The following is a 57,671-nucleotide window of genomic DNA, read 5'->3' as shown; positions in this document are numbered from 1 at the left end:
AGTTAGTGGCATCATCACCAACAGCTGCCATGCGATAGCGCGCTGTTCCCGTTGGGTGCTCGACTTTGCGCCAGTCAATTTTATCAGGGGATTTTTCACTAATTTTACCTAAGTAACAGGCAGGCTCTGCGGCATAAGAGCGCCGTTTGTTTAGGTGCACATCCACGCGAACGCCATCACACACGATCATTTGGTTATTGGCGATTGCTCCCGCTTGCCCAAACACTGGACGACCGGGGAAGGGGCTGGCTTGCTGCCATGTATTGGTGTTGACATCATAAACTTGTACTAGATTAACGTTGCCATCGTTGTGCCAGCCACTCACTAAATAGATGTAACGATCCTGATAAGTTAGGGCGATACTGTCATCCACAGGGACGGGCATTGGCGCTAATTGACGATACGACTTACTTAGCGGGTTAAATGAATAGACATCAGGCACGGACACTTCACTGTGATCTTTTGCAACCGTATAACCACCAAACACATAGGCTTTGCCATTTAAACTGGTTGCCACAGACGCAAGACGACCTACGAGGCCGTTGACAGGCGTTTCAATCGGCACCGGTTTGATGGTTTGCCAGCGGTTATCACCAACTTTAAGCATAAATGCCTTGTTGGTCACCGCTTGATAATCTTTGCCTGAGGTTAGCCCATTAAAAGATATCAAATAGTCATGGCCCTTAGCGGTTATTTTAGTGACGGCATTATTGGCGATAGGCTCTGGCAGGCTAGGTAAGCTAACTGTATCAGCACTTGCGGCCAAACTCGTTAGCGCGAGTGACAATGCACTAAGCGTTTTAGTGTTTAGGTTTTTCATACCAAGCTTTGGGCGAAAAGACGCTAGAGTTGAAAGGGAGAAATAAGGTGCAACGATTGTTTTTTTACTCATCACGGTATTGGTATATCTGTGTTGTTTTTACCAGTTTAAGTGACGTGTAAACTTACTTAAACTGGCAAGCGATAAACGCTCTGTTAGGAATGAGTGGCACTTTATCAGTTTTCCAAAACAAATGCTTTGCTTAACAAGTTGAAAGACTTGCTTGCAAGTGGCTAATCATCCCGCCAGATCTATTGTCAGTTACAGTTAATATTGCTAACGTACTCAAACTATTAGAAAAAGCGATAGGCGTAGCCGCAAGCTAGTATAAAAATAGGTTAATTAAGACGATGGATAATGGAAAAAACACAGTTCAATCTCAATGCGGATGTCAATGTGGTGAGGTCAGTTATCTGATCACTGCTAAGCCTTTGCTACGTGCCATTTGCCATTGCTCAATTTGCCAAGCGGCGAATAAAGCGGCTTACTCCGACATTGTGCTTTTTCGCTGGCATGATGTGATTCAACCAGCAGAGGGGATAGTGGATTATCGCTCAGCGAAATTCCCTCCTATTTTACAGCGTGGCTACTGTCGTGCTTGTCAGCAGTTATCGATTGAATACTTGCAGCTTTTTCCCATTCCTAAAACGATTTTTGTGCCAACGAGACTTATTGCAGATCAAAGCATAGTGCCTGCACCATCTTTGCATATCTTTTACGATAAACGCGCCGCAGATGTTGATGACAATTTACCCAAATACCAAGGTTATTTGGCCAGCCAACTAGCGTTTGCCAAGCACTTAGTTCCGGCGTTATGGCGCGGGTAGCAGGGAAAGCTAGTTATTACAGTGTAAAGTTTCACTGTAAACGGCTAAATCACACATCATTATTCCAAGACAAACTGAGCAACTTTCAATGAGCTACGACAATAATAATATTTTCGCCAAAATTCTTCGTGATGAAGCCCCATGTATCAAAGTGTATGAAGACGATAAGACATTGGCATTTATGGATATTATGCCGCAAATGCCAGGCCATACCTTGGTCATTCCCAAAGAGGCTGCAATTACAGTACATGAATTATCGGATGAAGCATCGCTAGCCTGTATGAAAACCGTGCAAAAGGTGGGGAAGGCGGTAGAGCAAGCAATGGGCGTAACGGGATTTACCTTGTTCCAACTAAACGGCGCAGAAGTAGGGCAAACGGTGCCACATTTCCACTTTCATATTCTGCCGGGGTCGATATTAAATGCGACAGGCATTAAAGGGCATGCCGTTGAAATGGGTGATCCGCAAGAGTTAACCAAAATTGCCGATAAAATTAAACGCTTTTTAGCGTAAGCGAGCATCGAAATCGGCTTTAATTACTCACAGTAATCCCCCAACAGCAATATTAGCTTCATTAGGCACAGAGCATGATTGTTATTTATGGCATTAAAGAGCGGTTGAATCCGATCAAGGCAGAGCTTTCAGACATTATTCATCAATGTATGCAAAGTGTGCTGGGCATGCCGGAGGATAAACGCGCTCACCGTTTTTTTCCGCTCGCTAAAGAAAACTTCTATTACCCTGCTGGCCGCAGTGATGCTTACACTGTTATTGAAATTAATATGATGTCGGGACGACAACCAGAGACACAAAAGCGATTAATCAAGACATTATTTCTCTTGTTGGAAACCAAGCTAAATATTGCCCCAATCGATATTGAAATAACCATCAAAGAGCAAGCACCGTATCAATGGGGATTTCGCGGAATGACGGGCGATGAAGTACGTGATCTCAATTATAAAGTAGAAGTTTAACATTCTTAAAAACCAAGAGCACAATTAAGGAAGCTGCGAATGGAATTAACCGTAAATATTGTCGATGCATTTACTGAAAAGCAGTTTGGCGGTAACTCGGCGGCCGTTGTGATTACCGATACTTGGTTACCTGCTGCGTTAATGCAGTCAATTGCCACTGAAAATAATTTATCTGAAACCGCTTTTCTCGTGCCGAAAAATTCGAGCTCTCACTCTACAAGTGAACATGCTCACTACGATATTCGCTGGTTTTCACCGTTAATGGAAATTGATTTTTGTGGTCATGCAACGTTAGCGTCAGCTTGGGTGATATTTGCGAAACATCCTAATTTATCTGAGTGTTCAGTAGCTGCGCCAGCCGTTGGCAAGATGCTCATTAAACAAAACCCTACGGGTGAGATTGAGATGGACTTTCCCAACCGTAAACCTTCACCTGTTGTTGATGTACCAGCGTGTTTGCTCAATGGCTTGTCTATTCAACCCAAACGAGTGCTGAAAAACGAACAAGCGTATATTGCTGTCTATCAGAGCGAAGAGGAAGTTAACGCGGTCAAGCAAGATTCGGCATTAATCAAGCAACTCGCACCTTATGATGTAGTCGTTACCGCAAAGGCCGCGAATCCCAAGTCGGGTTATGATTTTATTTCTCGCTATTTTTGGCCTGCCAATGGTGGGAATGAAGATCCGGTGACTGGCTCCATTCACACCGCACTTGCGCCTTTTTGGGCTGAGCAGCTTGGTAAAACAAAACTTACTGCCTATCAAGCGTCAAAGCGTGGCGGTTTGCTAAGTTGCAAGGTGATTGGCGAGCGGGTGATCATTGCGGGTAAAGCGGTGCCCTATTTGGAAGGAATGATTACTGTTCAAGCGTGATAATTGCGTTCTACCATGACCCGCGCGTCTTACCATAAACACGGCGTACAGTGGCGATCAAAAGCTACCCTTTATTCGTTACTGAGCCAAAGCTTCTGCCAGAAAATCTACGAGCAACCTGACTTTGGGGGACAAGTTGCGATTTTTTGGGAAAAGTGCCCAAATACCTTCTTGATCGTCGCGATATAGGCTTAACACTTCAATTAATTCCCCGGATTTTAGCGCGTCTTGTACATAGTAATCAGGCAGTTGCACTAGCCCAAGTCCTTGTTTGGCCGCATCAAGTAGGGCATTACCACTGTTGCATTTTAGCCGGCCAGTAACGCGAATCGATTTTTCCCTGCCGTTTTCCTGAAAGCGCCAATGCCCAACTGAGCCTACCAAACATTGATGGTGTGCTAGCTCAGATAAACTATGGGGTTCACCATGGCGCTCAAGGTAGTTTTTACTGGCACACACATAAAGCTGACGAGCGGCGAGGCGTTTAGCAATCATACTGGAATCGCTAAGCCGGCCTAAACGCACCGCTAAATCCATCCCTGCTTCCAGTAAATCTAGTTGTTGATTAGTGAGGTTAAGATCAATATTTACTTGCGGGTAACGGGCGAGAAATTGATTAATTAATGGTGCCAAGTGCTGCTCGCCATAAGTAACTGGGGCGGTCACCTTGACTAAGCCTTTGGGCGTGGCTTGCATTTGTGTGACTGCCAACTCGGCAACTTCTAGCCCCTCAACTAAATGCTTACACTGCTGAAAATAAATTTGACCAGCTTCGCTAAGGGTTACCTTACGTGTGGTTCTATGCAGCAGTTTTACCGCTAATCGCTCTTCAAGTGCAGCAACGCGGCGACTCACTTGTGCAACAGAGGTTGAGAGTTTCGCAGCTGCAACGGTAAAACTTGTGCTTTCTGCGACTGCGACAAACTCGCTGACTCCTTCCCAATTTGCCATAAAACTTTCATTGCCTCAGCTAAATAAATCAAATAAACGAAATTCTAATTTATTATTACAAATACGTAAAAATAAATTGCTATTTATAGTGATTATCACTAGTTAAGAAATAGCTATAATGTAAAACATATGCCTAACCAGCTTCTCTATCGCTGCTTTGTTTATTTATGTTCATTTATGTCGCGTCGAAGTAGCAAACGCTGGTACCTATTCATTATCGTTAAAAGGAAACCTCTATGGCACTTGAACTCAAGCCTGGACAAGAATTTATCAAATCAAAAGCTGCGGTTGCATGGGCTGCGGGCGAGCCATTGAAAATGGAAGAGGTGGACGTACAGCTGCCCAAAGCTGGCGAAGTATTAGTGCGCATTGTCGCGACAGGCGTTTGTCATACTGATGCCTTTACGCTGTCGGGTGAAGATCCTGAAGGTATTTTTCCGTCAATCTTAGGCCATGAAGGTGGTGGTATCGTTGAAATGGTTGGCGAAGGTGTCACTAGCGTTGAAGTCGGCGATCATGTTATTCCACTTTACACTGCGGAATGTCGTGAATGTAAGTTCTGTAAATCAGGGAAAACCAACTTGTGCCAAGCGGTGCGCGAAACTCAAGGTAAAGGCTTAATGCCAGACGGTACGACTCGTTTTTATAAAGATGGCGAGCCCATTTTCCATTACATGGGCTGCTCAACCTTTTCTGAATACACGGTACTGCCAGAAATTTCATTAGCCAAAGTGAATAAAGCAGCGCCACTAGAAGAAGTTTGTTTGCTCGGCTGTGGGGTCACTACTGGCATGGGCGCGGTGCTTAACACAGCGAAAGTGGAACAAGGTGATACCGTTGCTATTTTTGGTTTAGGTGGTATTGGTCTATCAGCCATTATCGGCGCTCGTATGGCTGGCGCGAGCCGTATTATTGGTGTTGATATTAACGACAGTAAATTCGAGCTGGCGAAACAGCTAGGCGCAACTGATGTGATTAACCCGCAAGAGTTTGACAAGCCAATTCAAGAAGTGATCATTGAAATGACTGATGGCGGTGTTGATTACTCATTTGAATGTATTGGGAATGTTAACGTGATGCGCCAAGCATTAGAGTGCTGCCACAAGGGCTGGGGTGAGTCAGTAATTATTGGTGTGGCTGGTGCAGGTCAAGAAATCTCAACCCGTCCGTTCCAATTAGTGACAGGTCGCGTATGGCGCGGTACAGCTTTTGGTGGCGTAAAAGGTCGTTCTGAACTGCCTGAAATTGTTGAACGTTATATGGCTGGCGAATTTGGTTTGCAAGAATTTATTACCCATACCATGGGCCTTGACGAAGTAAACCATGCCTTTGATTTAATGCATGAAGGTAAGAGTATTCGCTCAGTGATTCATATGTAGTGATGAATTTTTTTATAAAATTTACTCACAACGTTGATTAAAAAAATGATTTAAAAAGCTCAGGTGTTATTGATTAGCACCTGAGCTTTTCCTTATTAGATGAAATGTAGAACGCCCAAATGATAGAAAATATTAGCCAAAACAAAGTCTTTAATGGTTGGCAAAAACAATATACCCACAACTCTAAAAGCCTGAACTGCAACATGCGTTTTACTATCTACCTGCCACCACAAGCTAATGCCAGTCATCCTGTGCCTGTGCTTTATTGGCTGTCAGGCCTTACCTGCACCGATGAAAACTTTATGCACAAAGCAGGTGCATTTCGCAAAGCCGCCGAACTAGGTATCGCGATTGTTGCGCCTGATACCAGCCCACGCGGTGAACTTGTGGCGAATGATGAAGGTTATGATTTGGGGCAGGGCGCTGGTTTTTATCTCAATGCAACGCAGGCTCCTTGGTCTGAGCATTACCAAATGTATGATTACATTACCCAAGAGCTACCAGCGTTAATCGAAGCCAATTTCCCAGTGTCATCAGTAAAATCTATTGCTGGCCACAGTATGGGCGGCCACGGTGCGCTTACCATAGGGTTAAAGAACCAAGCGGCGTATCGCGCAATTTCGGCGTTTAGCCCAATTGCCAACCCAATGCGCTGCCCTTGGGGTCAAAAAGCGTTTGCTGCTTACTTAGGTAGCGATAAATTAACTTGGCAAGACTATGATGCCAGCTACTTGCTCGCGCAAGGTAAAGCAGATTTACCTATGTTGGTGGATCAAGGTGATGCCGATCAATTTCTCACCGAACAGTTAATGCCGGAAGCGCTAATGGCAGCGGCGGAACAACATGGTTCAGATCTAACCCTGAGAATGCAGCCTGGCTATAATCACAGCTATTACTTTATCGCCAGCTTTATTGATAAACACTTAGACTTCCATGCCAAGTATTTAATGTCTGTTTAATGCTTTAATTACCAAGCCATTAGCAATAGGTAAGGGCTTGATGCCCTTATATGCTTATATGAAAGGTTAATAAATATCAAAAGCTTGGCAGAAGTTTAGAGACTTGAATTTCGTATATTCAACCTTATGAATAAGGTGACAAAAGTTGAATATTAGGGCAGGGTTTTAACCTTATGGCGAAATTTTTCTGGTGATGAAATTCGACTCCCTACGATTAAAATTTCTATAAGAGGGTCATTATGACAATCGACATTAAGAAAGTTGACTACCACAACGCACAACAAATGGCAGATTTGATCACTATATTAGATAGCTACGCCCAAGATCCCATGGGCGGTGGTGAGTCGCTTTCGCCAGAAACGAAAAAGCACTTGGCAAGTGAATTACAAAAACGCTCATTTATGACCAGCTTGATCGCTTATGTGGATGGCAAGCCAGTGGGTTTAGCCAATTGCATCGAGAGCTTTTCGACTTTCGCCTGTAAACCTATCCTGAATATTCACGATATGGCGGTGATCGGTGACTTTCGTGGTTTAGGGTTAAGCCAACAATTGCTTAATGCTGTCGAGGAGCTGGCCAGAGAAAAGGGCTGTAGCAAGGTGACGCTGGAAGTACTCTCTGGCAATAAAGTAGCGATGAATGCCTATGAAAAATTTGGTTTTACCGGTTATGAGTTAGATCCAGCGATGGGTAAGGCAGAGTTTTGGGAGAAAAAGCTCAAATAACCACATCAAGCGCTTTGTCGCCTATTGCCTGATAGCTTTGGTGATTCCTATCCTTGGTGAGCAAAGCGACGCGTTAAAACGAGATAGCGCGTCGTTTTCCTGAATTGTGAGCTGGTGACTGCGAGTTACCTTGGGGTTTATCTCTGTGCTTACCCTTAGGCTTTCCTGACGCATTTTTTCGCTTTGTGCTATTACTGCTCGCAGTCGCCTTGTGTTGAGTTTTATTGCTGCCTTCTGCAGTTTTGTGACTAGATTTGTTGGCACTTTGCTTGTTGGCGAGACGTGGTGACGGAGCCGCTGGATTATCACTTGCTGATTCCGTGCGTAGTTTATTCGCTTTGCTATTTTCGTGAGTGCTTTCGAATGATGTTGCTAAGGCTGGTTCAAGTTCATGATTAGAAGCCGGAACAAATTGTACTTCGATAATATTGTCACCTAATTGGATAAAATCTCCATCGTAGACTTTTTTACGCTTTTGCAGCTCAATCTCGTTATTTAGTAGCACATAACCTTCGGCTATAAGTAACTTGGCTTCGCCACCACCTGACACTAAGTCTGCAATTTTGAGTAATTTATAGAGTTCAATTGGCTGCTGATCTATCTCTACAAGGTATACATTGGTCATGATAGTAAAAATCTAAAAAATAATTTAAAAATTTTATCACACCTGAACGAGCACTGCATTGCCAATAAAATCAACAGATTGGTTAAAAAACAACCTTGAGCTGGTGCTGAAAGTGTGCGCTGGTTGAACAAGATGTTTAAAAAATGCACTTGTTTACAACTTCTTAGTCTGTATAATTCGCGGCGCAAGAAACGGCAAGGTATCTGAAAAGGTATTACGCAAAGCTTTCGGTCTAAGGTAATGCAAATTGCACTTACTATGATAGCGAGGCTACCTACTGCAGCAGGGACCTTATGCGCGTTTCAAGTATGTACTTTACTTTTTATTTTTTGACTTGTTGTGTAAGGGTTTTAACTCATGAAAAAATTATTGCTAGTTCCAGCAATCGCGTTAATCTCATCTGTATCTGTTGCTCCTGCGGCAAACGCTAATAACTTAGCGCAAAGCCTATGTGAATACGTTTCAGCTGACGACAAAAAGCGCCTGCGTTCGTTCTTAAAAAGCAATAACTTAAAAATCCGCTCTGTATTTGACGGTGTTCAATGTAACGGCCAAAACTTATTGGCATTTGCTTCATCAAAAAGCGCTGTAAAAACTGGCTCATTGATGATCAGCAAACTTCCAAAAGCGAAAGTAAGAAGCTCGCTAGCATCGATTACTGATGCAACCTTAGCTCAAGCCGCTAACAAGCGTGTAAACGGCTAATTCGTCGAGAAGAATTTTGAAAAAAGCGAGCTTAGGCTCGCTTTTTTTACGTCTCAAATTTAGGTTATACCAATTGAATTAATGAGTTGATCAATTATGGTGCCGGAAAAAAGTTCATAAACACAGGTTTTATGCTCCCAGCAAAACCTAAGTAACTACATCCATGTAGGCAAGGCGCTATTTGCAGGTAACTAGTTGTTCTAATTTCAAAAATAACAACGAAGTTAATGAGCGTTTTAACCAGACAGAATGATCAAGTATTTATTGAAATTAGAGTTTGAGTTTCATACCAACTAGCATCGCGGTGATAAATAGTAAGCTTTCCTTTGGGTTTATACTTATGCTCGCAATTGCAGGCCCCGGGCAATAACCACTGAGTCCCCAGCCAACACCAAATAAAGCAGCGCCGATCACTAGCTGCCAATCAACATTGGTTTTACTTGGCAGTTTAAAAGCTCCAGAGAATAGGGGCGCGCTTTGCTTTGCAAAGATGAATTGATAGCCTACCAGCGTCGTCAACAGAGCAGAGCACATGACAAGTGCGAGTCGAAAATCCCAATTCCCAGTGATATCTAAAAAACCGATCACGGCTAAAGGGTTAGTCATTTGTGCGAGTGACAAGCCAAACCCAAACAAGGTACCGATGAGCAGTGCTAACACGAGTTTCACTATATTTGTTACCTCTCTTTTCTTAGCGTCATCACTAAAGTTTGGTTAGGAAGACGGTAGCAATTGCGCTACTCATAAAAAGGCAGGTGGCGACAAGAGAACGCTTTGATAAGCGAGCAATACCACACACGCCATGGCCGCTAGTACAACCATTGCCTATTCGCGTCCCAAAACCAACAAGTAAACCCGACATGATTAAGGTCGTGGTTGAAAAATTTTCGCGAATGGCAAATCGAACGCCATGTATTTCGCTGTAAAGCCATCCACCTAAGGCCAAGCCACAAATAAAATAGAGCTGCCAGCTAGTCATTAGCTTGTTCTTTGTGCTTTTATCAGTGTTTAGCAGCTGACCAATAACACCACTTATTCCTGCTATTCTCCCTAAAAGCGCCATCATTAATACGGCGCTTATGCCAATAAGTGTACCGCCTGCAAGTGCAGCCGCTATCAACTGGTTGTTAGCTTCAACCATTCGTTATAGCCTCCCTTGAGTGAATGCACATTATTAAAGCCCATATTTGACAATGACTTAGTAGAAAGGGCTGAACGCCCGCCAGATTGACAATAAAGCAAGATATTGGCAGAAGCTTGCTCTAAAGCGGAAAGCGTGATTAGTGCCGGGTGATTCATCAGTTGAAATTCGAGTAAGCCCCGCGCGATATGTGTGGCGTTTGGCAGCATACCTTTGGTAATTTCACTGGGCTCCCTGATATCGATCAAAACATACATTTTGGGGTTGCTTTGCCATTGCTTGATATCCAGTTCGTTAATTTTTGTTTGAACTTCATTAACATACTCATGTGGAGATTTAATCATGAAACGCGCTCTCGTTTGTAGGACAAAAGATTTGATGCAGAACATCAATAATTTTGATGCTGTTTTCATCGGCTAAGGAGTAAAAAATAGTTTGTGACTCACGTCGAGTTTTCACCAGCTGGTGTTCACGTAACACCGCAAGGTGCTGTGACAACGCCGATTGGCTAATGTCGGCAATTTGAGTTAACTCGCCAACGGTTTTTTCACTTTCAATGAGTGTGCATAGCACGAGTAACCGAGTGGGATGACTAAGACGTTTTAAGTAGTCGCTAGCTAACGACACTTGCTGCTGTAACTGTTGTGGGCTCATATGATTTCGCTATTTGTACTGTTTTTAATGTAATATCATTAGGCAATTTAGGGTGTGCTAATTTAGCTTTATCTAATGTATTATTGGTTAGATAATAAATTACTAATTTAGAAAAGTCTAATGTAATGAAGAATCTTATTTCTATATGCATTTATTCTTTGTAGGTTTGCTTTAATTCAGTTTGTTTTAATTCAGTTTGGTGAAATTTGGGAGTTGCCCAAGAATACAATTGTGATTAAGCAGCAGGGGGGTTATTGCTCTAATGCGCTACGGGAAAAGCAACTTAATAAATAGATTCTCTATTGTGATGTCAAATGGTGCGCGGAGCGTTGAAATGATCGAATATCTGGGGAGACATTTATCGTCTTTTAAATTTTTAAGTTAAGTGCAGGGTTATGCTTAAAGTAACGCGACTGGCAAACGGAGTAGTGATCTCGCCAACTTTTACAGTGTAAGGTGTTTTTATATGGTAGTTGCCTTGAGTAACTCATAAAAAACGAATTTTTATCCGGTAATTGTCTTTATTGAGCTATATAAAGCGAAGGCTAACAGGTCTTTATTTGCTTCGTTCATACTTTTAAACCTATGAAAAGTATGTAAAACCAACATTTCGCCTGATTAATATCCACTTGAACGTATTTCACAGTGAAATTGATAAAAATCGAATTTTTTGTGTTGACAGTAAATCAAAGCTCCCTATAATACGCCCCCACAGAGACGGACGGTTAGCTCAGTTGGGAGAGCACCGCCCTTACAAGGCGGGGGTCACTGGTTCAAGCCCAGTACCGTCCACCACTTACTTTTTGAGAATGCGAGTGGTTAAATAAGCAAAACTCAATGACCCGGACGGTTAGCTCAGTTGGGAGAGCACCGCCCTTACAAGGCGGGGGTCACTGGTTCAAGCCCAGTACCGTCCACCACTTATATTTTTGAGTATACGAGTGGTTAAATAAGTAAAACTCAATGACCCGGACGGTTAGCTCAGTTGGGAGAGCACCGCCCTTACAAGGCGGGGGTCACTGGTTCAAGCCCAGTACCGTCCACCACTTATATTTTTGAGTATACGAGTGGTTAAATAAGCAAAACTCAATGACCCGGACGGTTAGCTCAGTTGGGAGAGCACCGCCCTTACAAGGCGGGGGTCACTGGTTCAAGCCCAGTACCGTCCACCACTTATTTTTGAGAATGCGAGTGGTTAAATAAGCAAAACTCAACGACCCGGACGGTTAGCTCAGTTGGGAGAGCACCGCCCTTACAAGGCGGGGGTCACTGGTTCAAGCCCAGTACCGTCCACCACTATTTTACTAGTGGCTAAACAAGTAATATTTTATGACCCGGACGGTTAGCTCAGTTGGGAGAGCACCGCCCTTACAAGGCGGGGGTCACTGGTTCAAGCCCAGTACCGTCCACCACTTCTTAAAGTTAAATTCTCTTATTTTATTTCTTTAAATCATTGGTAAGAGAAGAGCACCTTCAACTCTTTACACCCGCGCCAAGTCACTGGTTCAAGCCCAGTACCGTCCACCATTTCATAAAATTAAATCTCCTTATTTCTTTGAAGCATTGGTAAACAAAGAGCACCTTCATCTCTTTGCAACCCGCGCCAAGTCACTAGTTCAAGCCCAGTACCGTCCACCACTTCTTAAAGTTAAATCCTTTTATTTTATTTCTTTAAATCATTGGTAAGTGAAGAGCATCTTCTACTCTTTACATCCGGGCCAAATCACTGGTTCAAGCCCAGTACCGTTCGCCAATTCTTAAAGTTAAATCTCCTTATTTTATTTCTTTAAAGCACTGGTAAGCGAGAGAACCTTCTACTCTTTTCAGTCTGTACTTTGGCTCCAAGAGAATTTTTTACAACGCAAAGCAACATCAGTACAAATGCCCTACAATTAAAACCAATTGAATTAATTAATTGATCAATTCAGAGCGCTATCAGCGGTGGGAGAACAAGCCAAATTTTTGTTGATATAGTTATTCTACATCTCATTAATTTGGCGCCGTTATCGAGACGCTGATACGCTCCCAAAGGGCGAGTTTAAAAGGCTCATATGCTGCGTTATTGATTTTGACAAGGGAGCGACCATTCTCTGCAATCAATGCCTTGCCTCTAAGCCTTTTAATTCTCGCTGAATGATTAAGTAGTTATTTCAATTGGTATAAATAGGATGTAGGACACATATGTAAGCGTTAGTTATTTCGCTTGCAAAGCAGCACTTTTAATTAGCGTTGTAAAAAATAAGGACTATCCAATGAAAAATTTTGTCTCTAGTCATACCTATCACCATTTGAATTTAGATGCGCGTGTTAAACCCAACCGAGCCCGCGTAAAATTGAATATTGTGGATAAAAAAGATCCCGATACTTGGTACATGACATTTTCAAAAAACAAAGTAGACAACTTTGTTACCTACATACAACGTGGACAAGAAAAGCTTACCGCGTCAATTTATGTGCACGTTCGGGGTGACGCAAAGCTGAGCTTTGCAAAGTCTGGCAGTGCGTCTTGTCAGCAAGTTTTTGATGGTGTGTTATTTGCGGCTGGCAATGAACAAATGCAAAAGCTCAATGCAATAGAGACTGAACTAGAAGGTGATGATCTCTTGCGGATTACCATCATTCCCTCTGATTTTTGGTACACCAATAGTCGATCTCAAAATGCACACTATGCGGGCAATAAAGTGGGGTTTCGTTTTGTGATGCGAGATAGAGAAGACAATTTATTTTTTTCTCACGACCCTATGATTATTCTTCCTGATTGGGAGCCAAATTAAACCAAGCGAGATCAAACCATGTTATCGCAATGCCTGAGTCAAGTGCTTTAGTTTTGTACGCTGAGGCGGTTGAAGTATCGCCTAATAGTGAATAGATCAAGCAAAGGTAGTAATAGGTGTAGGGATCTTCAATTGTATCACGTTCAACTTTTAGCAACTCAAGCTGAGCTTCATCATATTTATTTGTATGGGCTAGTGCTTGCGCCAAGGTTAAGGTGTCGTTTTGCGTTTTTTTCGGCAACTGACTGATTTGCTTAATGACTGTCTCGTAATAACTAAAAGCGAGCTGTTTATCACCAAAGATGCTCTCAGCATCGGCAAGGTTGATCAATATTTGTGGGTTTGACGGCGAGAGCTTGTGGGCTTTTCTTAAATGTTTTAGCGCATTTTCACTGTCATTTTGCATAGTGTAGGCAAAGCCTATATTTGATTGGGTGATCGGGTTGTTTCCTTGGTTCATTGCAATCAGTTGTTGATAGGTCGAAATGACACCGCGCCAGTCACCTTCGTAATGACGCAGAACGCCATATAACTCTAAGCCCTTTGTATGGTCTGGAACTCTAACAAAAAGCTTGTCTAAAGTAGCCGATGCATCTGCCAATTCGCCAGATTTGAACAGCATGAGTGCATAGTTGAATAAATGTTTCGCTGCTGGGCGCTCTTTAATTAAATCTGAGAGCAGATTACGACCTTTTACTATGATACCTTGGCTAAAATACCACCTTGCGCGTAAGGACTTTACTGAGTCATCAACACGGTATTTATTCTCAAGCCTCGTAAGCCACTGATCTGCCTCATCGAAGTTTTGTGCACGGATCTCTAACGCGGCAATTGAAATCATCATTCTGTTGGTAAGGTTTTCCGTTGAGTTTTCTGCCGAAGAGACAAGTTCGCGTGCTTTTTCAAGCCAAGCAGTATCTCGCTGTCGGTAGAATTGCTTGCTATAGGCTTCGAGCAAAATATGGCATATTTCCTCATATCGACACTCGCCCTCGGCCAGCGCTTCCAATGAGTCGATGTAATGCATTAGTGATAACTCGTTATTTTGAAACGCTTGTTTTAAGCCTAAAAAGGTACGAAAAGACTGTTCGTCTGACGCAGGCATTCGCGAGTCTTTATCGCCATCTAACCAAGGTGTGAGGAAAGAGTGAATCAAATCGCTAATGTAGAGTAGACGATCTGTGGGCACTTGCACTTGCTGCTGATCGACCAACACCGCAGGAGTTCCTTGCCAAAGGCTAAACGTAACCGCACATTGACTCGTTAAACAATCGAGCTGAGTGAATAGCACTTCATCCGCGGCAGTGACTTGCTGAATTTGCTTGATATTTGCCGGCTTTCCCGAGAGTGGGCTAACTTCGTCAGCAGCAACCATGCTGTTTTGCTCTAAAGACTGAATAACTTGAATGGTTGCCTGATTTATCGAGGCCTTAATCAGCGGTATATCAGGGTGGTCATCGCCGGATAATACAATGGGATCGAGTACGGCGATATAACGCGGTGTTGGCGGCCAAACAAACCAAGCTATCAAGGCTAACAACATGAAGGTAGTGACAAATGCTAATCCTTTACGTGTGTTGCTTTTTGCCTTGTTTTTATACTCTAGCTTTACTCGTGCCGCTTCTAGTGCCGGGTTATCTTGCGAAATGGTTATATTACCAAAGGGCGAAAGCTCGGTGTTGAGCACACTCTTAATCGTTGTGATTACCTGCTGAGCCGACTGAGGGCGGTGCTCTGGTGTTTTGTTCAGCAGTTTCAGTACCAAAGAGTCAATGCGCTCATAACCTGTTTTTGGCTCAGCGGGTGTCGAGTTAAGAATATTGTCCAACGTTTGTTTGGAATTGTTTTGTTCGGCAAAAGGGTGCCTGTGCATTAGCATTTGATAAAGTAATACGCCTAGTGAAAATAAGTCGCTGCTAATGCCAATATGCGTTTGTTGAATTTGCTCAGGACTTAATGAATACACGCTGCCTGCCATTGGGCTTGGCGATTGCTGATGAATCGGTTTTGCAATGCCCAGATCGCCCACTTTCAAGCATTGATTTTCATCAAAAAAACAGTTTTCAGCTTTGACATCCTGATGAACCAAGCCGACCTGATGAATAGCGTGCAAACCTTTAGCAATTTCTAATGCGTAAGAAAGGGCCGACTTTAAATCAGGGTGAGAAGACGCTAGGCGATCGGCAAGCGTTTCGCCTGGAAGGTATTCCATAACTAATGCAGTTTGAGATTGGTACATGACTACATCGTAGATGGTGACCACATGAGGATCGTGAATGGAAGCCACTCTTTTCGCTTCCTGTAGCACATCATCTTGCTCGTAAGCATGCAGCAACTTTATCGCTACCTTACGAGACAAGCGCGGGTCGAAGGCTTTGAAAACGGTACTACTGCTTCCTTTTCCTAAAATAGATTCAATCTGGTAGTGCCCAATCTCGCCAGATGGAACCATGTGTTCCACCACTAGTGAGTCAGACCAATTTCATGCAATCGACGTATTAGTGCTTGTTTAGAGACTTGTAGCATATCCACCATCTGATCTAAGTCTCCACTGCAATCAGCAAAACTCGATTGAAGCTCAGCGGACGAAATATTGCTTGCACGGCGAAGCACAGGACTTGAGTCTATTCTTTGATATAACGCAGCGCGGGAGATAAGCAATTCACTGGCTGCAAGTTTGATCTGCCATTGATGCTTTTCCAATGCATTCAGTACCTCTTCATCATCAATTTCTCTGGGCTTTCTTCTTACTAAAGGCGGTGCTTCGATAGAGTTGTCAATCGCCATAGTAGGACTACTGGCGATCTGATGCTGTTTCTTAATCGTTTGTACAAAACTGTGCCAATCGAAACTACTTGCGTCAGTGCTGTCAAGCAAAGCAATACTTAACTGGGTTACCATGTTTTTTAATTGGCGGACATTGCCGGGCCACTCCAGCTGACAACACTGAGCAAAAAACCAAGCCCAATAACCAATCTCGCTTTGCTGCATATGTTGAAGCTTATCAAGTTGGTGCGTTTCGCTGAATTTAATCTGCAATAGCTTATGCAAGATTGGCGCTATATCTTCGCGACGATTGCGCAAGGGGGTGAGCTCAATCACCAAACCTGAAAGACGCTGTAACAAAGGCATTCTAAACGACTCTTGCCCTATTAGGGCTTCTAGGTTAGCGTCCGTTGCGGCAATAAAGCGCACATCTACCGCCGTATCCCGATTGCTACCAACAGGCTGCACGACCCCCGTTTCCAGCGCTCTGAGTAAAGCCGCTTGCACTTCAATCGATGCTTCACCAATTTCGTCTAAAAACAAACTGCTGTGATCTGCCTCTTTAAAGCAGCCATGTCTGCTTACCGCGCCAGTGAAACCGCCCTTAACGCTACCAAATAGCTCGGTATTAACAAGCTCCTTAGATATTGCTGCCATGTTAATGCAAACAAGCTTTTTATTGCTGCGTTCACTGTATTCATGAATAGCCTGCGCGACCACTTCTTTACCCGTACCCGACTCGCCTCGGATCAAAACAGGCGCTTTTAAACGGCCGACTTTGGCAACCAAATTTCTAACATTGGTGATATTTTCACTGACACCAACAAGTCCCATGTTGTCAGTGACGTTAAGGCTGAGGTTAGGGCAATAATGGCACAGCAAGACAATTCGACCTGAGAGGACAAAAAGTACGCCCTTGTCCAACATTTGCTCGGTCATATGCAGCTGTTCGATGCTGTCGTCTTCTGCGTTACTGATTGGTATGGGGCTATCCAAATTCGACAAATGCCAGCACTTTCCTTTCTTACAAAGCGATATCGGCGTTCGACTTAAAAAGGGATCGGCCAAGGGTTCGGGGGAGGGGTCATTAGAGCCTTGACCAAAAAGCGGCGATAAACGTGAAATAGCAACAGCAGAAGTATCAGGTTGGCATTGCTGGCCAATGCGTTGCAAATCTGGATGGAATACGATGGTAAGCGTTAAGCGTTGGCTATCGCGTTTAGGTTGTACTTTACACGGAACATGTTTCAGCGTCGGATTAATCATAATGACTCCCTGAACACTGCTAAAACTGCATCGGAACTGTGTCCCAATTAAAACAGCTTGCTACTTATCCTAGTGTCTAATATTTACACGGCCTGTATAAATATTAACTGCTATCACCGCGCTTTACCACACTAATTTGTGACATGTCACAAACACAAAAGTGACACGTACTCAACCTCCTTTAAATTTTAAATCATTGATAAATATATCTTAAATGTTGGCACATTTCTGTAAATAGCAAGTTGTCGGCTTATCAAAATTTCGTTTTGAACTGGCCGAAACCTCCTAACTTTCGACAAGTCGTGCTCGGCTCAACATGTTCGACAACTTAGGGATAACCAAAACCATTTCAGAGGATTAGAAAATGACATCTTCAAATGATGAAAATCAAGCATTCGAAGAGCAATTGCACAAGGTGATTAGTGTGCAGGAAGAAAACGAAGCCACGCTCTTTGAACTGGCCAACGTTAATGCCATTGGCGCAGGGTTTAAAGAAACCAAAAGCAAGACCACAGAAGATCTTTGTATCAAAGTGTTTGTTCAAAAAAAGCTGAGAAAGGCTGAATTGGATGACGCCGATATGGTACCCAAAACCTTAGGCGGCATTAAAACTGACGTAGTGCCAATAGGCGAAATTAAAGCGCAAGCCTATACGGCACGTCTTCGTCCTGCTCAACCTGGCTATAGCATCGGGCACTTCCGCATTACCGCAGGCACCTTTGGTTGCATGGTAAGGGACACTTGCTACCCCTGTCGCTATTACATCTTGAGCAATAATCACGTGTTAGCGAATAGCAATGCGGCGAAAGCTGGCGACGCAATTCTACAGCCTGGCCGTATTGATGGGGGTAACAACCCTGCAGACCGCATTGCCAGACTTTCCAGATTTGTGCCTATTCGCTTTGGCAGCTTACAAAAATATAACCTAGTAGATGCTGCAATCGCTCAGCCGCTGGATCAGCGCAACGTGTTTGCCTCCATCAAAAACCTTGGCATTCCAAAAGGTACTGAAGAAGCCACGATCGGTATGCCGGTTATTAAAACCGGACGCACTACCCAAACCACAACTGGCAGTGTCAGTGCCGTAAACGTGACTGTTGCCGTCAACTTTGGCTCTGCTGGCGTTGCTTATTTTAAAAACCAGTTTATGACGCCGGATATGTCCAATCCCGGAGACTCTGGTTCCGTGCTGCTGTCTAGAAAGGGTAAAAAAGTTGTCGGGCTGCTTTTCGCGGGCTCTAGCCAGGTCACTATTTTCAACAATATTCACAACGTGATGATGGCTTTGAATGTCACGCCAGTGACTGCCTAACGATCAATTTAAGGAGCAATTATTATGACTATGTCACATGAACTTGAAGCCATGAATGCGGCACTTATCGAACAAATTAAATCAGATGAACAGATGGCCATTGCACATAGCCAACAAGCTATGCATGAGCAAGGATTAAAAGCACAGTTTGAATGTGGCTGTGGTGAAGATAGCTTGGAATTGGCAGGTTTGAATACCAAAGCGTTGGCTGATCTGGAGGACAAAATCAACGAAAAGGACGATAGAGAATTTGTTGAGGCAGACGCTCTGCTGGCAGAAGAATCTGCCGATCCTGAACTAGTATCTAGGTTAGATGTGGAAAGTGGTTTTGCCCCAGAAGGTGCTCAAATTATTACACCTAGCTGGACAGATACCTTCAGCGACACACTGGAGCACAATGTGTTAGCCGAGAGCACTGATGTTTCAGCGCAACCTGTGCTTGGCGGCGGCACCAGTAAAAATGTCTGGAACTGGGCAAAAGGCAGTGGTTGGGGCTGTACTGGCGGCGTTGGGCAAAACACGCAAACTGTTTATTGGACATTCTGGTTCCGTCCAGAAGCCAGCCGTTTTTACTCGATCAAACCGCGCTTTCAGTTTAACGGCTATTACATCGCGAAAGCCAACGACAAATGGTACAATTGCAAAAATTCGCAAGTGAAAATCTCTGCGCACACGCAAGCGTATCAGTACAACTGGAAGCACAAAGATGGCGTCAACTTAGTCAACATTAACAAAGGAAATGTTAATGTGAATAAGCGTTTGGACGACAGTCGTTTTACCAGTTACTCAGCATTACTGGGTAAAAATGACTGGGCAGCCATTGTTTGTTCTGTCAGATTATATGTACGAGCACAAGGAGGCGGTTCATACGCGAAAAATGACTTTTCGACAGGTGCCAACAGAGTGGCAGTGCCTTATGTAATCGTGAACTAGGAAGCATGTAACGCCTACAAGGATGTGGGCGCTCTCAGTGAATACTGAACATGAGTTGTTATTGAAAATGAGCTAATCGTGAATATGGTTTAATCGTTAAAATAAAGAGACGATCATGAATAACAAACTGGACGCCTTAATCGTTAAGTTAGAAGCAGACGCACTAGCAACTCCCGGCGTTGTGGGCTTAGGGGAAGGGTTGTCTAAGTCTGGTAAACCTTGCCTAAAACTGCTGGTGGATATTCCTCCTGAAAAATTTGTCTTACCTGAACTACTCAATATTGCTGAAATAGAAATCGAATACATTGGACAAATAAACGCAGAATAAACAACTTCTGCGCTTTACAGCCTAACAAATCGCTAGTTCAAGCCTTTGAAGCCCAGCATCTGTGGTACTCGTATATTTTGAGCAATGATTGAGCAAAACTTAAACCTAGCGATATACACCATCCTTTACTTCCCTAATAAAAGCAGTGAACTACTACTGTTATCTATGGCTTTGCGCTGATAAAATAGCGCGCAATTTTTTCAGAATAACGAACGGGCACCTTATGCGTTGCCTGTTCACTCAATTAGTTGGTGAATAACTTATGACTTTAACTACGCGTTTTGCGCCAAGCCCAACCGGTTACCTTCACGTTGGTGGTGCTCGTACTGCTTTGTATAGCTGGTTATATGCAAAGAAAAATGGCGGCGACTTTATTTTACGCATCGAAGATACCGATCTAGAGCGTTCAACTCAGGAATCGGTTGATGCCATTATGGACGGTATGAACTGGTTAAAGTTAGATTGGACAAAAGGCCCTTACTTCCAAACGGAACGTTTCGACCGTTACAAAGAAGTAATTGCCCAGTTAATTGAATCGGGCAATGCTTACCGCTGTTACTGCACGCCAGAAGAAGTTGAAGCCATGCGTGAAGCAGCGCGTGAAAAAGGCGAAAAAGAAAAGTACAACGGTATGTGGCGTGACCGTACAGACTGGCCAGCAGACAAGCCTTATGTCATTCGCTTTAAAAACCCGTTAGACGGTGAAGTCGTGATCAAAGACTTGGTTAAAGGTGACATTGTAATTGCTAACCAAGAGCTTGATGACTTAATTATCGCGCGCTCAGACGGTAGCCCAACCTACAACTTAACCGTTGTGGTGGATGATTGGGATATGGGCGTAACACACGTCGTTCGCGGTGACGATCACGTTAACAATACGCCACGTCAAATCAACATTTTAAATGCCTTAGGTGCCACATTACCTGAGTACGCGCACATCCCAATGATCTTAGGTGATGATGGCAAGCGTCTATCTAAGCGTCACGGTGCGGTAAGCGTCATGCAATATCGCGACGAAGGTTATCTACCAGAAGCGTTATTAAACTACTTGGTGCGTTTAGGTTGGTCACACGGCGACCAAGAAATTTTCTCAATTGACGAAATGATTGAGCTATTTGACTTAACGGGCTGTAACCGCGCGCCATCTGCGTTTAACACAGATAAGCTTATCTGGGTAAACCAGCACTACATGAAAACCATGGATCCAGAATATGTGGCTGAACACTTAGCATGGCACATGACTGATCAAGGTATCAGTACTGACAATGGTCCAGTACTGGCTGAAATTGTGAAGGTACAAGCAGATCGCGTTAAAACATTAAAAGAAATGGCGCAAATCTCTAGCTACTTCTACCAAGACTTTACCGAGTTTGATGCCACAGCGGCGAAAAAACACTTACGCCCAGTGGCCGCAGAGCCATTAACCTTAGTAAAAGAAAAACTAGCTGCGCTTGAAAACTGGGTAGCAGCAGACATTCACGCTGCGATTAACGGCACGGCTGAAGAACTTGGCTTAGGCATGGGTAAAGTGGGGATGCCACTTCGCGTGGCGGCGACGGGCGCGGGTAATTCACCATCGCTTGATATCACCCTTGAGCTTTTACCAAAAGAAAAAGTGCTAGCGCGCATTGATATGGCGTTAGCGGTCATTGCTGAGCGCGTAGCGAACAGTTAATTATTTACTTGATGGCTACGAGCACGTAACCATTATCTTTTGAATGCTGAGCTGCGAATTCAAGCATTGTTGTAGCTCAGCATTTTTAGTTTTTATTAATTACATCGACTTTGTTAGTTAAGTTGGCTTGGTGATAGCAACTATACTAATTGAGGTCATTTAAGATTTTATTTTTAGGAGACAGTATTGAATTTTAGCAATTTTGGTTTAGATAAACGTTTAATGGAAAGTATTGAACATCAAGGGTTTACTGAGCCTACCGAAATTCAAACTAAAGCCATTCCGGTTGCAGTGGCAGGTCACGACTTAATTGCGTCTTCTAAAACCGGCTCAGGTAAAACCTTAGCCTTTATTCTGCCAGCTATTCAACGCGTTAGCACTCAGCGTGCGTTATCCAAGAAAGATCCACGCGTATTAATTTTGGCACCGACGCGCGAATTAGCGAAACAAGTATATGGTCAGCTGCGCCTATTCACCGCCAATACCCAATTTAAAACGGTATTAATTTTAGGTGGTGAAAACTTTAACGATCAGGTGAAAACGTTAAGTAAAGATCCACATTTTATTGTCGCAACACCGGGTCGATTAGCCGATCACTTAGACCAAGGGCATTTCTACCTGCAAGGCTTAGAGCTTTTAGTACTCGATGAAGCCGATCGCATGCTCGACTTAGGCTTTGCTGAGCAACTAGCGAAAATAAATAAGGCAGCCGATCATCGTAAACGCCAAACCTTATTATTCTCAGCCACCTTAGACCATGCACAAGTCAATGACTTTGCTGCTGACTTACTCAAATCACCAAAGCGTATCGCGATTGAACACGGTCACACTGAACACCAAGATATTAATAAACGGTTTTATTTAGTCGATAACTTAGACCACAAACAAGCCATGCTCAGCCATGTGCTGAAAAACGAAGACATTCAGCAGCTGATCATCTTTACGGCAACACGCAGTGATACTGAGCGTTTGGCGGGTGAGTTAAGCGAGCAGGGCATAGACGCCATTGCCCTAAGTGGCGATTTAAACCAAAGCAAGCGCAACCAAATTATGGAAAGTTTTGCCAAAGGTCGTCATAAAGTGTTGATCACTACAGATCTTGCTTCGCGTGGTTTGGACTTAATGAATGTTTCGCACGTGATCAACTTTGATATGCCCAAGCATACCGAAGAATTTGTCCACCGTATTGGTCGTACAGGGCGTGCAGGTAACAAGGGTGACGCCATTTCATTTGTTGGCCCTAAAGACTGGATCAGCTTTAAAAATGTCGAAGGCTTTTTACAGCAAACCATCAGCTTTGATGAAATTGATGGCTTAAAAGCCAAGTTTAAAGGCTTAAAACCTAAGCCTAAGAAAAAGCCCGTGAAAAAAGCGCAGCCGAAAAAAGCGGCAGCTAAAAGTACTGTGCCAAAAGCCAAACGCGTGAATAAGAAAACCATGTTTACACTACAAGACGCGGGCGATATGCCAATTATGCGTAAAGGCCCGAAATTAGCGCCTGACGAGATAGATCGCGAAATAGATAAACAAGACGACGAGTAAGGCAGGGTATTTAAGCGTGTTTAAAGGAGTAAACGCATGACAATTCTCTTGGTTAGCGATATTTTTGGTCGCACACCTGCGTTTGAAGCGCTCGCCAAGTCACTTGATGACATCGCAGGCTCACCAACAATCTTGTTCGACCCATACCAAGGTGAAAATCTTAATTTCGCGGACGAGCAAGTTGCCTACCAATACTTTTCTCAGCATATTGGCGTTGAAACTTACGCCAATATGCTAGCTGAATTCTTAGCTTTTTTACCTAACAAATCACCACAAACGCCATTAATCATTCTAGGCTTTAGTGTTGGGGCTTCTGCTGCTTGGCTACTTGCATGTAATGATACAAAAAGTGAATGTTCATCGAATGTTAGCTTGCCCCAAGTCGCTCAGGTTATCGGGCTTTACGGCGGTCAAATTCGCAAGTACGCAGATTTACGACCAAGCGTTGCGACAACGTTAATATTTCCCGAGTCTGAAGCACATTTTGATGTGACAGCACTCACTCAAAAGTTGGCTACAATAACGAATGTTAAATCGTCCCAAGTACCTTACCTACACGGTTACTTAAATCAGCACTCAGAGAATTTTAATCAGGCAGGTTACGATAGCTTTTTAACAAACGTTAAATATTTAATTGGCTAGTTCGCAGTAACAACGGCTAAACCAAGAATAAAAACGCGAATAAACCAACGTGTGACCTTTAGACAGAGAAGTACGATAGGTACTGCTCTGTCAACGATGCGATATATTTTTTAGCTGTACTAGCGCAAAGTCGCTAGTGGCGATTGATTTTCTCTAAATATACTTCAAATTCATCGGCTGGCATGGGCTTAGCGTAATAGTAACCCTGAGCTTCGTCGCAATTCATTTGTGTTAAAAAGGCTTCTTCTGCAACGTCTTCAACACCTTCGGCGAGTACTTTGAGTTTCATTGATTTGCCGAGATTTAAAATCATTTCGATAATGGCTTGGTCATCTTCGTTTTCAATCACGTTGCGCACAAACGATTGATCAATTTTAAGACGATTGATCGGTAGCCGCTTGAGATAACTTAAAGACGAGTAGCCTGTACCGAAGTCATCTATCGCTAATTCAATGCCTAAATCGCGCAATTGCGAGAGCTTGGTAATAATTTCGCTAATATCAGCCATTAGCGCTGTCTCGGTTACTTCGAGCTCTAACCATTTCGGATCTAATCCAGATGCTTGTAATGCCTCGTCTACTTCTCTAACAATCGTCTCTTGTTCAAATTGTACGCCAGATACGTTGACGGCAATTCTGAAAGGCTTAAAGCCTTGATCTTGCCATTGTTTGTTAAGACGACACGCTTGCTCTAGTACTTTGTTGCCGATAGGTACAATCAACCCTGATGTTTCAGCTGCGGGTATAAAGAAAAAAGGCGAAATTAACGTACCGTCTGCCTTAATCCAGCGCAGCAGTACTTCAGCGCCGACCAGTTCGCCAGAGCTTAATTCAAATTGCGGTTGGAAATAGGGCACTAGTTCATTTTTGCCAATGGCTTGTTTTAGCTCCTTAATCATGGTGACACGTTGGTCGAGCGCATCTGAAAGCTCAGGCGTATATGTGACGATTTTATGCGTATGACTGGTTTCAGCTTGATGCAATGCGATATTGCCGTGGGCTATGATCTCATTAACTTGCTGATTATCTTTGACATGTTTAACAGCAATTGAAATGCTCACATGAACTTGATGATCGTCAATAGCGAACGGCGTTTGCAGGCATGCTAATAGATGCTTGCTCAATGCCTCTGTTTGTAGTGCGTTTTCGCTTTGGCTAGCTGAACTTTGTTTGGCTGAACTATTTTTGGAGGAAATAATGGAAAATTCCGTGGTGTTAAAGCGAGCAACGTAGTCATCAGAGCATAAAGTAGTGATACGGTTAGCAACTTCGATAAGCAGTTTATCACCGACGTGATAGCCAAGCGTGTCGTTAATTTCGTTAAACTTATCGATTTTGACGATGAGTAAAGTAAGGTTGCCTTCACGGCTTGCTAGCTCAGACAAACGCGTTAGTGCCGAACTGCGGTTGGGTAAATTGGTCAGCGGGTCAAAAAACGCCAGTTGGCGAACCTCGCTTTCCAGTATTTGTCTTTTCTGTTCGCTGCGCTGGAAGTTTAAAAACGCGCTGCCTAGCTCGTTCACTTCTTTGTAACCACTGTGGGAAGTTTCTGTGCTAACAATTTTTCGCTCTGACAACGCTGTCATTGCCGCGGTGATGGAAGATAAAGGCGTGACGACTTTTTTAGCCAGATGACGATTAAACAAAACCAAAACCAATAAGCTGACAAAACTTGCAATTATCATCATCAAACTGAGTCGGTGTGCGCGTTCTAGGCTTAGTTCTGCGTCGACCGTGATCTCGATGATGCCGCGAACGTCGCCAAGTTGCCAATCTCTGCGAGACGAGTCTTGGTGTAAATTGTGGCAATCTACACATGCATTAGACGTGAATTTATCTGGTATCGCGACTTTCACTACGCGATGACCTTCTACTTCGTCAAAAATACTGACTGGCTGATCCGGGTTTTTCGTTAATTTCTGCCATGCACTTTGTTGAAATTCGTCCATGTTGCGATCTTTTCGCGAATAAAAAGGGTAGGGGCTAGTGACATTGACCCTTAGCTTATCCTCAGCGGAGTACGACTGTGCCATTTCCATTAAAAATGTCGCTGGGATGGGAATGGCGTTGTCGGTATACTTATGTAAATGGGTAATTTCAACACCTGTGTGATCACCAACTTCACTTAGTACGTTGTCAGCGTAATAATTTCTGATTTTCTGTAATGTTTGCGTCATATCAACGGCGGTTTCTACCGCATTGGCTTTAACTAAATTCTCGATCAGCCTTGGCGCAACGATCAGAACGACAACAATCGCGAGAATTGAAAATATAGGTAGCGGTACGGTGATGTACCACTGCAGTGCTTTTGGGCGCTGATATTGTTGTTTTAACAAATTGAATATCGACTTCATAGACAGAGTTTTTAGCGAGCGATGCTTACTAGATCGTTTTAATCGGCATTTTATTTCTTATCTAAGTCAATTGATTATAAAAAATCAATACGACTATTTGTTAATTACTCAGCGGCGCTTACATTTACGCTACCAAATGGCGATTTACGCAAACTATCGTTTCGAAAACTGACCGATTCACGCTAGAATAGTACAAACTTTGTAATGGAACTTCCTCATGACTCAAGCGAAAGTCGTCGTTGCCTTGGATTTTGATAACCAAGCGGATGCACTAGCCTTTGTAGATAAAATCCAACCTTCAGATTGTCGATTAAAAGTTGGCAAAGAAATGTTCACTTATTTTGGCCCGGAGTTTGTTCGAGCTTTGGTTAATCGCGGTTTCGACGTATTTTTAGACCTAAAGTTTCACGATATCCCCAATACTGTTGCTAAGGCAGTCGCTGCTGCCGCTGAACTTGGGGTGTGGATGGTCAATGTACACGCGTCAGGCGGCACCAAAATGATGGAAAGAGCAAAAGAGGCGCTTTTACCCTATGGTGATAAGGCCCCATTGCTAATCGCTGTGACGGTATTAACTAGTATGGGCGAAGAGGATTTAGCGGGTATTGGCATTGATAAGTCACCAGCCGAGCATGTTAATAGCTTGGCGACCTTGACCCAAAACGCTGGGTTAGATGGTGTGGTTTGCTCTGCGTGGGAAGCGGAATCATTGAAAGACACCTTTGGTGATGATTTTAAGCTAGTGACTCCGGGTATTCGCCCAGCTGGTACTAGTAGTGACGATCAAAAGCGCATCATGACACCAGAGCAGGCGGTTGCCGTTGGCGTTGATTATTTAGTGATTGGTCGCCCAATTACCCAGGCTGACGACCCACACCAAGTGCTACAGCAAATTAATCAGTCACTTAGCAGCTAATCCTAATTACAAAACAGCGGCATAAATTTTGACAATCTGAGAAATGCGTACTAATTGTTTAATCAGCTACTTTGTTAGCTGATTAAACAACATGGATACCATTACAAGGATTGATCATGAAAAAATATTTGTTAGCTACGCTTGTAGCAGCCCTCCCACTTTTCTCAACCCCGTCATTCGCGAATGATATTTCAGAGCCTAGTGCATCTGTATCAGCAGTAGTGATTCAACAACCTATCGACGTTAATAAGGCAACTATCGAACAACTTGTGCTGCTAAAAGGAATTGGCAAGAAAAAAGCGCAGGCGATCATCGATTATCGCTCGGAAAATGGTGGATTTATCAGTGTCGATGATTTAACGAATGTCAAAGGCATAGGGGACCGTTTTATTGAAAACAATCGTCATCTGATAAAGATTTAATCGTTTGTTAACAAGTGTTAGAAAAAACGCACCCAAAAAATGACAAATAAAAAGGCCAGCAATATGCTGGCCTTTCTTCGTTTTACTGGCTTTGGTTATGGTTTAACCGGGCCAGAGTAGCTGCTATTCACGGCTAATGCACGTATTGCTTGTTGCTGCGACTTCTCAACGACTAAACGCTGTTCGATTGGCATTGCTGCCGTTGGAATCGTGTTTACCGTATCAACCGTCACAGGTTTTGCCATTGGCGAGCTTGCTTTGCCTTTGAATGCTTTTAAGCCACTATTTGATTGAGCTGCTTTAGTGGCCTTCGAAGCCTTAGGGGTTTCAACCGCTTGAGGCTTGTCTGCTTTTTCACTTTGCGCTTTAGCCACTGATTGCGCTGCAACTACTGGCGCTTGCTCTGCAGCCTGTACAGGTGCATTTTCTGCTGGCGGCTCTGTCACTTCATCAGTTACTGATTCAGTCACTACATCTTCGCCAGTGGCTTCTTTATTCGCCTCTGGTGCTGCATCAAGGGTGCTATTAGTAGCAGGTTGCTCAGTTTCTTGAGTAGTAGCAGTTTCCGTTACATTTTCGGTTACTGGAGCAGTTTCAGCAATGTGCTGCTCAGTATCTAAGCCAGGAAGGTCATGCTGAACTTCTGGGGTTGGCTCAGCAACCGCTGGCGTTTCTACTTGCTGTGTCACTTCAGGGTAACGAGCTTCAACTGGGTCTTCAGTGATTTCAGCAACGGCTTGTTCATTCACTACAGGTGCATTGCCGTCAGTATCAGTATTACCGTCAGCTGAGCGACGACGACGTTGGCCGTGTGAGCGCAAATGACGCGGTGAACGGCGGTTGCGTGTGCGCTCTTGCTTTTCACCTTCTGTTGTCGCTTCTGTAACCTGCGTTTCAGGCACTTGTTGCTCGCTTGCCGTTAACGTTTCCTCTGCTTTTTCTACCTTATCAGCTTGCGGCTTAGCGCGCTTCTTCGCTGGTTTAGGTTGTTTCGCTTTTGACTCAACAGCTTGATTGTCATCCGACGATTTTTTCTCGTTGGCTTTATGCTCAGCTTTTTTAGGTTTCGCTTGTCTCACTTGCTTAGCTTCTGTGTTTTGCTCATCAGCTTTTACAGAAACATCATTGGCTTGCTGCACAGCATTCTCATCGCTAACACGTACTTTTTTGCGGTTATTGCGACGTTGTCTGCGCTCAGCAACTTTCTCTTCCTTAGGCTTTTGCGCAGGCTTGTCTTGCTCCGGTTTACGCGGCTTTCTCGGCTTGTTGTTACGTGTCTCTTTGGTATCACGAGTTTCGCGTGCCTCACGACTTTCGTCGTTGTCTCGTGCTTGACGGTTGCCACGGCGTTGATTTGCACCACGGCCTTTGCGATTGCGCTGATTATCGCGACCTTCACGGTTATCACGACGTCCTTTAGGCTTAGCTTTCGGCTTCACTTCTTCAACTTCTTCTTCCGAATTGAACAGGCCGCCTAACCAACCCATGAATGATGCAACTAACCCTTTTTTTGGTGCAGCTGGCTGAGCAGCCGCTTGTGGCTTGTTATTTTGGCTTGAAGGCGCACGTTTAGGTGCCGTCATGCCTTGAATAACTGGCTCGTCTTTCTTTGCTGCTTCTTTGTTGAACTTAGGCATAACAGCTTCTTCAACTTCAGCAGGCTTGGTTTTCACGTTGTAGCTCGCTTCGTCAATGGTTTCATCTTGACGCACGCGCAGTACTTCATATTGTGGTGTGTGCATATTCGGGTTAGGAATAATGAGCACTTTCACACCGTGATGCTTTTCAATGTGCATCACAGAGCGACGTTTTTCATTTAATAAGTAGGTTGCGACAGGGACAGGCACTTGCGCTTGCACGTGCGCTGTGTTCTCTTTAATCGCCTCTTCTTCCATCAAGCGAAGAATTGATAAAGCTAACGATTCAATACCGCGAACTTGGCCAGTACCGTTACAACGAGGACAGACGTTCTGGCTGGTTTCGCCAATCGAAGGGCGTAAGCGCTGACGCGACATTTCCATCAAACCAAAGCGTGAAATACGCCCTAGTTGAATGCGCGCTCTGTCTTGTTGCACAGCTTCGCGTAGGCGATTTTCAACTTCGCGTTGATGACGTGTTGGCGTCATGTCGATAAAGTCGATAACCACTAAGCCACCCGCATCACGCAAGCGTAATTGGCGAGCGATTTCTTCCGCTGCTTCTAAGTTGGTATTGAAAGCCGTTTCTTCGATATCACCACCCTTCGTTGCACGTGCCGAGTTGATATCAATGGAAATCATCGCCTCGGTTGGGTCGATAACGATTGAGCCACCTGATGGTAAACGCACTTCACGTTGGAACGCTGACTCAATTTGCGTTTCAATTTGGTAGTGGGTGAATAACGGCACATCGTTAGTGTAAAGCTTAACTTTGCTGGCAAAATCTGGGCGAACTAACTCGATATGCTGCTTCACGCGCTCAAATATTTTCGGGCGGTCAACAATCACTTCGCCAATGTCACGGCGTAAGTAATCGCGAATCGCCCGTTGGATCAAGCCACTTTCTTGGTGAATTAAGAAAGGTGCAGGGCGGCTTGCAGCGGCTTCTTCAATGGTTTTCCAGTGATGAAGCAGGATGTCTAAATCCCAAGAAAGCTCTTCGTAATCCTTGCCAACACCGGCGGTACGAACAATCAGGCCCATGCCCTTAGGTAGGTCTAGCTTGCTAAGCGCAGCTTTCAGCTCAGTACGCTCGTCACCTTCAATGCGACGAGAAATACCACCAGCACGTGGGTTATTCGGCATTAGTACTAAGTAACTACCCGCTAAGCTGATAAAGGTGGTAAGCGCAGCACCCTTTTGGCCACGCTCTTCTTTATCAACCTGTACAATAACTTCTTGGCCTTCGGTGAGTACGTCTTTAATGTTTGGACGACCCTGGAATTTGTAGCCTTCAGGGAAGTATTCGCGGGCAATTTCTTTCATTGGTAGGAAACCATGACGCTCAGCACCATAGTCAACGAAAGCGGCTTCTAGAGAGGGTTCGATGCGAGTAATTTTCGCTTTGTAGATATTCGCCTTTTTCTGCTCATGGCCAGGGCTTTCGATATCTAAATCGTAAAGGCGTTGCCCGTCGACCAAGGCTACACGTAACTCTTCAGACTGTGTAGCGTTAATTAACATACGTTTCATAGTTTCTGTGACTCTATATTTTAGTCACAGCACACCATTTGCTTAGAACACAAAGCAATCTATCGCAATGGTAACAGCTAGTTGTCAGCCTCACGGGTGTCATTCTTACCCGGCTTAATGTGTGCCATAGCCCGGTAAGCTGTTAGTTTCTTCTGATTGTTAGATAGCAAGTTTGTCAGACTCACTACAATAATTCTTTATGTGCTCAGCCAGCGTGCTGTGCTGTCAACAACATACGTGTATAACTAAGCTTGGCTAACGTTACTCTGTTAAGGCAAATCTTAGGTGATGTTGTTATTTTTGTTATTTAGCATTGGTACGCTGGACAAAATGTTTATGTAGCTTCAAAGCAAGTTACACGCGCTTTGTTGTACAACGGGCTTGTCAGTTAATGTGTCTTATCTCGCACATTAAAGTAGCCTCATTTTGCCTCTTACTCTCTTAAAGTCTCTTGAGACTTTTCTACACAATGCTGCCAATTAATACTGTGCTCTGCTTTGGTGCGCTTGAGTGTGCAACACTGGTGCGACACAGCGGCTCGATTATCCCACTATCTGCTAGCAGATAGCAATCAAATACCTGTTTATTTTAGCTAAATAATTGCGTTTTTATGCTAGACTGCGCGCCATGAACGAAGAGAACAAACCTAAAGTACGATTTTTTACCGTTGAAGCGGATGACGCTGGTCAGAGAATCGACAATTATTTATTGAAAACCCTTAAAGGCGTGCCTAAGAGTATGATCTATCGGCTGCTGCGCAAAGGGGAGATCCGCGTTAATAAAAAACGCACTAAACCTGAGTACAAATTACAGGATGAAGATATTATCCGCGTCGCACCGATTCGCGTGTCGGAAAAATCTGCGCCTGTGTCAACCCAGCTCAACGTTGTAGCTAACTTAGAGTCGCAAATTCTCTATGAAGACGAAGTGCTATTAGTGATCAATAAGCCATCTGGCATGGCCGTACACGGTGGCAGCGGTGTGAACTTTGGCGTTATCGAAGCGCTAAGGGCACTTCGCCCACAGGCCAAAATGCTAGAGCTAGTACACCGTTTAGATCGCGATACGTCAGGCTGTTTAGTAGTGGCGAAAAAGCGCTCGGCATTGCGCAATTTGCACGAGCAACTGCGCAAAAAGAATGTACAGAAATTTTATCACGCGCTAGTGAAAGGCCGTTGGTCCCCCAAATTAACGAAAGTGACTGAAGGGCTTCGCAAGAACGATTTAAAATCCGGTGAACGCGTTGTGATTGTTGACAACATTAATGGCAAAGAGTCTGAAACCCGCTATAAAGTCATTCAACATTATGATGGGGCGACCTTAGTGCGCGCCTTTCCGGTGACTGGCCGAACACATCAAATTCGTGTGCATTGCCAAACGAAAGGACACCCCATTGCTTGTGACCCTAAATATGGGCATGAAGATTTTGATGGTGTAATGAAAGCAGCCGGACTTAATCGTTTATTTTTACATGCGGCGAGTATTGAGTTTACCCATCCGCGCACTGAAAAGCGTTTAAAAGTGGAAGCACCGCTAGATAATGCCTTAGCCAAAGCACTGAAAAACCTTAAAACAAGCCAATCAAAATAATGATTGGTTTGTGTTAATAGCTGCTCAGCCTAACGTAAACCTCAAACAAATTTATCACAACTAACTAACTCGATGTAGAAAGGTGAACTTGCCACTATGGATAATTATAAGCTTTATATCTTTGACTGGGATGGCACCTTGATGGATTCTATCGCCCGAATTGTAACGTCTATTCAAGTCGCGGCTGAGCGCTTGTCATTGACGCCCCCAAGTGATGATGATGCAAAAAGCATTATTGGATTAAGTTTAGTGCCTGCGTTGCAAAAGCTGTTTCCCGGTATTGCGCAAGAGACAGTTAACGATATGGTCGCCGCTTATAAAGCCGAATATTCTGCGACTAACGTTGCTTCACCTTTGTTCGAGCATGTAGAAGCAATGTTGGCCATGCTAAAACAACAAAACAAACTAGTTGCTGTCGCAACGGGTAAGGCAAGACAAGGGTTGAACCATATGCTAGATGAAACTCAACTTCATCAGCACTTTGATATGACCATTTGCGCTGATGAGTCTGTCTCTAAGCCTGCCCCTGATATGATTCATCAGCTATTAGCAAAGCTAAATGTAAAGCCTCAAGAAGCTGTAATGATAGGGGATTCACGCCATGATCTAAACATGGCAAATAACGCCGGTGTTGCCAGTATTGGCATTACAGTTGGGGCAGATAAGCGGGAGCATCTCGATGCTTGTCAGCCAAATGCCATCGTTGACTCTATTGTTGAACTAAAAGCGCTAGTCACGGGCCACTAGCGCTCTTTTAAATAATTCGCCGCTATTGTCTTGGCTGCTCGTCAAGCACATCAACGCCAAAGTGCTTAAATAGCTTGGTTAGCTGAATTAATGGCAGGCCAATTAAGCTATTGGGGTCATCACCTGCCAGTTTTTCAAATAAACAAATACCCAATCCTTCACTTTTAAAGCTACCCGCGCAATTTAACGGCATTTCAGCGCGCACATAATTACTGATAGCGTGCTGGCTTAACGCTCTAAAGTGCACGGTAAAGGGTTCAACAACTGTTTTTGATTCACCTGTTCGGCTGTCGAAAACACATAGCCCCGTTAAAAAGGTCACGGAGTGGCCACTAAAACGGGTTAATTGTTTAATGGCATTCTCAACGGTATGAGGTTTACCAAGAATTTCTCCCTGATGGACAGCGACTTGATCAGAGCCAATAACTAATGCATCAGTGACACTTGCTCCTGCCGCTCGTGCTTTAGCTTCTGCCAAGCGGGCAACTAAGGCTTTGGGGGATTCATTTAACAGCGGTGTTTCATCAACTTTTGGCTTAATGCAGTCAAAGGATAGGTTGAGTTTTTCCAGCAAGGCTTTTCGATAAAGAGAAGTAGAGCCCAGAACAATTTTTCTCATAATTTATACAGTTTTTAATCAGAGTTTAAACAAGGTTATCCTTGATATTGGTTTGATTCTCGAAAATTAAAGAAAAACCATAAAATTCTTTTGACACATGCGGGTCAGCCCTTTATTATTCGCGCCCTATGCAGAACCTAAAGCTACCAGTAACGATAGATCCTTACAAAAGCGCTCAACGAAGACTTGAGTGTAGTGGGATATTTCAGTTAACGGAAATGAACCGATTAATCGACTCGTGTGAAAACACAGCTGAGGAAATCGACGTTAGTTTTCAATTTGATGTGGATGAACTTGGCCTAGTAGTAATATCAGGCAAAGGCTCGGCATCAGTAGGGCTGATATGCCAACGTTGTAATGACGAATTAGCGCATACTCTGGAAATTGATTTCCAGTTTAGTCCGGTAAAAAATGCAGAAGGTGCTGCAGATTTGCCGTCATATTATGACGCAATAGAATTAGATGAAAATGGTGAAGTTAACTTGCGAGAGTTAGTGGAAGACGAGTTATTACTTGCGATTCCATTAATTCCACGGCATGAACTCGATGACTGTAAAGGCGAAGCCGATACAACATGGGGCGAATTGCCTGAAGAGCTTGATAAGCCAAATCCATTTGACGTATTGAAACAACTCAAGTAGTTATATTTTAGTTAGCAACCGATTTTAGGAGTTAGGCTATGGCAGTTCAAAAGAGCAAAAAGTCTCGTTCAAGACGTGGCATGCGCCGTTCACACGACGCGTTAACCGCAGAAAACTTATCAGTAGATCCAGTATCTGGTGAAACTCACCGTCGTCACCACGTGACAGCTGACGGTTTCTACAAAGGTGTTAAAGTTATCGCTAAATAGTCAAACGACTTAGCGAAACCAGCTTTGAAGAATCTAACCATAGCGTTAGATGTAATGGGGGGCGATAAAGGCCCCCTTGTTTCGATCGCGGCAGCAAAGTTGGCGGTTGAGCACTTACCTCAATTATCGCTTATCTTGTGTGGCGACAAAGACACCATTCAAGAACATCTAAAGCGCCAAAACGCGCTTAATCACCCACAAATTTCGATATTTCATACCACACAAGTTGTGACTATGTGCGAAAAGCCATTGTCGGCGATGCGCACCAAAAAAGATTCATCACTGCGTAAAGCGATTGACCTCGTCAATGAAGGCAAAGCTCATGCTTGTGTCAGCGCAGGTAATACCGGTGCCTTATTTGCTACCGCACATTTAATTCTCAAAACCTTGCCTGGCGTTGAGCGCCCAGCACTGATCTCTGCACTTCCCACTAGCCAACCTGAACAACACGTCTTCATGCTCGACCTTGGCGCAAATGTGTTTTGTGACGCCAATGTTTTATACCAGTTCGGCGTGATGGGCGCGGTAATGGCTGAGCAGGTCGATGGCATTAGTAAGCCTAGAGTGGCGTTACTTAATATGGGTAAAGAAGATATTAAAGGCAGTGACCATATCAAACTTGCGGCGGCACAACTCGCCGAGAATCCTGATATTAATTACGTTGGCTTTATCGAAGGTAACGACATTTTTAATAACAAGGCCGATGTGATTGTTTGTGATGGTTTTGTTGGCAACGTCGCATTGAAAACTTGTGAAGGTGTCGCTAATTTAGTCTTTGAAAAAGTTAAAGAAGTGTTTGACAAAAACGTTGTGACCAAAATATTAGGGCAGTTTTTGGCCCCAACGTTAAAAAAACTGTTTAAATCCTTGAACCCCGACCAGTACAACGGGGCAAGTCTGATAGGATTGCGGGGCATTGTCGTCAAAAGCCACGGTAATGCTAATTCAAAAGCACTTTTTACCGCCATATTAGAAGCAGTAAAAGAAGTAGAAAGGCAAGTTCCTGAAAAAATAAAAAACACGTTGGAACAAGAATTATTACAAGGCCCTAAATAATATATGTATGCAAAAATTGTTGGCACAGGCAGTTATTTTCCTTCACAAGTTAGATCAAACAAAGATCTCGAAAAACTCGTAGATACCACAGATGAGTGGATAACCGAGCGCACTGGCATCAAAGAGCGTCGCATTGCTTCTGAGGAGGAAAATGTTGGCTTTATGGGTGCACAAGCGGCGAAAGCGGCGATTGAGATGGCGGGCATTGAATATGCTGACATTGACATGATCATCGTTGCCACCACCAGCTCTCATGCCGATTTGCCCAGTGCAGCCTGTTATGTGCAAAAACACTTAGATATTCCTCATATTCCTGCTTTTGATGTGGCAGCAGCGTGTTCAGGTTTTATTTATGCATTAAGTGTTGCAGATCAATACATCAAATCGGGTATGGCAAAACGCATCCTGCTAATTGGTGGCGATGTTCTCTCGCATTTATGTGATCCTTCAGATCGCAGCACGATTATTCTATTTGGTGATGGTGCCGGTGCTGTGGTACTTGCAGCTTCTGAACAGCCAGGGGTGTTGTCAACTCACCTTCACGCTGATGGCAATTATGGTGCATTACTGGGGGCTGACTCGCCAAAACGCGGTTTACCAATGACTGAAACACAGGCTTATCTTTATATGAAAGGTAATGAAGTGTTTAAATTCGCGGTGACAAAACTTAGCGAGATTGTGAAGGAAACCCTAGCGGCCAATAACCTTGACAAGTCAGATATCGATTGGTTGGTGCCTCATCAAGCGAATTTACGCATCATCAAAGCAACCGCGAAAAAATTGAATATGCCGATGGATCAGGTTGTTGTCACGTTAGACAAATACGGCAACACCTCGGCGGCGACTATTCCAACAGCGCTCGACGAGGCCGTTAGAGATGGTCGTATTCAGCGCGGTCAAACTTTATTACTAGAAGCCTTTGGTAGTGGTTTTACCTGGGGCTCTGCACTCATTAAATACTAATAAACAACATTATATTAGGTAGAAAAATGCAAAATATTTTAGCGTTTGTTTTTCCTGGACAGGGATCACAAGCGGTTGGCATGCTTAGCGATTTCGCCGACCACGAAGTTGTTCAGGCAACTTTTAAAGAAGCGTCAGACGCGCTTGGTTATGATGTGTGGCAACTGGTTGCGCAAGGACCAGCTGAGCAACTAAATTCAACTAACTATACTCAGCCAGCACTGTTAACCTCAAGCGTTGCGCTATGGCGCGTTTTACAGGCTGAAAGCGACTTGTCACCAGCTTATTTAGCTGGCCACAGCTTAGGTGAATATTCCGCGTTAGTTTGTGCAGGCGTATTGTCATTAGCTGATGCCGTCACCTTAGTTGAGAAACGCGGTGAGTTTATGCAAGCGGCAGTGCCTGATGGCGTTGGTGCAATGGCGGCTGTAATTGGTTTGGCTGATGATGCAATTGTCGACGCGTGTCAACAAGCCGCGCAGGATCAAGTCGTTTCGGCGGTAAACTTTAATTCGCCGGGCCAAGTTGTGATTGCGGGCAACAGTGAAGCTGTCGCAAGAGCCTCTGAATTGTGCAAAGAAGCGGGTGCTAAACGCGTATTGCCATTGCCTGTCAGTGTTCCTTCACACTGTGCATTGATGAAACCAGCAGCAGAGCAACTTGCTAAAGTGCTTGAAGAGATCACTTTTAATGAACCGAGTATTCCGGTCGTGAATAACGTTGATGTAGCGCTAGAAAGCAGTGGTGAAGCGATCAAAGACGCATTAATTCGTCAATTATACAGTCCAGTTCGCTGGACTGAGTCTGTAGCGTTTTTAGCAAGCCAAAATGTCGAAAATTTATTGGAAGTAGGCCCTGGTAAAGTACTACAAGGCTTAACAAAACGCATTAATAAAGCATTAACTTGCACAGCGGTTAATGATAATGACACATTGGCTAAAGCAAAGTCGCTTTAGCCATTATTACAGTGGATAAGATATGTTTTCTTTAGAAGGTAAAATTGCGCTAGTTACTGGTGCAAGCCGTGGTATTGGCAAAGCGATTGCCAGCCAGTTAAAAGCACTTGGTGCAACAGTTATCGGTACGGCGACATCTGAGCACGGTGCAGAAAAAATTAGTGAGTATTTGGGCACTGGTCATGGTTTGGTATTAAATGTGACCAATGATGACTCAATCGCTGCACTGTTTGAGACGATTAAGTCGAACCATGGTGCTATCGATATTCTGGTTAATAATGCCGGCATTACACGTGACAATTTGATCATGCGCATGAAAGCTGACGAATGGGACGATATTATCGAGACTAATTTGTCATCTGTATTTAAATTAAGTAAAACTGTATTGCGCCCAATGATGAAAAACCGTTGTGGTCGAATTATTAATATCGGCTCTGTGGTTGGGACTATGGGGAACGCTGGTCAAGTGAACTATGCAACGGCCAAAGCAGGTCTTTTGGGCTTTACTAAATCACTAGCTAGAGAAGTCGCTTCACGCGGCATTACGGTTAACACGGTAGCGCCCGGGTTTATTGATACCGATATGACGCAAACGTTAACAGACGAGCAAAAAGAAGGTATTTTCTCGCAGGTGCCCGCTAATCGATTGGGTAAGCCTGAAGAAATCGCCAGTACGGTTGCCTTCTTAGCGTCAGACGCTGCCGCCTACATCACAGGTGAAACAATTCATGTCAACGGTGGCATGTACATGGTCTAACCTTGCGGTTAGTCCACTTGTTAATTGTTTAAAAATTGATATAAATATATACAGGCCAGCAGGTTAGACCAGAAGAAAAACTAAAATTAGTTGCTTGCATGGATAACTTTTGGCGAATACACTACACGCAATTTGCAAAATTGCATATTTTAGTAAAGGAAAAAAAATGAGTACTATCGAAGAACGCGTAAAAAAAATTACAGTTGAACAACTGGGTGTAAGCGAAGACGAAGTAACGAATGAAGCTTCTTTCGTTGACGACTTAGGTGCTGACTCACTTGACACTGTTGAATTAGTTATGGCGTTAGAAGAAGAGTTTGACACAGAGATCCCTGACGAAGAAGCAGAGAAGATCACTACTGTTCAAGCTGCAATCGATTACGTAACAGCTAACCAGTAATTATATAGTCAGGCGGTTTTACACCGCCTGATTACTTTCTACCAACATCAACTCGTTATTGCTCGCATTCAAAAGAAGTAAAAATACAGGGCTATAACGAACTATAATTACCTATCTAAAATCTATTCTATCGGAGGCAACTCTTCCTATGCGACGTGTTGTAGTTACCGGTCTTGGTATGTTAAGCCCACTGGGCAACTCACCTGAACAAACGTTCGATGCTTTACTTGCTGGCAAAAGCGGTATTGGCATGATTGAGCACTTTGATACTACAGACTATCCAACTAAGTTTGCTGGTTTGGTTAAAGACTTCAATGTTGAAGACTATATGCCAAAAAAAGAAGCCAAAAAAATGGACTTGTTTATCCAATACGGCGTAGCCGCAGGTATTCAAGCGATTAAAGACTCTGGCATTGACGTGACAGATGAAAATGCTGCTCGAATTGGCGTTGCAGTAGGCTCAGGGATTGGCGGTTTAGGCTTAATTGAAGAGAACCACGAAAAATTATTGAAAAGCAGCCCACGCAGGTTGTCACCGTTTTTTGTACCCGCGACCATCATTAATATGATTGCTGGCCACTTGTCTATTCAATACGGATTGAAAGGGCCAAATATTTCTATTGTGACTGCCTGTACGAGTGGTGTTCACAATATTGGCCATGCTGCGCGAATGATTGCTTACGGTGATGCTGATGCCATGGTAGCAGGTGGCGCCGAAAAAGCTTCAACACCGTTAGGTATGGGGGGCTTTGGTGCGGCACGTGCATTATCGACTCGCAATGACGATCCTGAAAAGGCTTCTCGTCCATGGGATCAAGACCGTGACGGTTTCGTCCTAGGTGATGGCGCAGGCGTGATCATGCTAGAAGAGTATGAACATGCGAAAGCACGTGGTGCGAAAATCTACGCAGAGCTTGTTGGCTTTGGTATGAGTGGTGACGCGCACCACATGACTTCACCACCTGCTGATGGTGAAGGCGCAGCAGCGGCGATGCAAAATGCCATCAAAGATGCAGGCGTTGATATCACTAAAATTGGTTATATTAATGCTCATGGTACGTCAACACCGGCGGGTGATATTGCAGAAACCAATGCGGTAAAATCAGTGTTCGGTGATCATGCCTACCAGTTAATGGTCGGCTCTACGAAATCAATGACCGGCCATTTATTAGGCGCAGCAGGTTCGGTGGAAGCGATTTTCACTATTCAAGCACTTGCGAACGGCAAAGTGCCGCCGACTATTAACTTGGAAAATCCAAGCGAAGGTTGTGATTTAGATTACATTAGCGACGGCGCTCGTGATGTTGACTTAGAATACGCACTTTGTAATTCGTTTGGTTTCGGCGGCACAAATGGTTCACTCTTGTTTAAGAGAATAAACCAAGAAAGTTAGCTAGGAAAGTGAACTAAAAGTAAGCGAAAAACCAGTAAAAAAGCTGGGGCTGATTTTGACTTAAATGGTGTGTTGTAACCATATAATCAGCACTACATGTTGAGCTGTAGATAAATTTTGCTTGCTATCAATCTATTAAGCCTGAATACTTTACCTATTCAGGCTTTTTTTATTATCTGCATGTAGTTTTACATGGCTTTCTCACATGTCACACCATCACGTCGAAGTATTTCAGCAAGCTCAAACTCCAAGCATCAATGTTAGCGACCGTGCATTCGCGTATGGCGATGGGCTGTTTACCACCGCTAAGATAACCAATGGTAAAGTTGACAACTTAGCCGCTCACCTTGAACGCCTTATCAATGGCGTTAATACACTGGCAATTGATGTTGATTTAACAGGCTTACAGCAGCGCCTTGAAGCATTAGCAAGTGGATATTCGCTCGCTGTGCTAAAGGTATTGATATCTGCAGGCGAGGGCGGCCGTGGCTACTCACGTGTCGGCTGTGAGAAAGGAAAAGCCGTTATTTCGATACATGACTACCCAGCTCATTATAAGGCGTGGCAACAACACGGTATACGCCTTGGCATCGCTAAAACAAGGTTAGGTGTCAATCCCATGCTGGCGGGCATCAAACACCTAAATCGATTGGAGCAAGTCATGGTACGCAGAGAGCTAGACGCACGAGACGAAGACGATTTACTCGTCAGTAACTGTCTGGGCAATATTGTTGAGGTGACTGCTGGTAATGTTTTTTGGTTACCCAAAGGTAACAATAATCACCATAATGCAACGTCCCGAGAAACTTGGCATACACCGAGCCTAGGTATGTCAGGTGTCGATGGTTTGGCAAGGCAGCAGCTTATTCAAAAACTTAACGGAAGTAATCGATACGCAATAGAGATTGTTGAGCAAAGCACCTTAGCTGCCAACACAGTTGAGAGTATGTTAGTTTGTAATTCTGTGCTGGGTATTGCGCCTGTTTATGAATTTTCAGGCACTGCATTGAATATAACGCCCGTCAGCCAGTTACAAGGAGAGTTCAAGTTATGATCAAAAAGTTAGCACTATGCATGTTGCTGTTAGCAACGCTCATGTTAGCGCTAGGTATCATTGGCTGGCAGCAAATGTCGAACGCCATGAACACGTCATTAAATATCGAAAAAACGCAGCTAATCACTATATCGACAGGGGAAACCATGCATAGGTTTTCTCAGTCACTGGTGGAACAAAAGTTAATTGCCAACCGTTTTTGGTTGAGGAATTACGCGCGTTTAAATCCTGAGCGTGCTGCATTAAAAACGGGCACTTACCAAGTCACGTCAGAAGATACCTTGATGTCGCTAATCGACAAGATTTCACAAGGTAAAGAATACCAAGCGCAAATCACCTTTATCGAAGGAACTACCCTCAAAGAGTGGCTGGTGCAGCTACAAAATAATCCTATGATTGAAGCCAGTGACGCATCGATCAAGCTGGAAGTGCTGGTTGAACAACTTGGCTTGAACATTGAGCAGCCAGAGGGGTGGTTTTTTCCCGATACATACGCGTTTACCGTAGGTACTAAAGATGTTGAACTGTTAAAGCGCGCCCATCAACGAATGAGCGTGACATTAGCTACAGAGTGGCAACAAAGAGCGCCTAACTTACCTTATCAAACGCCATATCAAGCACTTATCATGGCGTCAATTATTGAAAAAGAGACTGGGCTGGTGAGCGAGCAACAGCGAATAGCCTCAGTGTTTGTTAATCGTTTAAGAAAAAAGATGCGGTTGCAAACCGACCCTACGGTTATTTATGGGTTGGGGGAGCGCTATCAAGGGGACATTACACGTGCTCACTTGAGAGAGAAAACCGCGTATAATACTTATCGCATAAACGGCTTGCCACCAACGCCAATAGCCATGCCAGGATTGTCTGCCATTAAAGCAGCGTTAAATCCAGAGCAAAGTGATTACTTGTATTTTGTCAGTAAGGGCAACGGCAGCCACCAATTTTCAAAAACGTTAACTGAACATAATCAAGCAGTTAGAAAATATCAGTTAGGAAAGTCTTAATGACATCAGGTAAGTTTATTGTCGTTGAAGGCATGGAAGGGGCAGGTAAGTCATCTGCTATTCATGTTATTACCGATTTTTTACGCGCACAGCAAATCAACTTTATTCAAACTAGAGAGCCAGGTGGTACTCAGCTCGCCGAGCAATTGCGAGATATCGTTAAATCTGCAGATCATCAGGAAACAATTACGCAAGAAACCGAATTACTGTTAATGTATGCCAGCCGTAGTCAGCTGTTGGCCAATGTGATTCAGCCAGCCCTTAGCCAAGGTACTTGGGTGATAGGTGATCGCCACGATTTATCATCGCGTGCTTATCAAGGAGGAGGCCGTCAAATTGGTGATGAGGTCATGAATACTATCGCGGATGTAACGCTAAAGGGCTTTAAACCAGATCTGACCTTATACTTAGACATTGCGCCGAGTATTGGCTTAGCCAGGGCGCGGGCGCGTGGTGCGCTTGATCGTATTGAACTAGAGCAGATGGACTTCTTCGAACGAGTGCACGCCAAATACCAAGCACTTACCGCAGCAGACAACACCATAGTATCGATTGATGCCAGCCAAGAAATGGCAAAGGTGCATCAAGACATTAAGCAGGCATTGGAGCAATTTGTTGGCTAACATCAAAGGCATGAGCTCAACATATGCTTGGCTAACTCAGCACAAGCAGTTACTCGTTCAGCAATTACACAACAAGCGGTTACCTCATGCACTCTTGATTCATGGCGAAGCGGGGGCGGGTAAAGGGACGTTAGCAAACTGGTTGGCCACGCGCTTAGCATGTCTTAACAGCAATTCGGATAACCTTGCCAATGACCTTAGCGCTCATATTAACCATCAGGCTAGTAATAAAGCAGTCATCGAATCATGTGGCTTCTGTAAACATTGTAAATTAATTGCTAGCCAAAGCTTTCCCGATTTATTAACCATCGACGAAGGTGATAAGGCTATAAGTGTTGACGCTATTCGGGCGGTGACACGATTTTTAGAGACTCGGCCGCAGATTGCCACGCAGAAAGTGGTGGTCATCAAGCAGGTTGAATTACTCACTGTTGCAGCGGCCAATGCTTTGTTAAAAACGCTGGAAGAGCCAACGCTAGGGAATATATTGGTGTTAACAACCAATAATACCGAGAGCTTATTACCAACGATTTTAAGCCGTTGTCAGCTAGTGTCTTTGCGCCCGCTGTTGGCAGAGCAGTTTGGTCAAGAAGGTGCGTTACAACCTTATGCCAATACCACGTATCTGCCAGAGTTACAGCAAATTGAGCAGCAGCAAGCTTATGAAGCATTTGCTGCGGCAACGATCGGGTTTTTAACACTCGACACACCCTATCAAGTGTTCGAGCAAGCATTGTTGGGCAATGATCGAGCGCTTATTTGGCTAGAGCGTATTATTTCAACGTTAATGCGGGTTAGCCACCAGTGGCAAGCGCCTCACAGTCCCCAAATTAACTGGCAAGCTGCCAGCAAGGTGAATAGGAATACGCTGATGCGTATTTTTCAGGTAATATTGTCGGCTAACAAACGGTCTCTTGACTATCAACAAAGCAATCAAGAGCAATTAGTGCAGCAACTTGCTCTGACAATAAAAGAAATTGTTAGCGAAAAAGAGAGGGTAAATGGATAGCTTGTATATGGAGTTCTTAACAGAGCGCGATTTATATCAGTCGTATATGCCATTTTTAAAAAATGGTGGCTTGTTTGTCAGAACACCAGAGTATTTTGAGTTAGGCACGGAAATTGAGCTAGATGTATTGTTGCCTGATTCGCTAGAGACATCTCGCGTTAAAGGTGTTATTTGTTGGTTAACGCCAGTTGGCGCGCAAAATGGTACGCCACCAGGTATCGGCGTGAGCTTTATCGAAGATACTGAAAATGTGCGTGCACAAATTGAGAAGATGATTGCTCGTCATCTCAATTCCTCAGAGCCAACGTTAACCATGTAATTTAATTATTAGGTGTATTTTGTATATTGATTCCCACTGTCATTTAGATCGTCTCGATCTGTCTGGCTTTAACCAAAGCATTGCTAATGTTGTTTCTTCCGCAACTGCTGTTGGTGTCGAAAAAATGTTATGTGTGAGCGTTACGCTCGAAGAATTCCCGTCAATGGTGGAGAAAACACGCCCTTTTGATAACGTCTATTTATCTTGTGGTGTGCATCCATTAAACCAAGAACAAGTGACCTCCATTGACCAACTTGAGCAGCTTTCGGCAACCGAAAAGGTGATCGCCATTGGTGAAACCGGTTTGGATTACTATTACGCGCCAGAAACCAAAGAGCTGCAACTAGATGCCTTTGTTAAACATATCCAAGTTGCTCGCAATGTGAAAAAACCACTGATAATTCACACACGTGATGCGCGCAAAGATACCATCGACCTACTGCGCAGCGAGCATGGGCAAGACGTTGGCGGTATTTTACACTGCTTTACGGAAAACTGGGAAATGGCCAAACAAGCCATTGATTTGGGGTTTTATATTTCGTTTTCCGGTATTGTTACCTTTAAAAATGCTCATGAACTGAGGGAAGTGGCTAAGCAAGTTCCCGCTGATCGCTTCTTAATTGAAACCGACTCTCCTTATTTAGCGCCAGTACCGCATCGTGGTAAGCAAAATCAACCGGCTTATGTTGTTGAGGTGGCTAAACACCTTGCGAGTATTCGTGGCTGCTCAGTTGAAGATATCGCAGTGCAATCAACCCAGAACTTTAATCAGTTATTTGATTTATAAAGCTTAGAATAGCACTCAAGTAAGCAGTGATTTTTTATTGGCGCGCTTTCGCTTGTTTTCAGGTGTTAAATTACAGCTGTTAAGTTATAGATGTTAAATGTGAAGTATGAAGTGGTAAGTGTTTTTTGCTTACAGGTCTGCGTTTCAATTGTGAAGGGCAGATAAAAAAGGACCCGAAATAAACAGCGATTTCGGGTTCCAGGGGAATGGCTCAAAAGGAGTTGAGCCGTGCGCTAATTAACTTGTTTCGCGTTTTATTAAATTAACCTTCTTAATTTAGTTTTCCAATAAGCGATTTTTCCAATAAGCTTAGTTTCTTGCCAAAATACTTGTTTCCTCTATCATTTGGTGCACCAATCGCTTGGTTTATCAATAAAACTTGCTGTAAAAATGTTGCGAGCATTCAAATACCACTGTTAACGATCTGATAATTATTTGCTATTCGTTATTTAAATATCAGTAAATAACAAACAAGAATAATGTACAAAAAGTGGACAGTATTAGTTAATTGTAGTGCAAACTTTTCGCTTTGCTAGAAAAATAAGAATATTTTTTATCTAATTGAAATTAATATAAAAAATATAACAGCCTACATTGAAAGTCACAGCTTATCCCTAGCTTTTATACGGGTTGCTCACACTTTACCAACAGTAAAAGAAGTTGTTAGCAGCACATAAGCTCGCCTCAAGTGCCCAAAAAGGAAGTCTTGAGCACTTGATTCGTTAGTTGGGCTAGCAGTGTTGCCAATACCTATGCCATCATATTCACGTTTACAACGTTACAATAAGAATAACTTGTGTTAAATAAAATCTGGAACAGCTTCTTTTTTCTCGCTTTATTTTCTTCTTTATACCAGTGGTTTTTCCTTGGCAATGGCGATATTTTCTCGGCTGTTATTAACAGTATTTTCGACATGTCGAAAGTTACCGTCGAGATAGCCATAGGGTTGATCGGTATTCTCAGTTTTTGGCTTGGCATGATGAAAGTTGCAGAGCAAGCGGGCGTCATTAACCGCATTGCATTAATCATATCGCCCTTGTTTCAAAAATTAATGCCGCAAGTCCCCAAAGGCCATCCGGCAATGGGATCGATGACCATGAACTTGTCGGCTAATTTTTTAGGGTTAGACAACGCGGCAACGCCTCTAGGTTTGAAAGCAATGCAGGATTTGCAAACGCTAAACCCCAAAAAAGACACAGCAACCGATGCACAAATCTTGTTTTTGGTGCTCAACACCAGTTCGGTAACCTTGTTTCCTATCGCTGTGTTTGTTTATCGCGCCCAGCAAGGAGCGGCCAGCCCAACGGATGTCTTTATTCCTATTTTGCTCGCGACATTTGCTTCCAGCTTTGCTGGCTTACTAGCCGTTGCTTACAAACAGAAAATTCAGTTGATGCAAAAAATCATTTTGCTTTACTTTAGTGCCGGCGCAGCATTGTTGATGGCGTTAATTATCTATTTCGCCCAGTTAAGTAGTGAAGCGCTAGCGCAGCAATCATCTATTTTAGGCAATTCTCTTATCTTCTTTACCATGATCGCGTTTATCTCGGCGGCGATGTGGCGCAAAGTGAACGTTTATGACGCCTTTATTAGTGGTGCGAAAGAAGGTTTTGAAACTAGTATTAAGTTAATTCCTTATTTGCTTGCCATGTTGGTTGCCATCGGCGTTTTACGCGCAAGTGGCGCGCTGACCTTAATTGTCGACACTTTTCGTTATCTCGTCGCTTCTGCAGGATTTGACACCGCCTTTGTTGACGCCATGCCAACCGCGTTAATGAAACCACTCAGTGGCTCTGGCTCTCGCGCCATGATGATTGAAACCATGAACACTTATGGAGCCGACTCATTTGCCGGGCGTCTTGCTTCAATTATGCAAGGCTCTACAGAAACGACTTTCTATGTGCTGGCCGTTTACTTTGGCTCGGTTGGCATACGCTACACCCGCCATGCGGTAACCTGTGGGCTAATTGCTGACTTTGCTGGTATGTTTGCTGCCATCTGCGTTTGTTACTGGTTTTTTGGCTAAGGTATTCTTTAGCCTAAAATAGGGTTTACGTTATTGGGGACGAAGAGTTTGCTGCTGACTAGCCTCAATAACGGCCTTAACGATTAAGCTGCGAGCGAAACTTATCAATCAAACATTGAAATTGTCGACAATATTTCTTCTGCTTAGTTGAACTTTGATTTTCTGGCGCTATACTGGAGCCATGGTTAATTAATTGTCGACAATTTAATGTCAAACAATCCTACCGAATTTATTCCTATTACGACGGCTGATAAAGTGTTTGTACAACTACAACAAGCCATTGTCAGTGGCGAGATTGGCGCAGGAACTAAAATTAGTGAGCCTGAGTTAGCCAAGCAATATCAAATTTCCCGCGCGACGTTGCGCGAAGCATTAAACCGTCTTGAAAAGTGTCACCTTATCGAGCGCAGAGCTAACGTTGGCTCCAAAGTTGTTGACTGTACTATCGAAGGGTTGCTTGATTTATATATCACTCGTGAAGCTCTTGAGGGGATGGCATGCCGTCAAGCCGCTGCGAACATGTCAGAGCAAGAAATCTCGGCAATGAAAGCCATGTTGGCTGAGCATGCTAAAGCAAAGGCATTGCAAGATGGCGTTGCCTATTACCAAGAAGAAGGTGATCTCGACTTTCACTATAAAGTCATCCTAGGTAGCCACAATCAACAGCTCATCAATTTGTTATGTGGGCAGCTTTACTATTTGTTGCGCATGTATCGCTGCCAGTTCGGCATGAATAGTCCAAGGGCAAGTAAAGCATTTGATGAGCATTCACGCATTATTGAAGCGATAGCCGATCGCGATGGCGAGCTGGCGGAAATGTTAATGCGTCGACATATTGCTGCATCGCGAAAAAATATTGAAAACAAAATTGCGCAGCTGGCATCAGTTGAGCACTCGCTAATTACAGACACTACAACAGGATAATAAGGGGCAGTTTTATGTCAAAACCTATGTCAGCAGGAGCTAAATTTCGGCTTGCACTTGCCAACAATAAACCGCTACAGATTGTCGGCACTATCAACGCCTACTGCGCTATGATGGCAGAGCAATTGGGCCACCAAGCCATTTATCTATCAGGCGGTGGCGTGGCTAATGCTTCCTATGGGTTACCGGATTTGGGCATGACTTCGCTCAATGATGTTATCGCTGACGTGCAGCGTATTACCTCGGCATCAAACTTACCGTTAATGGTTGATATTGATACGGGGTGGGGCGGCGCATTTAACATTGCAAAAACTATTCGCGACATGGAAAAAGCTGGCGCGGCGGCGGTGCATATTGAAGATCAGGTTGCACAAAAGCGCTGTGGTCATCGACCAAATAAAGAAATTGTTTCTACCGAAGAAATGGTCGACCGCATTAAAGCGGCAGTGGATGCGCGTACTGACGATGATTTTTTTATCATGGCGCGCACCGATGCTTTTGCACAAGAAGGGCTAGAAAAGGCACTGGAACGTGCTAAAGCTTATGTTGCCGCGGGGGCTGATGGTATTTTTGCAGAAGCCGTGCAAACCCAAGAACATTACCGCGCCTTTGCTGAGGCGCTCGATGTGCCAATTTTAGCGAATATTACCGAATTTGGTAAAACCGATCTGTGGAATAAAGCGCAATTAGGCGAATGGGGTTGTGCCATGGTGCTATACCCGCTATCGGCGTTTAGAGCGATGAATAAAGCCGCTGAGTCGGTGTATAAAACGATATTGGCTGACGGCGACCAAACGGCGCAAATCGACAATATGCAAACCCGAATGGAATTATACGATTACTTAGGCTATCACGAGTATGAGCAAAAATTAGATTCTTTGTTCGCTGAAGGGAAAAATAAATAACGCTCAGCGAGTAAAACACGTTGCTCAAACAAATGGCAAAAGTTAGTCAATACAAATTATAAGCTGCAAGCGAATCATGCAATAAGACAATGGCGCTGAGTAGCAAACAACAAGTGAATTTATGGAGGAAAGTGAAATGGTTGATAAGAAACTCGGTGGCGCAGGATTACGTGGGCAAAGCGCAGGCGAAACCGCCTTGTGTACCGTCGGTAAGACTGGCTCTGGATTAACTTACCGTGGCTACGACATTAAAGATCTTGCCGCTCATGCACAGTTTGAAGAAGTCGCCTATTTGTTGCTTTACGGCAAGCTTCCTAACCAAGCAGAGTTAACCGCTTATAAATCGCGTTTAAAAGGCATGCGCGCACTGCCTGATGCCTTAAAAACTGTGCTTGAGAATATTCCTAAAAATGCCCATCCAATGGACGTGATGCGCACTGGTTGCTCGATGCTTGGAAATTTGGAAACTGAAGCAAGTGACTTTTCCGACCAGCTTGATCATATGGATCGCATGCTAGCGGTTTTTCCGGGGTTAATTAATTACTGGTATAACTACAGCCACAAGGGGATTCGCGTTGATGTAGAAACCGATGCCGATTCTATTGCTGAACAGTTCCTTTGGACACTTCACAACAAAAAGCCTGAGCCTTTGCATGTTGATGTTATGCATGCGTCACTGGTGCTATATGCAGAGCATGAATTTAACGCGTCTACTTTTACCGGTCGTGTTTGTGCGTCAACCTTATCTGACATTCACTCGGTTGTTACTGGCGCTATTGGTTCGTTGCGTGGCCCATTACATGGTGGTGCCAACGAAGCGGCAATGGAGATGATTGAAAATTGGCAAAGCGCTGACGAAGCCGAAGCCAATATTATGGGGATGCTTGAGCGCAAAGAAAAAATCATGGGCTTTGGCCATGCGGTATATCGCGAGTCTGATCCGCGCAACGCCATCATCAAAGAGTGGTCGAAAAAGCTAGCAGAGCAGGTTGGTGATACGCGTTTATACGATGTCTCTGAGCGTTGTGAAGCAGTGATGTGGCGTGAGAAAAAACTCTTTTGTAATGCCGATTTCTTCCATGCCTCGGCATACAACTTTATGGGGATTCCCACTAAGCTATTTACGCCAATTTTTGTGTGTTCTCGCGTTGCTGGCTGGACAGCACATGCCATGGAGCAACGCGCGAACAATCGCATCATTAGGCCCTCGGCTGACTATACAGGCTCAGACGCGCGTGACTATGTTGCGATTGAAAACAGGTAGCAGCGGCTAGTTTACATTGGTTGCTTACCAGCAAAACAGCTGGGAATACTCATATAGTCAGCGATACGAGTATTCCCCAAGTAAACTTCACCGCAACGGCTAGATCACAGATTGAGGCTGTAATCTCAGGATTTACCGTTAATTAGCCTTTATATTTTCTAATCACTTTCCAGCTATTAGAGCACAAGTTATCAGATCATGAATACAAATTACCGTAAGCTACTGGCTGGTACTCAGCTAGATTATTTCGATACCCGCCAAGCAATTGAAGATATTGAACCGGGTAGTTATCAAAAATTACCTTATACATCGCGCGTATTGGCAGAGCAATTGGTGCGCCGTTGTGAGCCCGAAAACCTGACGGCTGCGTTGCAGCAAATCATTGGTAACAAGCGTGATTTAGACTTTCCTTGGTATCCCGCGCGCGTGGTTTGTCACGATATTTTAGGGCAAACAGCGTTAGTAGACCTTGCTGGCCTGCGTGACGCAATTGCAGAGCAAGGTGGTGATCCTGCGAAGGTCAACCCTGTCGTGCCAACCCAACTGATCGTTGACCACTCGTTAGCGGTTGAACACGGAGGCTTTGAACCAGAGGCATTTGAAAAAAACCGCGCCATTGAAGACAGACGAAACGAAGACAGGTTCCACTTTATTGAGTGGACAAAAACGGCATTTGAGAATGTTGATGTGATCCCCGCGGGTAATGGCATCATGCATCAAATCAACCTAGAAAAGATGTCGCCAGTTGTGCAAGCGCGAGACGGTGTTGCATTCCCTGATACTTGTGTAGGGACAGATTCGCATACTCCTCATGTTGATGCTTTGGGGGTTATTGCCATTGGCGTTGGTGGCCTTGAAGCAGAAACTGTGATGCTTGGTCGACCTTCGATGATGCGTTTACCGGATATTGTTGGTGTTAAGCTAGTGGGTAAGCGCCAGAGTGGGATCACGGCAACCGATATTGTCTTGGCGATCACTGAATTTTTGCGAAATGAGAAAGTGGTTTCCAGCTACCTTGAATTTTTCGGTGAAGGGGCTGCCAGTTTAACCATTGGCGATCGGGCAACAATTTCTAATATGACCCCGGAATATGGCGCATCGGCAGGCATGTTCTATATCGATCAACAAACGCTAGACTACTTGACCATTACCGGCCGAGAGCCAGAGCAAGTGGCTTTAGTTGAAACGTACGCTAAAACCACAGGGTTGTGGGCGGATGATCTGGCAAATGCCGAATACGAGCGCGTTTTAACATTTGATTTATCCAGCGTAACGCGCAATATGGCTGGCCCTTCCAATCCGCATCGCCGTTTGCCAACGTCAGCTTTGCAAGAGCAGGGTATCGCAGGGCAGTGGCAATCACCAGAGCTGGATAATTGGCAAGGTCATATGCCAGATGGCGCTTGTATTATTGCCGCGATTACTTCGTGTACCAATACCTCAAACCCACGTAATGTGGTCGCAGCGGGGTTAGTGGCTAAGCGCGCCAATGCATTGGGCTTAGTGCGTAAACCTTGGGTGAAAACATCATTTGCACCGGGTTCAAAAGTCGCCAAGCTTTATCTTGAAGAAGCAGGGTTATTATCAGAGCTTGAACAATTAGGCTTTGGTATTGTCGCCTACGCTTGTACCACGTGTAATGGTATGTCAGGGGCGCTTGATCCCAACATTCAACAAGAAGTCATTGACCGTGATTTGTACGCAACGGCAGTACTATCGGGCAATCGTAATTTTGATGGCCGCATTCACCCTTATGCAAAACAAGCCTTTTTGGCGTCTCCACCACTTGTCGTGGCCTATGCGATTGCAGGTACTGTTCGCTTTGACATCGAACAAGATGCACTTGGTGTTGATAACAATGGTCAGCCGATAACGCTTAAAGACATTTGGCCAAGTGATGAAGAAATTGATGCCATTGTCGATGCCGCAGTAAAACCTGAGCAATTTAAAAAGATTTACGAGCCCATGTTTGCTAGAGGTAAAGAGATTAATCGAGATAAAGCCTTTAGCCCAGACATAGATTTACAAGTTGATTTTGGCGACGCCCCCAATTCATCGACTGATCCACTGTATGCGTGGCGCGAAATGTCCACTTATATTCGCCGGCCGCCATACTGGGCGACAGAAGGCGATGGCGCCTTAGCTGGCAAGCGTACCATGACAGGTATGCGACCATTGGCGGTATTGGGGGATAACATCACGACCGATCACCTTTCACCGTCTAATGCGATATTGGCAAGCTCAGCCGCAGGTGAATACTTGGCGAAGATGGGGTTACCAGAAGAAGACTTTAACTCCTATGCTACTCATCGCGGCGACCACCTCACGGCGCAGCGTGCAACATTTGCTAACCCTAAATTGTTCAACGAAATGTGCCGCGATAACAGCGGCGAGCTAGTGCAAGGCTCGCTAGCACGTGTTGAGCCAGAAGGGGTGCAAATGCGAATGTGGGAAGCGATAGAAACTTATATGACACGTAAGCAACCACTGTGCATTATTGCTGGTGCTGATTACGGGCAAGGTTCATCGCGTGACTGGGCGGCCAAAGGGGTTCGCTTGGCAGGTGTTGAAGTGATTGTCGCCGAAGGCTTTGAGCGTATTCATCGCACGAACTTAATTGGCATGGGGGTGTTGCCGCTTGAATTTATAAATGGCGACACGCGTAAAACCTACCAAATTGACGGCAGCGAAACCTTTGGCGTCAAAGGCACAACATCGCCGGGCGGCGCGATGACAGTAGTGATGACGCGTCAACAAGGCGAGAGTGCTGGCGAGCAAGTTAAAATTCCAGTCAAATGTCGGTTGGATACGGCGGAAGAAGTGGTCGTGCACGCCGCAGGTGGTGTATTGCAAAAGTTTGCCCAAGACTTCCTAGCGACGACTGGCCTTGAAAGCGAACGAGGTTGAAATTGATGAGTAGAGCACCACAAATAAAAATTCCTGCTACCTATATGCGTGGTGGCACTTCTAAAGGCGTGTTTTTTAGCTTGATGGATTTACCTCGAGCTTGTCAGGTTGCGGGAGAGGCACGCGATAACATGCTGCTTAGAGTTATTGGCTCGCCAGATCCTTACGGTAAGCAAACCGATGGCATGGGAGGCGCCACATCCAGTACTTCGAAAACGGTTATTGTGGCAAAATCCAGTCAAGCTGATCACGATGTTGATTACTTGTTTGGGCAAGTGGCGATAGACAGGCCCTTTGTCGATTGGTCTGGTAACTGCGGTAATTTAACCGCAGCAGTTGGCTCGTTTGCTATTATGTCAGGCCTAGTTGATACTGCGAAAATTCCCGAAAATGGCGTCTGCACGGTGCGAATCTGGCAGCAAAATATTGGGAAAACTATTGTCGCTCAAGTGCCGATTGCAAACGGTGAAGTACAAGAAACCGGCGACTTTGAACTTGATGGGGTGACATTCCCCGCAGCTGAGGTACCAGTTGAGTTTATTGAACCGGTCGACCCTAACGAAGTGATGTTCCCCACAGGAAATCTCGTTGATCACCTAGAAATACCCAACCAAGGAACCTTGCCTGCTACCCTGATTAACGCTGGGATACCCACGATATTCATAAATGCACAGGACATTGGCTACCAAGGTACAGAACTACAAGATGACATTAATAGCTCACCGGAAAAATTAGCCTTCTTTGAGCAGATACGCACAGCAGGTGCATTGCAAATGGGGCTAATAAGCCATCCCGATGAAGCGAAAACACGGCAACATACACCCAAGGTTGCGTTTGTTGCGCCAGCCAGTGGTTATATTGCTTCCAGCGGTAAAGAAGTGGCTGCAACAGACATAGATATTAATGTTAGAGCCTTGTCTATGGGCAAGTTGCACCATGCCATGATGGGGACTGCGGCTGTGGCCATTGCTTGTGCCAGCGCAATCCCGGGCACTTTGGTCAATATAGCGGCAGGTGGTGGTAAGCGCGAGGCGGTTATTTTTGGTCACCCTTCTGGCACGTTAAAAGTCGGGGCTAGGGCAGTTAACCAAGACGGGCAGTGGCGAGTCGAAAAGGCCATAATGAGTCGCAGTGCGCGTCTTTTAATGGAGGGGCGAGTGGCGATTCCTGCGGATAGTTTTTAAAAAAGCGCTGAATAGCGCTTTTTCTTTGCGAGCTGATTTTCTAGAATAAACGCACACTATTTATTTTTCACTGAAATTGATATGACATCTGCTGCCTTCACTGCTCTATTCTCTCTGAGTAAAAAAGCCGTAACTGCGGTTACAACAATTGCCTTGTTCTTACTCCTGTCACTTTTTGCCTCAACCACATTGGCGAAAAATGTTATTTTCCCAGAAGAGTACGAAGTGCTTAAAGTCAACGGCGAGAAATACCGCAGTGGCTTTTTTGATACCGAACATGTGATCCCCCTATCAACTGGGCGACACGTTATTTTGTATCGCTATAAAGAGCTTTTCGAAGAAGAAGATGGCGATGGCCATGTCACTATTCGCTCTGATCATCAGGTACTTGTCATCAATAAACAGGCGGCCGATATTTATATTGAAAAACCGCAACACCACGCTGAAAAACAAGCAAGAGCATATGCGAAGAAGCCCAAGTTAGTGTTATCGAGTAAAGGGCAACAAACGGTGGACTACAGCACTTTTGCCCTAGCAGAGTTTGAGCAGCAGCAATATCAGTCGGTATTAGATGCACCTGTATCTGCTAACCAAGAAATAAACACAAAAAGTAACCAAGAAACTCGTGCATCGCGCGCACTTGAAATGCTAAATTATTGGTGGCACCAAGCGAGTGCGCAAGAAAAGGCGGCGTTTCGCAAGCAAAACAACCTATAAGGATAATGATGAGTATGTTTCGAGGTACGCTACGAGGGATTTGGGCGATGGCGCTAACATTGAGTTCAACAGTTGCTTTGGCAAACGTTGAAAATGGCATTACCGTCGTCGGCAAAGCGACGCTAGAGCAAGCCCCAGATCAATTTACCGTTGTACTCACGCTTGAACAACGCACGCGCATTATTACTAAAGCAAAAGCGAAGATAGACCAACAAACCCAGCTCTTAACTCGCGCTATTAAAGCTATGGGCGTTGAAGATGAGCATATTACCTCAACCAATTTGCAACTCGTGCCTATTTACCCTCGCCAAGACAATCACCCACACCGCGTTTATATTGAAGACGATGTTAATGAGCGTGAAAGCGCGGTGGCAATCAGTGTTAATAAGCCCAATAAGGCCAAATCTGATATTGCTTTTGACATTCGTCGCCAAGTATCAGTGCAATTATCTGATGTTCAAGATTACGAAAAATTATTGGATAAGGCGCTGAAAATTGGCGTTACGCGAATTTCACCTGTACAAAGTGGAATAAGGAACGCAGACAAACTTTATCAGCAGGCACTGTCTAGAGCCGTTGCTAATGCCAAGGCGAAAGCACAGCGTTTGGCCAGTAATTTAGGAGTAACACTTGGCGCCGTTAAATCGCTGAGTGAGCATGCGTATCGCGCGCCGGGCCAAGTGATGATGGCAGCAGAATCTTTCGATATGGCGCGAAAAGCCAAGAGCTATTCCGGTACAGATCAAATAACGGCAGAAGTAACGGTTACATTTGGGCTTAAAAGCAACTAAATGGCGTTGCAACGCGATAAACACTTTAATTTGAAGCGTTATCAAGGTATCTTTAGCGCTTTTTCAACGGTGTTATAAGAGTAGATGGATAAATCAGCTTTTTATCAGCAGTTGCACCAACAAGTTGCAGCAATTATTGACGGCGAACGCGATTTAATCGCCAATATGGCTAACATCAGCGCTTTATTGTTTGAATCTTTAGAATACGTCAATTGGGCTGGTTTTTATCGTCGCGAAGGTGACGGTTTAGTATTAGGCCCTTTCCAAGGTAAAGTTGCTTGTATTCGAATTCCAATGGGCAAAGGTGTCTGTGGTACAGCTGCAGCTAGTGCACAAACCCAGCGAATTGCTGATGTTCACGCTTTTGACGGCCATATCGCTTGTGACGCTGCGAGTAACTCGGAAATTGTTATTCCAGTAAAAATCGACGGTGAAATTGTCGCTGTGCTTGATATCGACAGTATCGAATATGACCGTTTTGACGAAGCCGACCAAGTTGGTTTAGAAGCTATCGTTCAATTGTTAGAACAACAAGTAGCGGGTTAATGAAAGAATTTATCGTTATTCACGATTACCTGGTTTCAGAGGCTGTTGTTGGCGATTGGGACGGCGAAGAAGAGCTCGTCGCAGAACGTATTAATGAAATCTACCACACGCTGTATGATATGGCTGAAGAAGATATTGCTCCAGAGGAGCTAATCGCCATATTAGAGCTGGTGTGGGAAACCTGGATACCGCAAGAAGCACTTCCTGAATTAGATATGGAAGATATTTATGATTGGTGTCGGCATGTTTTGGCAAACCGAGATCAGTATATTCAACAGTAATTAAGTATATAAGTTGTATTATGGAAACGAAAAGAACTAGCAGCAAAGAAATTATTGCCTATTTAGCGGAAAAATTTCCTGCATGCTTTAGCATTGAAGGTGCTGCTAAGCCGTTAAAAATTGGCATTTTCCAAGATTTAGCTGAGCAGCTTAGTGAAGACGAAACAGTGAGTAAAACTCGCTTGCGTCAAGCACTACGTCATTACACCAGCAGCTGGCGCTACCTAAAGGCCATTAAAGTTGGCAGTCACCGTGTTGATTTGGCTGGCAACAACGCTGAAGCTATTGATGAAGCGCAAGCAGAATATGCGGCGAAAACGCTAAAAGAAAGCCAAGATAAATTTGCTAACAAAAAACAGCAAGACAATAAGGATAAAAAACCTTATAAGGCTAATAAGCACAACGCAAAACCTGCTGGTGACAACAAACGTCAACAGAAGTTTAAAACGGTAAAATCATCACCTAAGCGTGCACCAAAACCAGCGGTTGAGCTAAAGCCTGTAGAATCAACTACAATTAAGGTCAATCAGCAAGTGAAGGTACAAATTGGTAAAGCACCAATGAACGCAACAATTACTGAAGTAGCTGGTGATGATATTAGTGTTCAACTTGACTCAGGAATGGTGATTAAAACTCACATTCAAAATATTTTCTCCGAATAATACGAGGTAACTGGCATGCAAAAATTTTGTCGTATCGCACTTGCCATATCGCTAGCATTTTCAGCCAATGTTTTAGCAGAAAAGGTTCAAGAACCTGACGCTCTTCCAACGTTAAAACCTGAAAGCCAGCACGCTACAGCCAGTAAGCGCATTACGGCACAATTTACCCGTGCCCATTACAAACAAATTAAAGTTGATGATCTGCTCTCTGAGCAGATTTTCGACCGCTACTTAAAACAGCTCGATTATGCTAAGAATGTATTCTTAGCCTCAGATATTGAAAAGTTTGCCAAGTACCGCGATGACTTTGATCAAGTGATCGCTCGTGGCAAACTCGATATCGCTTACGAGATTTACAACTTGAATCTCCAACGTCGATTAGAGCGTTACGAATATGCGTTGACCTTGTTGGAAAAACCCTTCGATTTTACGGTTGACGAAGTTTATGAGTACGACCGAGAAGATGCCGAGCAACCACAGTCACTGGCAGAGCTCAACGAGTTATGGCGTCAAAAGGTCAAATACGATGCCCTTAACTTGACGCTAGCAGGCAAAGAGTGGGAAAAAGTTCAAGAGATTTTAGGTAAGCGCTATCGCTATGCCA

56 protein-coding genes, 6 tRNA genes, 1 pseudogene and 1 riboswitch (2 of these 64 only partly in view) are annotated in these 57,671 nt (G+C 44.2%); of the genes and pseudogenes, 51 read left to right on the top strand and 12 right to left on the bottom strand.

Annotated features, from left to right (window positions below):
- Nucleotides 1–892, bottom strand: the 5' portion of a protein-coding gene (locus DXX93_RS12040) for a Kelch repeat-containing protein (protein ID WP_258872658.1). The gene continues 260 nt to the left of window position 1, outside the view; 892 of the gene's 1,152 nt are visible here — the first part of the coding sequence; its start codon is at nt 890–892; its stop codon lies beyond the left edge, outside the window.
- A 278-nt stretch (nt 893–1,170) separates the two neighbouring features.
- Here DXX93_RS12040 and DXX93_RS12035 point away from each other — a divergent pair, with 278 nt between their 5' ends.
- The 4 genes from DXX93_RS12035 to DXX93_RS12020 all read left to right on the top strand — a co-directional run bounded on the left by DXX93_RS12035 (nt 1,171) and on the right by DXX93_RS12020 (nt 3,495).
- On the top strand, nt 1,171–1,647 hold the full coding sequence (locus DXX93_RS12035; protein ID WP_116008305.1) for a GFA family protein: 477 nt from the start codon (nt 1,171–1,173) through the stop codon (nt 1,645–1,647).
- A gap of 88 nt (nt 1,648–1,735) precedes the next feature.
- Nucleotides 1,736–2,161, top strand: coding sequence for an HIT family protein (locus DXX93_RS12030; RefSeq protein WP_116008304.1), 426 nt, complete (start codon nt 1,736–1,738; stop codon nt 2,159–2,161).
- A 74-nt stretch (nt 2,162–2,235) separates the two neighbouring features.
- On the top strand, nt 2,236–2,622 hold the full coding sequence (locus tag DXX93_RS12025) for a tautomerase family protein (protein ID WP_116008303.1): 387 nt from the start codon (nt 2,236–2,238) through the stop codon (nt 2,620–2,622).
- Between the two features lie 39 nt (nt 2,623–2,661).
- On the top strand, nt 2,662–3,495 hold the full coding sequence (locus DXX93_RS12020) for a PhzF family phenazine biosynthesis protein (protein WP_116008302.1): 834 nt from the start codon (nt 2,662–2,664) through the stop codon (nt 3,493–3,495).
- A gap of 78 nt (nt 3,496–3,573) precedes the next feature.
- On the opposite strand, the gene DXX93_RS12015 is transcribed toward DXX93_RS12020, so the two are convergent.
- Entirely contained in the window at nt 3,574–4,446 is an 873-nt protein-coding gene (locus tag DXX93_RS12015; protein ID WP_116008301.1) for a LysR family transcriptional regulator, read from the bottom strand.
- 236 nt (nt 4,447–4,682) lie between these two features.
- Here DXX93_RS12015 and DXX93_RS12010 point away from each other — a divergent pair, with 236 nt between their 5' ends.
- The 3 genes from DXX93_RS12010 to DXX93_RS12000 all read left to right on the top strand — a co-directional run bounded on the left by DXX93_RS12010 (nt 4,683) and on the right by DXX93_RS12000 (nt 7,509).
- Entirely contained in the window at nt 4,683–5,825 is a 1,143-nt protein-coding gene (locus DXX93_RS12010; RefSeq protein ID WP_116008300.1) for an S-(hydroxymethyl)glutathione dehydrogenase/class III alcohol dehydrogenase, read from the top strand.
- A 119-nt stretch (nt 5,826–5,944) separates the two neighbouring features.
- The gene (fghA, locus tag DXX93_RS12005) at nt 5,945–6,784 is read left to right on the top strand and encodes an S-formylglutathione hydrolase (RefSeq protein ID WP_116008299.1); all 840 of its coding nucleotides are present in this window, start codon (nt 5,945–5,947) and stop codon (nt 6,782–6,784) included.
- A gap of 239 nt (nt 6,785–7,023) precedes the next feature.
- A complete protein-coding gene (locus DXX93_RS12000) occupies nt 7,024–7,509 on the top strand; it encodes a GNAT family N-acetyltransferase (RefSeq protein WP_116008298.1) in 486 nt (161 codons plus the stop codon).
- 447 nt (nt 7,510–7,956) lie between these two features.
- Here the strand turns inward: DXX93_RS12000 and DXX93_RS21195 are convergent.
- A pseudogene (locus tag DXX93_RS21195) lies at nt 7,957–8,134 on the bottom strand (RNA-binding S4 domain-containing protein); the annotation flags it as partial.
- A gap of 183 nt (nt 8,135–8,317) precedes the next feature.
- Nucleotides 8,318–8,412: riboswitch (cyclic di-GMP riboswitch) on the top strand.
- A gap of 79 nt (nt 8,413–8,491) precedes the next feature.
- Between DXX93_RS21195 and DXX93_RS11990 the strand changes: the two are divergent.
- Complete coding sequence (locus tag DXX93_RS11990) at nt 8,492–8,839, top strand: DUF3718 domain-containing protein (protein ID WP_116008296.1); 348 nt, start codon at nt 8,492–8,494, stop codon at nt 8,837–8,839.
- Between the two features lie 270 nt (nt 8,840–9,109).
- Here the strand turns inward: DXX93_RS11990 and DXX93_RS11985 are convergent, their stop codons facing one another.
- From DXX93_RS11985 to DXX93_RS11970, 4 genes are read right to left on the bottom strand one after another with little or no spacing between them, the layout of a single operon-like run.
- The gene (locus DXX93_RS11985; RefSeq protein ID WP_116008295.1) at nt 9,110–9,508 is read right to left on the bottom strand and encodes a DUF6691 family protein; all 399 of its coding nucleotides are present in this window, start codon (nt 9,506–9,508) and stop codon (nt 9,110–9,112) included.
- Between the two features lie 34 nt (nt 9,509–9,542).
- A complete protein-coding gene (locus DXX93_RS11980; RefSeq protein ID WP_116008294.1) occupies nt 9,543–9,980 on the bottom strand; it encodes a YeeE/YedE family protein in 438 nt (145 codons plus the stop codon).
- Nucleotides 9,956–10,324, bottom strand: coding sequence for a rhodanese-like domain-containing protein (locus DXX93_RS11975; protein ID WP_181902210.1), 369 nt, complete (start codon nt 10,322–10,324; stop codon nt 9,956–9,958). Before DXX93_RS11975 ends, DXX93_RS11980 begins: the two co-directional genes overlap by 25 nt.
- Complete coding sequence (locus DXX93_RS11970) at nt 10,317–10,634, bottom strand: ArsR/SmtB family transcription factor (protein ID WP_116008292.1); 318 nt, start codon at nt 10,632–10,634, stop codon at nt 10,317–10,319. The genes DXX93_RS11975 and DXX93_RS11970 overlap by 8 nt, the downstream gene beginning before the upstream one ends.
- A gap of 719 nt (nt 10,635–11,353) precedes the next feature.
- Here DXX93_RS11970 and DXX93_RS11965 point away from each other — a divergent pair.
- From DXX93_RS11965 to DXX93_RS11935, 7 genes are all read left to right on the top strand, one after another.
- Nucleotides 11,354–11,429: transfer RNA gene (locus tag DXX93_RS11965), tRNA-Val, on the top strand.
- A gap of 49 nt (nt 11,430–11,478) precedes the next feature.
- A tRNA-Val gene (locus DXX93_RS11960) sits at nt 11,479–11,554 on the top strand.
- A 50-nt stretch (nt 11,555–11,604) separates the two neighbouring features.
- Nucleotides 11,605–11,680: transfer RNA gene (locus DXX93_RS11955), tRNA-Val, on the top strand.
- A 50-nt stretch (nt 11,681–11,730) separates the two neighbouring features.
- Nucleotides 11,731–11,806: transfer RNA gene (locus DXX93_RS11950), tRNA-Val, on the top strand.
- Nucleotides 11,807–11,854: 48 nt separating this feature from the next.
- Nucleotides 11,855–11,930: transfer RNA gene (locus DXX93_RS11945), tRNA-Val, on the top strand.
- A gap of 40 nt (nt 11,931–11,970) precedes the next feature.
- A tRNA-Val gene (locus DXX93_RS11940) sits at nt 11,971–12,046 on the top strand.
- 840 nt (nt 12,047–12,886) lie between these two features.
- Complete coding sequence (locus tag DXX93_RS11935) at nt 12,887–13,408, top strand: hypothetical protein (protein WP_116008291.1); 522 nt, start codon at nt 12,887–12,889, stop codon at nt 13,406–13,408.
- Here DXX93_RS11935 and DXX93_RS11930 read toward each other — a convergent pair.
- Both DXX93_RS11930 and DXX93_RS11925 read right to left on the bottom strand, forming a co-directional pair.
- Nucleotides 13,380–15,860 carry a serine/threonine-protein kinase gene (locus DXX93_RS11930; RefSeq protein ID WP_116008290.1) on the bottom strand — a complete coding sequence of 827 codons (2,481 nt, stop codon included), beginning with the start codon at nt 15,858–15,860 and terminating at the stop codon, nt 13,380–13,382. The genes DXX93_RS11935 and DXX93_RS11930 overlap by 29 nt on opposite strands.
- A gap of 11 nt (nt 15,861–15,871) precedes the next feature.
- Entirely contained in the window at nt 15,872–17,440 is a 1,569-nt protein-coding gene (locus tag DXX93_RS11925; protein ID WP_116008289.1) for a sigma 54-interacting transcriptional regulator, read from the bottom strand.
- Between the two features lie 364 nt (nt 17,441–17,804).
- On the opposite strand from DXX93_RS11925, the gene DXX93_RS11920 reads away from it, so the two are divergent.
- The 6 genes from DXX93_RS11920 (at nt 17,805) to DXX93_RS11895 (ending at nt 23,872) form a co-directional block, all read left to right on the top strand.
- A complete protein-coding gene (locus DXX93_RS11920; protein ID WP_116008288.1) occupies nt 17,805–18,752 on the top strand; it encodes a hypothetical protein in 948 nt (315 codons plus the stop codon).
- Between the two features lie 24 nt (nt 18,753–18,776).
- Nucleotides 18,777–19,685 (top strand): hypothetical protein, encoded by a 909-nt coding sequence (locus DXX93_RS11915; protein WP_116008287.1) that lies wholly within the window; start codon nt 18,777–18,779, stop codon nt 19,683–19,685.
- Between the two features lie 115 nt (nt 19,686–19,800).
- Complete coding sequence (locus tag DXX93_RS11910; protein ID WP_116008286.1) at nt 19,801–20,013, top strand: hypothetical protein; 213 nt, start codon at nt 19,801–19,803, stop codon at nt 20,011–20,013.
- Between the two features lie 262 nt (nt 20,014–20,275).
- Nucleotides 20,276–21,688 (top strand): glutamate--tRNA ligase, encoded by a 1,413-nt coding sequence (gene gltX / locus DXX93_RS11905; RefSeq protein WP_116008285.1) that lies wholly within the window; start codon nt 20,276–20,278, stop codon nt 21,686–21,688.
- Nucleotides 21,689–21,874: 186 nt separating this feature from the next.
- Nucleotides 21,875–23,230, top strand: a complete 1,356-nt coding sequence (locus tag DXX93_RS11900; protein WP_116008284.1) for a DEAD/DEAH box helicase — start codon at nt 21,875–21,877, stop codon at nt 23,228–23,230.
- A gap of 36 nt (nt 23,231–23,266) precedes the next feature.
- Entirely contained in the window at nt 23,267–23,872 is a 606-nt protein-coding gene (locus tag DXX93_RS11895) for a hypothetical protein (RefSeq protein ID WP_116008283.1), read from the top strand.
- 133 nt (nt 23,873–24,005) lie between these two features.
- Here DXX93_RS11895 and DXX93_RS11890 read toward each other — a convergent pair whose 3' ends face one another.
- A complete protein-coding gene (locus DXX93_RS11890; RefSeq protein ID WP_116008282.1) occupies nt 24,006–26,225 on the bottom strand; it encodes an EAL domain-containing protein in 2,220 nt (739 codons plus the stop codon).
- A 217-nt stretch (nt 26,226–26,442) separates the two neighbouring features.
- Here DXX93_RS11890 and pyrF point away from each other — a divergent pair, with 217 nt between their 5' ends.
- The gene (pyrF, locus tag DXX93_RS11885; protein WP_116008281.1) at nt 26,443–27,141 is read left to right on the top strand and encodes an orotidine-5'-phosphate decarboxylase; all 699 of its coding nucleotides are present in this window, start codon (nt 26,443–26,445) and stop codon (nt 27,139–27,141) included.
- A gap of 116 nt (nt 27,142–27,257) precedes the next feature.
- On the top strand, nt 27,258–27,563 hold the full coding sequence (locus DXX93_RS11880; protein ID WP_116008280.1) for a ComEA family DNA-binding protein: 306 nt from the start codon (nt 27,258–27,260) through the stop codon (nt 27,561–27,563).
- A gap of 95 nt (nt 27,564–27,658) precedes the next feature.
- Here the strand turns inward: DXX93_RS11880 and rne are convergent, their stop codons facing one another.
- Nucleotides 27,659–30,733 carry a ribonuclease E gene (gene rne, locus DXX93_RS11875; RefSeq protein ID WP_116008279.1) on the bottom strand — a complete coding sequence of 1,025 codons (3,075 nt, stop codon included), beginning with the start codon at nt 30,731–30,733 and terminating at the stop codon, nt 27,659–27,661.
- A 627-nt stretch (nt 30,734–31,360) separates the two neighbouring features.
- Between rne and rluC the strand changes: the two genes are divergently transcribed.
- Both rluC and DXX93_RS11865 read left to right on the top strand, forming a co-directional pair.
- The gene (rluC, locus tag DXX93_RS11870; RefSeq protein WP_116008278.1) at nt 31,361–32,323 is read left to right on the top strand and encodes a 23S rRNA pseudouridine(955/2504/2580) synthase RluC; all 963 of its coding nucleotides are present in this window, start codon (nt 31,361–31,363) and stop codon (nt 32,321–32,323) included.
- Between the two features lie 96 nt (nt 32,324–32,419).
- Nucleotides 32,420–33,070, top strand: coding sequence for an HAD family hydrolase (locus DXX93_RS11865; protein ID WP_116008277.1), 651 nt, complete (start codon nt 32,420–32,422; stop codon nt 33,068–33,070).
- Nucleotides 33,071–33,092: 22 nt separating this feature from the next.
- Here the strand turns inward: DXX93_RS11865 and DXX93_RS11860 are convergent, their stop codons facing one another.
- Nucleotides 33,093–33,692 carry a Maf family protein gene (locus DXX93_RS11860; protein ID WP_309545408.1) on the bottom strand — a complete coding sequence of 200 codons (600 nt, stop codon included), beginning with the start codon at nt 33,690–33,692 and terminating at the stop codon, nt 33,093–33,095.
- Between the two features lie 125 nt (nt 33,693–33,817).
- Between DXX93_RS11860 and yceD the strand changes: the two genes are divergently transcribed.
- The 26 genes from yceD to prc all read left to right on the top strand — a co-directional run.
- Nucleotides 33,818–34,330: a 23S rRNA accumulation protein YceD gene (gene yceD, locus DXX93_RS11855; protein WP_116008275.1), complete on the top strand. Its 513-nt coding sequence runs from the start codon at nt 33,818–33,820 to the stop codon at nt 34,328–34,330.
- Nucleotides 34,331–34,368: 38 nt separating this feature from the next.
- The gene (rpmF, locus tag DXX93_RS11850) at nt 34,369–34,539 is read left to right on the top strand and encodes a 50S ribosomal protein L32 (RefSeq protein WP_116000475.1); all 171 of its coding nucleotides are present in this window, start codon (nt 34,369–34,371) and stop codon (nt 34,537–34,539) included.
- Between the two features lie 24 nt (nt 34,540–34,563).
- Complete coding sequence (gene plsX, locus DXX93_RS11845; RefSeq protein ID WP_116008274.1) at nt 34,564–35,595, top strand: phosphate acyltransferase PlsX; 1,032 nt, start codon at nt 34,564–34,566, stop codon at nt 35,593–35,595.
- 3 nt (nt 35,596–35,598) lie between these two features.
- Nucleotides 35,599–36,558 (top strand): beta-ketoacyl-ACP synthase III, encoded by a 960-nt coding sequence (locus DXX93_RS11840; RefSeq protein ID WP_116008273.1) that lies wholly within the window; start codon nt 35,599–35,601, stop codon nt 36,556–36,558.
- Between the two features lie 26 nt (nt 36,559–36,584).
- Nucleotides 36,585–37,514, top strand: a complete 930-nt coding sequence (fabD, locus tag DXX93_RS11835; RefSeq protein WP_116008272.1) for an ACP S-malonyltransferase — start codon at nt 36,585–36,587, stop codon at nt 37,512–37,514.
- A 22-nt stretch (nt 37,515–37,536) separates the two neighbouring features.
- Nucleotides 37,537–38,271 (top strand): 3-oxoacyl-ACP reductase FabG, encoded by a 735-nt coding sequence (gene fabG / locus DXX93_RS11830; protein ID WP_116008271.1) that lies wholly within the window; start codon nt 37,537–37,539, stop codon nt 38,269–38,271.
- 166 nt (nt 38,272–38,437) lie between these two features.
- Entirely contained in the window at nt 38,438–38,671 is a 234-nt protein-coding gene (gene acpP / locus DXX93_RS11825) for an acyl carrier protein (RefSeq protein ID WP_116000470.1), read from the top strand.
- Between the two features lie 148 nt (nt 38,672–38,819).
- On the top strand, nt 38,820–40,064 hold the full coding sequence (gene fabF, locus DXX93_RS11820) for a beta-ketoacyl-ACP synthase II (protein ID WP_116008270.1): 1,245 nt from the start codon (nt 38,820–38,822) through the stop codon (nt 40,062–40,064).
- Nucleotides 40,065–40,269: 205 nt separating this feature from the next.
- Nucleotides 40,270–41,118: an aminodeoxychorismate lyase gene (gene pabC, locus DXX93_RS11815; protein WP_116008269.1), complete on the top strand. Its 849-nt coding sequence runs from the start codon at nt 40,270–40,272 to the stop codon at nt 41,116–41,118.
- Entirely contained in the window at nt 41,115–42,122 is a 1,008-nt protein-coding gene (gene mltG, locus DXX93_RS11810) for an endolytic transglycosylase MltG (protein WP_116008268.1), read from the top strand. Before pabC ends, mltG begins: the two co-directional genes overlap by 4 nt.
- Entirely contained in the window at nt 42,122–42,745 is a 624-nt protein-coding gene (gene tmk / locus DXX93_RS11805; RefSeq protein ID WP_116008267.1) for a dTMP kinase, read from the top strand. The genes mltG and tmk overlap by 1 nt, the downstream gene beginning before the upstream one ends.
- Nucleotides 42,738–43,754 (top strand): DNA polymerase III subunit, encoded by a 1,017-nt coding sequence (locus DXX93_RS11800; RefSeq protein ID WP_181902209.1) that lies wholly within the window; start codon nt 42,738–42,740, stop codon nt 43,752–43,754. Before tmk ends, DXX93_RS11800 begins: the two co-directional genes overlap by 8 nt.
- On the top strand, nt 43,747–44,073 hold the full coding sequence (locus DXX93_RS11795; protein ID WP_116008265.1) for a PilZ domain-containing protein: 327 nt from the start codon (nt 43,747–43,749) through the stop codon (nt 44,071–44,073). Before DXX93_RS11800 ends, DXX93_RS11795 begins: the two co-directional genes overlap by 8 nt.
- A gap of 19 nt (nt 44,074–44,092) precedes the next feature.
- Nucleotides 44,093–44,860: a TatD family hydrolase gene (locus tag DXX93_RS11790; protein WP_116008264.1), complete on the top strand. Its 768-nt coding sequence runs from the start codon at nt 44,093–44,095 to the stop codon at nt 44,858–44,860.
- A 796-nt stretch (nt 44,861–45,656) separates the two neighbouring features.
- Nucleotides 45,657–46,886, top strand: a complete 1,230-nt coding sequence (locus DXX93_RS11785; protein ID WP_116008263.1) for a nucleoside recognition domain-containing protein — start codon at nt 45,657–45,659, stop codon at nt 46,884–46,886.
- A gap of 207 nt (nt 46,887–47,093) precedes the next feature.
- The gene (locus DXX93_RS11780) at nt 47,094–47,810 is read left to right on the top strand and encodes a GntR family transcriptional regulator (protein ID WP_116008262.1); all 717 of its coding nucleotides are present in this window, start codon (nt 47,094–47,096) and stop codon (nt 47,808–47,810) included.
- Nucleotides 47,811–47,836: 26 nt separating this feature from the next.
- A complete protein-coding gene (prpB, locus tag DXX93_RS11775) occupies nt 47,837–48,715 on the top strand; it encodes a methylisocitrate lyase (protein WP_220347603.1) in 879 nt (292 codons plus the stop codon).
- A gap of 136 nt (nt 48,716–48,851) precedes the next feature.
- A complete protein-coding gene (gene prpC / locus DXX93_RS11770) occupies nt 48,852–49,979 on the top strand; it encodes a bifunctional 2-methylcitrate synthase/citrate synthase (protein WP_116009936.1) in 1,128 nt (375 codons plus the stop codon).
- Between the two features lie 198 nt (nt 49,980–50,177).
- Entirely contained in the window at nt 50,178–52,886 is a 2,709-nt protein-coding gene (gene acnD / locus DXX93_RS11765; RefSeq protein WP_116008260.1) for a Fe/S-dependent 2-methylisocitrate dehydratase AcnD, read from the top strand.
- Nucleotides 52,887–52,891: 5 nt separating this feature from the next.
- Complete coding sequence (gene prpF / locus DXX93_RS11760; RefSeq protein ID WP_116009935.1) at nt 52,892–54,070, top strand: 2-methylaconitate cis-trans isomerase PrpF; 1,179 nt, start codon at nt 52,892–52,894, stop codon at nt 54,068–54,070.
- An 81-nt stretch (nt 54,071–54,151) separates the two neighbouring features.
- Nucleotides 54,152–54,787 carry a DUF2057 family protein gene (locus tag DXX93_RS11755; RefSeq protein ID WP_116008259.1) on the top strand — a complete coding sequence of 212 codons (636 nt, stop codon included), beginning with the start codon at nt 54,152–54,154 and terminating at the stop codon, nt 54,785–54,787.
- Between the two features lie 8 nt (nt 54,788–54,795).
- On the top strand, nt 54,796–55,578 hold the full coding sequence (locus DXX93_RS11750) for an SIMPL domain-containing protein (protein ID WP_181902208.1): 783 nt from the start codon (nt 54,796–54,798) through the stop codon (nt 55,576–55,578).
- An 84-nt stretch (nt 55,579–55,662) separates the two neighbouring features.
- Complete coding sequence (locus DXX93_RS11745) at nt 55,663–56,124, top strand: GAF domain-containing protein (RefSeq protein WP_116008257.1); 462 nt, start codon at nt 55,663–55,665, stop codon at nt 56,122–56,124.
- A complete protein-coding gene (locus DXX93_RS11740) occupies nt 56,124–56,405 on the top strand; it encodes a hypothetical protein (protein WP_116008256.1) in 282 nt (93 codons plus the stop codon). Before DXX93_RS11745 ends, DXX93_RS11740 begins: the two co-directional genes overlap by 1 nt.
- Before the next feature lie 20 nt (nt 56,406–56,425).
- Nucleotides 56,426–57,067, top strand: coding sequence for an RNA chaperone ProQ (proQ, locus tag DXX93_RS11735; RefSeq protein WP_116008255.1), 642 nt, complete (start codon nt 56,426–56,428; stop codon nt 57,065–57,067).
- A gap of 15 nt (nt 57,068–57,082) precedes the next feature.
- A protein-coding gene (prc, locus tag DXX93_RS11730) for a carboxy terminal-processing peptidase (RefSeq protein ID WP_116008254.1) crosses the window boundary here: on the top strand, nt 57,083–57,671 show its beginning. Its footprint extends 1,451 nt past the window's final position; the window shows 589 of its 2,040 coding nt (coding positions 1–589); its start codon is at nt 57,083–57,085; the stop codon falls past the right edge of the window.

The organism is Thalassotalea euphylliae (assembly GCF_003390335.1).
Taxonomy (GTDB): Bacteria; Pseudomonadota; Gammaproteobacteria; order Enterobacterales; family Alteromonadaceae; genus Thalassotalea_F; species Thalassotalea_F euphylliae_B.
Note: the sequence above shows the minus strand (reverse complement) of the source record. Positions and strands in the feature narration are given on the sequence as shown.

What these genes read in the sequence shown, in the direction of transcription:
- DXX93_RS11935 (WP_116008291.1), top strand. Translation starts at nt 12,887, where the DNA reads ATGAAAAATTTTGTCTCTAGTCATACCTATCACCATTTGAATTTAGAT.
- DXX93_RS11975 (WP_181902210.1), bottom strand. Translation starts at nt 10,324, where the DNA reads ATGATTAAATCTCCACATGAGTATGTTAATGAAGTTCAAACAAAAATT.
- DXX93_RS11915 (WP_116008287.1), top strand. Translation starts at nt 18,777, where the DNA reads ATGACTATGTCACATGAACTTGAAGCCATGAATGCGGCACTTATCGAA.
- DXX93_RS12015 (WP_116008301.1), bottom strand. Translation starts at nt 4,446, where the DNA reads ATGGCAAATTGGGAAGGAGTCAGCGAGTTTGTCGCAGTCGCAGAAAGC.
- DXX93_RS11865 (WP_116008277.1), top strand. Translation starts at nt 32,420, where the DNA reads ATGGATAATTATAAGCTTTATATCTTTGACTGGGATGGCACCTTGATG.
- acpP (WP_116000470.1), top strand. Translation starts at nt 38,438, where the DNA reads ATGAGTACTATCGAAGAACGCGTAAAAAAAATTACAGTTGAACAACTG.
- prpC (WP_116009936.1), top strand. Translation starts at nt 48,852, where the DNA reads ATGGTTGATAAGAAACTCGGTGGCGCAGGATTACGTGGGCAAAGCGCA.
- DXX93_RS11795 (WP_116008265.1), top strand. Translation starts at nt 43,747, where the DNA reads ATGGATAGCTTGTATATGGAGTTCTTAACAGAGCGCGATTTATATCAG.
- DXX93_RS11910 (WP_116008286.1), top strand. Translation starts at nt 19,801, where the DNA reads ATGAATAACAAACTGGACGCCTTAATCGTTAAGTTAGAAGCAGACGCA.
- DXX93_RS11880 (WP_116008280.1), top strand. Translation starts at nt 27,258, where the DNA reads ATGAAAAAATATTTGTTAGCTACGCTTGTAGCAGCCCTCCCACTTTTC.
- rpmF (WP_116000475.1), top strand. Translation starts at nt 34,369, where the DNA reads ATGGCAGTTCAAAAGAGCAAAAAGTCTCGTTCAAGACGTGGCATGCGC.
- DXX93_RS11925 (WP_116008289.1), bottom strand. Translation starts at nt 17,440, where the DNA reads ATGATTAATCCGACGCTGAAACATGTTCCGTGTAAAGTACAACCTAAA.
- pyrF (WP_116008281.1), top strand. Translation starts at nt 26,443, where the DNA reads ATGACTCAAGCGAAAGTCGTCGTTGCCTTGGATTTTGATAACCAAGCG.
- rluC (WP_116008278.1), top strand. Translation starts at nt 31,361, where the DNA reads ATGAACGAAGAGAACAAACCTAAAGTACGATTTTTTACCGTTGAAGCG.
- DXX93_RS11840 (WP_116008273.1), top strand. Translation starts at nt 35,599, where the DNA reads ATGTATGCAAAAATTGTTGGCACAGGCAGTTATTTTCCTTCACAAGTT.
- prpB (WP_220347603.1), top strand. Translation starts at nt 47,837, where the DNA reads ATGTCAGCAGGAGCTAAATTTCGGCTTGCACTTGCCAACAATAAACCG.
- DXX93_RS11980 (WP_116008294.1), bottom strand. Translation starts at nt 9,980, where the DNA reads ATGGTTGAAGCTAACAACCAGTTGATAGCGGCTGCACTTGCAGGCGGT.
- DXX93_RS12020 (WP_116008302.1), top strand. Translation starts at nt 2,662, where the DNA reads ATGGAATTAACCGTAAATATTGTCGATGCATTTACTGAAAAGCAGTTT.
- DXX93_RS11895 (WP_116008283.1), top strand. Translation starts at nt 23,267, where the DNA reads ATGACAATTCTCTTGGTTAGCGATATTTTTGGTCGCACACCTGCGTTT.
- tmk (WP_116008267.1), top strand. Translation starts at nt 42,122, where the DNA reads ATGACATCAGGTAAGTTTATTGTCGTTGAAGGCATGGAAGGGGCAGGT.
- DXX93_RS11755 (WP_116008259.1), top strand. Translation starts at nt 54,152, where the DNA reads ATGACATCTGCTGCCTTCACTGCTCTATTCTCTCTGAGTAAAAAAGCC.
- fabD (WP_116008272.1), top strand. Translation starts at nt 36,585, where the DNA reads ATGCAAAATATTTTAGCGTTTGTTTTTCCTGGACAGGGATCACAAGCG.
- gltX (WP_116008285.1), top strand. Translation starts at nt 20,276, where the DNA reads ATGACTTTAACTACGCGTTTTGCGCCAAGCCCAACCGGTTACCTTCAC.
- DXX93_RS12025 (WP_116008303.1), top strand. Translation starts at nt 2,236, where the DNA reads ATGATTGTTATTTATGGCATTAAAGAGCGGTTGAATCCGATCAAGGCA.
- DXX93_RS11890 (WP_116008282.1), bottom strand. Translation starts at nt 26,225, where the DNA reads ATGAAGTCGATATTCAATTTGTTAAAACAACAATATCAGCGCCCAAAA.
- acnD (WP_116008260.1), top strand. Translation starts at nt 50,178, where the DNA reads ATGAATACAAATTACCGTAAGCTACTGGCTGGTACTCAGCTAGATTAT.
- mltG (WP_116008268.1), top strand. Translation starts at nt 41,115, where the DNA reads ATGATCAAAAAGTTAGCACTATGCATGTTGCTGTTAGCAACGCTCATG.
- yceD (WP_116008275.1), top strand. Translation starts at nt 33,818, where the DNA reads ATGCAGAACCTAAAGCTACCAGTAACGATAGATCCTTACAAAAGCGCT.
- proQ (WP_116008255.1), top strand. Translation starts at nt 56,426, where the DNA reads ATGGAAACGAAAAGAACTAGCAGCAAAGAAATTATTGCCTATTTAGCG.
- rne (WP_116008279.1), bottom strand. Translation starts at nt 30,733, where the DNA reads ATGAAACGTATGTTAATTAACGCTACACAGTCTGAAGAGTTACGTGTA.
- DXX93_RS11740 (WP_116008256.1), top strand. Translation starts at nt 56,124, where the DNA reads ATGAAAGAATTTATCGTTATTCACGATTACCTGGTTTCAGAGGCTGTT.
- DXX93_RS11970 (WP_116008292.1), bottom strand. Translation starts at nt 10,634, where the DNA reads ATGAGCCCACAACAGTTACAGCAGCAAGTGTCGTTAGCTAGCGACTAC.
- DXX93_RS11990 (WP_116008296.1), top strand. Translation starts at nt 8,492, where the DNA reads ATGAAAAAATTATTGCTAGTTCCAGCAATCGCGTTAATCTCATCTGTA.
- DXX93_RS12000 (WP_116008298.1), top strand. Translation starts at nt 7,024, where the DNA reads ATGACAATCGACATTAAGAAAGTTGACTACCACAACGCACAACAAATG.
- prpF (WP_116009935.1), top strand. Translation starts at nt 52,892, where the DNA reads ATGAGTAGAGCACCACAAATAAAAATTCCTGCTACCTATATGCGTGGT.
- DXX93_RS11745 (WP_116008257.1), top strand. Translation starts at nt 55,663, where the DNA reads ATGGATAAATCAGCTTTTTATCAGCAGTTGCACCAACAAGTTGCAGCA.
- fabF (WP_116008270.1), top strand. Translation starts at nt 38,820, where the DNA reads ATGCGACGTGTTGTAGTTACCGGTCTTGGTATGTTAAGCCCACTGGGC.
- pabC (WP_116008269.1), top strand. Translation starts at nt 40,270, where the DNA reads ATGTCACACCATCACGTCGAAGTATTTCAGCAAGCTCAAACTCCAAGC.
- fabG (WP_116008271.1), top strand. Translation starts at nt 37,537, where the DNA reads ATGTTTTCTTTAGAAGGTAAAATTGCGCTAGTTACTGGTGCAAGCCGT.
- DXX93_RS11920 (WP_116008288.1), top strand. Translation starts at nt 17,805, where the DNA reads ATGACATCTTCAAATGATGAAAATCAAGCATTCGAAGAGCAATTGCAC.
- DXX93_RS11930 (WP_116008290.1), bottom strand. Translation starts at nt 15,860, where the DNA reads ATGGTTCCATCTGGCGAGATTGGGCACTACCAGATTGAATCTATTTTA.
- fghA (WP_116008299.1), top strand. Translation starts at nt 5,945, where the DNA reads ATGATAGAAAATATTAGCCAAAACAAAGTCTTTAATGGTTGGCAAAAA.
- DXX93_RS12010 (WP_116008300.1), top strand. Translation starts at nt 4,683, where the DNA reads ATGGCACTTGAACTCAAGCCTGGACAAGAATTTATCAAATCAAAAGCT.
- DXX93_RS12030 (WP_116008304.1), top strand. Translation starts at nt 1,736, where the DNA reads ATGAGCTACGACAATAATAATATTTTCGCCAAAATTCTTCGTGATGAA.
- DXX93_RS11750 (WP_181902208.1), top strand. Translation starts at nt 54,796, where the DNA reads ATGAGTATGTTTCGAGGTACGCTACGAGGGATTTGGGCGATGGCGCTA.
- DXX93_RS11780 (WP_116008262.1), top strand. Translation starts at nt 47,094, where the DNA reads ATGTCAAACAATCCTACCGAATTTATTCCTATTACGACGGCTGATAAA.
- DXX93_RS12035 (WP_116008305.1), top strand. Translation starts at nt 1,171, where the DNA reads ATGGATAATGGAAAAAACACAGTTCAATCTCAATGCGGATGTCAATGT.